This window comes from Variovorax sp. OV700 (genome assembly GCF_900099805.1).
Classification (GTDB): Bacteria; Pseudomonadota; Gammaproteobacteria; order Burkholderiales; family Burkholderiaceae_C; genus Variovorax.
Genome location: NZ_FNDR01000002.1, coordinates 224,966 through 282,212, shown reverse-complemented (window position 1 = coordinate 282,212; position 57,247 = coordinate 224,966). Strand labels below are relative to the sequence as shown.

At 66.8% G+C, this 57,247-nt stretch carries 47 protein-coding genes and 1 pseudogene (2 of these 48 cut by a window edge); 25 read left to right on the top strand and 23 right to left on the bottom strand.

The features are described 5' to 3' along the window. On the bottom strand, window positions 1-2,824 hold the 5' portion of the coding sequence (locus BLR24_RS04875) for a TOMM system kinase/cyclase fusion protein (RefSeq protein WP_093013534.1). 1,223 nt of this gene lie to the left of the window's left edge; only the first 2,824 of its 4,047 coding nucleotides appear in the window; its start codon is at window positions 2,822-2,824; its stop codon lies off the left edge, out of view. A 394-nt stretch (window positions 2,825-3,218) separates the two neighbouring features. Here BLR24_RS04875 and panD point away from each other — a divergent pair, with 394 nt between their 5' ends. The 4 genes from panD to BLR24_RS04865 all read left to right on the top strand — a co-directional run bounded on the left by panD (window position 3,219) and on the right by BLR24_RS04865 (window position 4,965). Continuing rightward, window positions 3,219-3,617 (top strand): aspartate 1-decarboxylase, encoded by a 399-nt coding sequence (gene panD, locus BLR24_RS04870; protein WP_093013531.1) that lies wholly within the window; start codon window positions 3,219-3,221, stop codon window positions 3,615-3,617. Between the two features lie 177 nt (window positions 3,618-3,794). After that, window positions 3,795-3,965 carry an HHHH-motif protein gene (locus BLR24_RS30595; RefSeq protein ID WP_175543180.1) on the top strand — a complete coding sequence of 57 codons (171 nt, stop codon included), beginning with the start codon at window positions 3,795-3,797 and terminating at the stop codon, window positions 3,963-3,965. 36 nt (window positions 3,966-4,001) lie between these two features. Then, window positions 4,002-4,136, top strand: a complete 135-nt coding sequence (locus tag BLR24_RS31180) for a hypothetical protein (RefSeq protein ID WP_302848485.1) — start codon at window positions 4,002-4,004, stop codon at window positions 4,134-4,136. Between the two features lie 76 nt (window positions 4,137-4,212). Beyond that, a complete protein-coding gene (locus tag BLR24_RS04865) occupies window positions 4,213-4,965 on the top strand; it encodes an alpha/beta fold hydrolase (protein WP_093013528.1) in 753 nt (250 codons plus the stop codon). Between the two features lie 24 nt (window positions 4,966-4,989). On the opposite strand, the gene BLR24_RS04860 is transcribed toward BLR24_RS04865, so the two are convergent. Further along, on the bottom strand, window positions 4,990-6,015 hold the full coding sequence (locus BLR24_RS04860) for an RNA methyltransferase (RefSeq protein ID WP_093013525.1): 1,026 nt from the start codon (window positions 6,013-6,015) through the stop codon (window positions 4,990-4,992). Window positions 6,016-6,101: 86 nt separating this feature from the next. On the opposite strand from BLR24_RS04860, the gene BLR24_RS30270 reads away from it, so the two are divergent. Then, window positions 6,102-6,638, top strand: a complete 537-nt coding sequence (locus BLR24_RS30270; protein WP_139188710.1) for a hypothetical protein — start codon at window positions 6,102-6,104, stop codon at window positions 6,636-6,638. Window positions 6,639-6,806: 168 nt separating this feature from the next. Next, window positions 6,807-7,337, top strand: coding sequence for a hypothetical protein (locus BLR24_RS04850; RefSeq protein WP_093013519.1), 531 nt, complete (start codon window positions 6,807-6,809; stop codon window positions 7,335-7,337). A 31-nt stretch (window positions 7,338-7,368) separates the two neighbouring features. Here the strand turns inward: BLR24_RS04850 and BLR24_RS04845 are convergent, their stop codons facing one another. The 3 genes from BLR24_RS04845 to BLR24_RS04835 are packed head-to-tail and all read right to left on the bottom strand — an operon-like array spanning window position 7,369 to window position 15,443. Continuing rightward, window positions 7,369-12,957: an alkaline phosphatase D family protein gene (locus BLR24_RS04845; RefSeq protein WP_093013516.1), complete on the bottom strand. Its 5,589-nt coding sequence runs from the start codon at window positions 12,955-12,957 to the stop codon at window positions 7,369-7,371. A gap of 31 nt (window positions 12,958-12,988) precedes the next feature. After that, window positions 12,989-14,758, bottom strand: a complete 1,770-nt coding sequence (locus BLR24_RS04840; RefSeq protein ID WP_093013513.1) for a hybrid sensor histidine kinase/response regulator — start codon at window positions 14,756-14,758, stop codon at window positions 12,989-12,991. 1 nt (window position 14,759) lies between these two features. Further along, entirely contained in the window at window positions 14,760-15,443 is a 684-nt protein-coding gene (locus tag BLR24_RS04835; protein WP_093013509.1) for a response regulator, read from the bottom strand. Between the two features lie 253 nt (window positions 15,444-15,696). On the opposite strand from BLR24_RS04835, the gene BLR24_RS04830 reads away from it, so the two are divergent. Beyond that, the gene (locus tag BLR24_RS04830) at window positions 15,697-17,418 is read left to right on the top strand and encodes a phospholipase D-like domain-containing protein (RefSeq protein ID WP_093013506.1); all 1,722 of its coding nucleotides are present in this window, start codon (window positions 15,697-15,699) and stop codon (window positions 17,416-17,418) included. A 42-nt stretch (window positions 17,419-17,460) separates the two neighbouring features. Here BLR24_RS04830 and BLR24_RS04825 read toward each other — a convergent pair whose 3' ends face one another. Then, window positions 17,461-18,360, bottom strand: a complete 900-nt coding sequence (locus BLR24_RS04825; protein ID WP_093013503.1) for a DUF72 domain-containing protein — start codon at window positions 18,358-18,360, stop codon at window positions 17,461-17,463. Window positions 18,361-18,697: 337 nt separating this feature from the next. Between BLR24_RS04825 and BLR24_RS04815 the strand changes: the two genes are divergently transcribed. From BLR24_RS04815 to BLR24_RS04805, 3 genes are all read left to right on the top strand, one after another. After that, a complete protein-coding gene (locus BLR24_RS04815; RefSeq protein ID WP_093013498.1) occupies window positions 18,698-19,078 on the top strand; it encodes a cupin domain-containing protein in 381 nt (126 codons plus the stop codon). Between the two features lie 140 nt (window positions 19,079-19,218). Further along, complete coding sequence (locus BLR24_RS04810) at window positions 19,219-20,043, top strand: YihY family inner membrane protein (protein ID WP_093013495.1); 825 nt, start codon at window positions 19,219-19,221, stop codon at window positions 20,041-20,043. A 50-nt stretch (window positions 20,044-20,093) separates the two neighbouring features. Continuing rightward, window positions 20,094-20,444, top strand: coding sequence for a hypothetical protein (locus tag BLR24_RS04805; protein WP_093013492.1), 351 nt, complete (start codon window positions 20,094-20,096; stop codon window positions 20,442-20,444). On the opposite strand, the gene BLR24_RS04800 is transcribed toward BLR24_RS04805, so the two are convergent. Beyond that, window positions 20,426-22,135: a tannase/feruloyl esterase family alpha/beta hydrolase gene (locus BLR24_RS04800; RefSeq protein WP_093013489.1), complete on the bottom strand. Its 1,710-nt coding sequence runs from the start codon at window positions 22,133-22,135 to the stop codon at window positions 20,426-20,428. The two genes, BLR24_RS04805 and BLR24_RS04800, sit on opposite strands and share 19 nt — an antisense overlap. Before the next feature lie 208 nt (window positions 22,136-22,343). Between BLR24_RS04800 and BLR24_RS04795 the strand changes: the two genes are divergently transcribed. Next, entirely contained in the window at window positions 22,344-22,739 is a 396-nt protein-coding gene (locus BLR24_RS04795; RefSeq protein WP_175543179.1) for a hypothetical protein, read from the top strand. 800 nt (window positions 22,740-23,539) lie between these two features. Here the strand turns inward: BLR24_RS04795 and BLR24_RS04790 are convergent. Together BLR24_RS04790 and BLR24_RS04785 are read right to left on the bottom strand one after the other, a co-directional pair. After that, window positions 23,540-25,777 (bottom strand): NADP-dependent isocitrate dehydrogenase, encoded by a 2,238-nt coding sequence (locus tag BLR24_RS04790; RefSeq protein ID WP_093013486.1) that lies wholly within the window; start codon window positions 25,775-25,777, stop codon window positions 23,540-23,542. 279 nt (window positions 25,778-26,056) lie between these two features. Then, a complete protein-coding gene (locus BLR24_RS04785) occupies window positions 26,057-27,946 on the bottom strand; it encodes a sensor histidine kinase (RefSeq protein WP_254787167.1) in 1,890 nt (629 codons plus the stop codon). A gap of 181 nt (window positions 27,947-28,127) precedes the next feature. Here BLR24_RS04785 and oxlT point away from each other — a divergent pair, with 181 nt between their 5' ends. Then, window positions 28,128-29,480, top strand: a complete 1,353-nt coding sequence (gene oxlT / locus BLR24_RS04780) for an oxalate/formate MFS antiporter (protein WP_093013480.1) — start codon at window positions 28,128-28,130, stop codon at window positions 29,478-29,480. 97 nt (window positions 29,481-29,577) lie between these two features. On the opposite strand, the gene BLR24_RS04775 is transcribed toward oxlT, so the two are convergent. From BLR24_RS04775 to BLR24_RS04760, 4 genes are all read right to left on the bottom strand, one after another. Then, the gene (locus tag BLR24_RS04775; RefSeq protein WP_093014691.1) at window positions 29,578-30,339 is read right to left on the bottom strand and encodes a response regulator transcription factor; all 762 of its coding nucleotides are present in this window, start codon (window positions 30,337-30,339) and stop codon (window positions 29,578-29,580) included. An 89-nt stretch (window positions 30,340-30,428) separates the two neighbouring features. Next, window positions 30,429-31,241 (bottom strand): helix-turn-helix transcriptional regulator, encoded by an 813-nt coding sequence (locus BLR24_RS04770; RefSeq protein ID WP_093013477.1) that lies wholly within the window; start codon window positions 31,239-31,241, stop codon window positions 30,429-30,431. Between the two features lie 29 nt (window positions 31,242-31,270). Further along, on the bottom strand, window positions 31,271-32,050 hold the full coding sequence (locus tag BLR24_RS04765; protein ID WP_093013474.1) for an acetoacetate decarboxylase family protein: 780 nt from the start codon (window positions 32,048-32,050) through the stop codon (window positions 31,271-31,273). Window positions 32,051-32,199: 149 nt separating this feature from the next. Then, a complete protein-coding gene (locus BLR24_RS04760) occupies window positions 32,200-33,507 on the bottom strand; it encodes a replication initiation protein (RefSeq protein WP_254787166.1) in 1,308 nt (435 codons plus the stop codon). Window positions 33,508-34,103: 596 nt separating this feature from the next. Between BLR24_RS04760 and BLR24_RS04755 the strand changes: the two genes are divergently transcribed. The 7 genes from BLR24_RS04755 (at window position 34,104) to BLR24_RS04725 (ending at window position 41,746) form a co-directional block, all read left to right on the top strand. Beyond that, complete coding sequence (locus BLR24_RS04755; RefSeq protein ID WP_093013471.1) at window positions 34,104-35,339, top strand: AAA family ATPase; 1,236 nt, start codon at window positions 34,104-34,106, stop codon at window positions 35,337-35,339. A gap of 252 nt (window positions 35,340-35,591) precedes the next feature. Continuing rightward, window positions 35,592-36,671, top strand: coding sequence for a ParB/RepB/Spo0J family partition protein (locus BLR24_RS04750; RefSeq protein ID WP_093014685.1), 1,080 nt, complete (start codon window positions 35,592-35,594; stop codon window positions 36,669-36,671). Window positions 36,672-36,928: 257 nt separating this feature from the next. Further along, on the top strand, window positions 36,929-37,192 hold the full coding sequence (locus BLR24_RS04745; protein WP_217636286.1) for a hypothetical protein: 264 nt from the start codon (window positions 36,929-36,931) through the stop codon (window positions 37,190-37,192). Window positions 37,193-37,493: 301 nt separating this feature from the next. Then, on the top strand, window positions 37,494-37,754 hold the full coding sequence (locus BLR24_RS04740; RefSeq protein WP_093013465.1) for a hypothetical protein: 261 nt from the start codon (window positions 37,494-37,496) through the stop codon (window positions 37,752-37,754). Beyond that, on the top strand, window positions 37,751-39,652 hold the full coding sequence (locus tag BLR24_RS04735) for a phage integrase family protein (protein WP_093013462.1): 1,902 nt from the start codon (window positions 37,751-37,753) through the stop codon (window positions 39,650-39,652). The genes BLR24_RS04740 and BLR24_RS04735 overlap by 4 nt, the downstream gene beginning before the upstream one ends. 216 nt (window positions 39,653-39,868) lie before the next feature. Then, entirely contained in the window at window positions 39,869-40,756 is an 888-nt protein-coding gene (locus BLR24_RS04730; protein WP_093013459.1) for an amidohydrolase family protein, read from the top strand. Window positions 40,757-40,831: 75 nt separating this feature from the next. After that, window positions 40,832-41,746 (top strand): LysR substrate-binding domain-containing protein, encoded by a 915-nt coding sequence (locus tag BLR24_RS04725; protein ID WP_093013456.1) that lies wholly within the window; start codon window positions 40,832-40,834, stop codon window positions 41,744-41,746. Window positions 41,747-41,771: 25 nt separating this feature from the next. Here BLR24_RS04725 and BLR24_RS04720 read toward each other — a convergent pair whose 3' ends face one another. From BLR24_RS04720 to BLR24_RS04685, 8 genes are all read right to left on the bottom strand, one after another. Next, window positions 41,772-42,749: a Bug family tripartite tricarboxylate transporter substrate binding protein gene (locus BLR24_RS04720; protein ID WP_093013453.1), complete on the bottom strand. Its 978-nt coding sequence runs from the start codon at window positions 42,747-42,749 to the stop codon at window positions 41,772-41,774. A gap of 38 nt (window positions 42,750-42,787) precedes the next feature. Further along, complete coding sequence (locus BLR24_RS04715; RefSeq protein ID WP_093013450.1) at window positions 42,788-43,825, bottom strand: porin; 1,038 nt, start codon at window positions 43,823-43,825, stop codon at window positions 42,788-42,790. Between the two features lie 192 nt (window positions 43,826-44,017). Beyond that, entirely contained in the window at window positions 44,018-47,791 is a 3,774-nt protein-coding gene (locus BLR24_RS31175) for a pilus assembly protein (protein ID WP_139188708.1), read from the bottom strand. Between the two features lie 5 nt (window positions 47,792-47,796). Continuing rightward, the gene (locus BLR24_RS04705; RefSeq protein WP_093013444.1) at window positions 47,797-48,450 is read right to left on the bottom strand and encodes a pilus assembly PilX family protein; all 654 of its coding nucleotides are present in this window, start codon (window positions 48,448-48,450) and stop codon (window positions 47,797-47,799) included. Further along, on the bottom strand, window positions 48,447-49,649 hold the full coding sequence (locus tag BLR24_RS04700; protein WP_093013441.1) for a PilW family protein: 1,203 nt from the start codon (window positions 49,647-49,649) through the stop codon (window positions 48,447-48,449). Before BLR24_RS04700 ends, BLR24_RS04705 begins: the two co-directional genes overlap by 4 nt. Then, window positions 49,646-50,071, bottom strand: a complete 426-nt coding sequence (locus BLR24_RS04695) for a type IV pilus modification PilV family protein (RefSeq protein WP_093014682.1) — start codon at window positions 50,069-50,071, stop codon at window positions 49,646-49,648. Before BLR24_RS04695 ends, BLR24_RS04700 begins: the two co-directional genes overlap by 4 nt. A gap of 2 nt (window positions 50,072-50,073) precedes the next feature. After that, a complete protein-coding gene (locus BLR24_RS04690) occupies window positions 50,074-50,673 on the bottom strand; it encodes a GspH/FimT family pseudopilin (protein WP_093013438.1) in 600 nt (199 codons plus the stop codon). Continuing rightward, window positions 50,667-51,161 carry a type IV pilin protein gene (locus BLR24_RS04685; protein ID WP_093013435.1) on the bottom strand — a complete coding sequence of 165 codons (495 nt, stop codon included), beginning with the start codon at window positions 51,159-51,161 and terminating at the stop codon, window positions 50,667-50,669. The genes BLR24_RS04690 and BLR24_RS04685 overlap by 7 nt, the downstream gene beginning before the upstream one ends. A 249-nt stretch (window positions 51,162-51,410) precedes the next feature. Here BLR24_RS04685 and BLR24_RS04680 point away from each other — a divergent pair, with 249 nt between their 5' ends. Next, window positions 51,411-51,647 (top strand): toxin-antitoxin system YwqK family antitoxin, encoded by a 237-nt coding sequence (locus BLR24_RS04680; RefSeq protein WP_093013432.1) that lies wholly within the window; start codon window positions 51,411-51,413, stop codon window positions 51,645-51,647. A 93-nt stretch (window positions 51,648-51,740) separates the two neighbouring features. Then, window positions 51,741-51,950 (top strand): hypothetical protein, encoded by a 210-nt coding sequence (locus BLR24_RS04675; protein ID WP_093013429.1) that lies wholly within the window; start codon window positions 51,741-51,743, stop codon window positions 51,948-51,950. Between the two features lie 62 nt (window positions 51,951-52,012). On the opposite strand, the gene BLR24_RS04670 is transcribed toward BLR24_RS04675, so the two are convergent. Further along, on the bottom strand, window positions 52,013-53,038 hold the full coding sequence (locus tag BLR24_RS04670) for a phosphotransferase enzyme family protein (RefSeq protein WP_093013426.1): 1,026 nt from the start codon (window positions 53,036-53,038) through the stop codon (window positions 52,013-52,015). Between the two features lie 563 nt (window positions 53,039-53,601). Between BLR24_RS04670 and BLR24_RS04665 the strand changes: the two are divergent. Together BLR24_RS04665 and BLR24_RS04660 are read left to right on the top strand one after the other, a co-directional pair. Further along, window positions 53,602-54,047, top strand: a pseudogene (locus tag BLR24_RS04665) (VOC family protein). Window positions 54,048-54,342: 295 nt separating this feature from the next. Continuing rightward, window positions 54,343-55,023, top strand: a complete 681-nt coding sequence (locus BLR24_RS04660; protein WP_093013423.1) for a hypothetical protein — start codon at window positions 54,343-54,345, stop codon at window positions 55,021-55,023. Window positions 55,024-55,299: 276 nt separating this feature from the next. Here BLR24_RS04660 and BLR24_RS04655 read toward each other — a convergent pair whose 3' ends face one another. Continuing rightward, the gene (locus tag BLR24_RS04655) at window positions 55,300-56,169 is read right to left on the bottom strand and encodes a helix-turn-helix domain-containing protein (RefSeq protein ID WP_093013420.1); all 870 of its coding nucleotides are present in this window, start codon (window positions 56,167-56,169) and stop codon (window positions 55,300-55,302) included. Between the two features lie 185 nt (window positions 56,170-56,354). Here BLR24_RS04655 and BLR24_RS04650 point away from each other — a divergent pair, with 185 nt between their 5' ends. Then, window positions 56,355-57,224, top strand: coding sequence for a fumarylacetoacetate hydrolase family protein (locus BLR24_RS04650; protein ID WP_093013417.1), 870 nt, complete (start codon window positions 56,355-56,357; stop codon window positions 57,222-57,224). Between the two features lie 10 nt (window positions 57,225-57,234). Continuing rightward, window positions 57,235-57,247: the 5' portion of an alpha/beta fold hydrolase gene (locus BLR24_RS04645; protein WP_093013414.1), read on the top strand. Its footprint extends 776 nt past the window's final position; 13 of the gene's 789 nt are visible here — the first part of the coding sequence; the start codon lies at window positions 57,235-57,237; the stop codon falls past the right edge of the window.

The window sequence follows — 57,247 nt, the reverse complement described above, 5'->3', positions numbered from 1 at the left end:
GCACCGCGTGCGCAGCCGCCTGGGCGTGGTCTCCGGCATCGGCCCAATGCTGCGCGACGATGCCCGGCTCGTTGGCAACGCGCTGCGGGTCGCTCTGCAGCAGGGCCTGCGCCACTTTCTTGTGCTGCTGCCGGCGCTGCGCGTCCAGCATGCATTCGTACGCAGTGTCGCGGATCAGCGCATGCCGGAAGACGAAGGCGTCCGCACTCGCGCCGGACGGATCGGCCGGCATGACGAGCCCCGCATCGCGCAGGGCGTCCAGGTCTCCGTCCACCATCTCGCGCGTCTTGCCCGAGCAGGCGCACAGCAACCTTGCGTCGAATTGCCGCCCGATGGTGGCTGCCAGTTGCAGCAGGCTCTTGGCGGGCCCGAGGCGATCGAAGCGGCTCACCAGAGAGTCGCGCAGCGTGACGGGGATGGCGGCCGGCTGGGCGGTGTGCTTGAAGACCCAGGCACCGCCCTGTTCGACCAGGTAGGTGTCCAGCAGCATGCGCGCCATCTCCTGCACGAAGAGCGGCACGCCGTCGGTGCGCGCGACGATGTTGCGGATCACCGCGGCATCGATCTTCCTCGGTGCGAGCACCTGGCGGGCCAGCTGGCTGGCCTCTGGATCGTCGAGCCTTCGCACCTCGATGCATTCGGCCTTCAGGCCTTGGGGCCTTTCCCATTCAGGCCGTGCCGTCAGCACCAGCAGCACACGCCGGTCGGCCAGCTGCGCGATCAGCTGCTCGAGAAATTCGATGCTCGTGGGGTCGGCCCAATGCACGTCCTCGACCACCAGCAGAAGCGGCGCCGAGGCGGCCATGTGCAGCAGCCACTGAGCGGTCGATTTCAGCAGCAGTGCCTTCTGCATCGCGGGCGACACCTGGCTTGCCTGCTGGCCCGCGGCCAGGGGAAGCGACAGCCATGAACAGAAGATCGGGGTCACGGCAGGGCCGTCGCAGCCGGCGGCTTGCAGGGCCTCGTTCAGTTGGCCGCGTTGATCGTCCGGCGATGCGCCCGGCACTGCTTCGAGTTGCTGGCGCAGCAGCGCGAGAAACGGCATCAGCGCACTGTTGCGGTGTTCCGGCTGGCATTGGGCGTTGACGGAGTTCGGGCCGCCTTCCTCTGCCACGTGCTCTCGCAGCACGTCGACGAGACAGGACTTGCCGATGCCCGGCTCGCCGCGGATCCACACCGCGCGCCCATGGCCCAAGGCGGCTTGCGCCCATTCGGCCCGCAACAGCGCCAGTTCCCGGTCGCGCCCGATGCACATCCGGCTCAACGCACCCGGCGTGGACGCAGGCGGCGATGAAGTTTGGTTCTGCGCATCCAGCCGGTAGGTCTGAACACCGGCGGACAGTCCCGGCATGCTCACGCTGCCGGCCTCTTCGAAATGCGCGTGGCGCGTCAGCAGGCGATAACTGCTTTCGCTCGCGAGCAGCGTCCCCATCTCGGCCATGCCCTCCAGGCGCATCGCCACGCTCACGGCATGGCCCGAGGGAATCTCGCCGCCCGCCACCACGGCCATGCCGGTGTGCATGCCCATGCGAATGCCCAGGTGCGCGCCGTGGGCCTGTCGGATGGCGGCCGATCTGCTGCGGCCGAGGGCCGTCAACTCGAGCGCCGTCATGCACGCTTGCCGCGCGTCGGTGTCGCTCGCATGCGGGTAGCCGAACAGGACGATCATGCGGTCGCCCAGCGTGCCCGCCAGCAGGCCGCCGCGCCGCGTCGCCGCTTCTGAAAAGCGACCGAGCTCTTCGCGCTGCAGCAGCTCCAGGTTCTCGATGTCCGAGGGCAGGGACGCGCCCTCGCCGCCTTCGCTCTCGCCGGTGTCGGGCCAGACCGCGACGCTGCAGCACAGCACCGTCAGTTGCCGCTTCTCGGAAAAAGCCCTTGCCGTGGCCACGGTGCGCGCCAGTGAATCGTCCCCCTGGCCCTGCGCCGGCCTGAAGGCACCCACGAGGTCATCGAGCCTGAGCCGGCCGAGTTCTTCGAGCAACGCGGATGCCGAACCGCAGCGTTCGACAGGCTTCTTCTTCAGCACACGCCGCAGCAGCTGCGCCACCGGGTGCGCAGCAATCTCGGCCGGCAGCGGCACGTCCTGCGGGCTCAGTTGTCGATGCACGATCTCGGCGGCCGAATCGCCCTGGATCGCGGGCACGCCCGTCAGGCATTCGAGGAACATCAATCCCCAGGCATAGAGATCGGACCCGGCGCTCGGCGGCTCGCCGCGAAGCTGCTCCGGCGCGCTGTATGCCGGCGTGCCGAGGCACTCCTCGTCCAGCGTGAGCGTTGCGAACTGAACCTCTCTTTGCAAGGGGATCACTGTGCTGATCCCGAAGTCCAGCACTTTTGCATGCGGCAGCGCGCCGGTGAAGCTCACCATCACGTTGTCGGGCTTCAGGTCGCGGTGGACGATGCCGGCGCGATGCGCGCAGTCCAGCGCATCGAGCACTTCCGCCATGAGATGGCCAGTCTCCGCCGCGGTCAGCGAGCCTCTGCGCCGGATCAAGCTCTTGAGCGTTTCTCCGGGCACGTATTCGAAGATGCCGTACACACAGGCGCCCTGCTCGCCCTTGTCGAGCAACTGCACGATGTGCGGATGATGCAGCGCGGCGCAGAGCCGGGTCTCGCGATGAAAGCGCGCCACGCGCTGTCGGCCCTCAAGAAGCTTCACGACCTTGATCGCGACCGTGTTTCCCGTGTGGTGCTGCGTGGCGCGATAGACGGTGCCGTAGCCACCGACGCCCAACACGTCGAGCAAGTCATAGCCCGGAATGAACAACGGCTCCGGCGCAACCTGTTCGGTCGCGTCAATGCGCGCAATGACGGCATCCTGCATTTCAGCCCCACCTGGTTGATTGGCCAACGCAATACCGAAGTGCGTTGCGGCTACGGTTGGCCGCGCAGTCAAATCGATCGAAACACGATTTTTTACTGTAGCCCAGAGGAGATTTATTTCGTAAGAGATTCTTCAAAAAGAAAGCGCAGCGCAAGGGCAATGGAGGTCTTTTTAGCGCGTGCTTGTTCGCGTGTAGGTTGAAAGAACTCCTGGTTTTTGGAGATCAGCGCCCAGCGGAAATCGATGCCGTGGTTTTTAAGCGCCAGCCGAAGGGCGCGAATGCGGTCGGCGGCTCGACTATCCTCCGCTGCGCCGCTGCAACTCTCGTCCTGTGTGCCCGTCGATGGAGCACCGCTCTCATTTAACTTTTGCCAAAAGAGAAAGCCACCGTCCCATGTTCCGCACCCTGCTCAAGTCCAAGATCCACCGCGTTGCCGTAACCGACTGCGAACTGCACTACGAAGGCTCCTGCGCCATCGACGAAGACCTGCTCGATGCCGCCAACCTGGCCGAGAACGAACAGGTGCACATCTGGAACATCAACAACGGCGAGCGCTTCGTCACCTATGCGATCCGGGGCGAGCGGGGCACCGGCATCATCTCGGTCAACGGCTCGGCCGCACGCCGGGCTTCGGTAGGCGACCTCATCATCATCGCGGCCTTCGGCCTGGTGCCGGAAGACCAGGTGGCGGGCTACAAGCCCAAGCTCGTGTTCGTGGATGGCGCCAACCGCATCAAGGAAGAGCGTGCGCACATTCCGGTGCAGGCGGCTTCCGAAGCTGCAATGGCCTAGACCTCGCGCACATCCAACTCGGCTTTTCGTGACAGAGTTTGCAAGAGCGGCGCATGCGCTCATCGTGCGCTCATCGTTGTCCCCGTAAAGCAGCTCCGTGCCACCTGCGCCGCACGCGTTCGTCCAGCCCGAGCCATGCGGCGTTGTTCATTGACGTTATTGCTCAGAAAGAACTCCATGAAGATCAAGCAATTCATTCTCTCCAGCGTTGTTGCATTCGCCAGCCTCGCGGTGCTGGCGCCGAGCATGGCCTCGGCCGCGCCGTCCCGTGGCCACAAGGCGCACGCGCACAAGGTGTGCAAGTGGGATGCGCACCGCCACCAGCGCGTGTGCCGCTGGGTGCGCTGAGTTCGTGTGCCGACGAGGCACGTGACACGACTGGCAATGCGATCGACCCCGGCTTCGTGCCGGGGTTTTTCTTTTGGCGCTGCGGATGTTGAGTGGCTGGGCTTTCGCGTGAATGCGGACCGCGCGATGTGGGGCAAGGTGATCCGCGAAGCCAAGGTCAGGCTGGACTGAAGGACGATGGCCGTGGCCAGGCCGGTCGCGCTGGCGGGTATTCTTCGCCATCGAATCTGCGACGGAGGCAGTGGCCATGTACACGGAACAAGGCGGCGAAGGTCCCGACCTGCTTCTCATGCTGCACGGCATGGGCGCGACGGGCGCGGTGTGGTCGCCCATGTGCGCCGAGGCCAGTGCCCGCTGGCAGGGCCGCTGGCTCGTGCTCGACCTGCCCGGGCACGGCCAATCGGTCCGAGAGGACGCCTATGCCATCGGCCAATATGCCGCCAGTGTCGCGCGCGCCGCGCTGCCGCACGTCCATCTCACGGGCCGGCTCGTGGTTCTCGGACATTCGCTAGGCGGCGTGATCGGCCTCGCGCTGGCCACTGGCTGGTTCGGCGTGACGCCGCACCGGGTGTTTGCCGCCGGCATCAAGATCGCGTGGAGCGATGAGGAGCTGCGCCGCATGGAGGCGCTCGCATCGCAACCCGCGAAACGGTTTTCAACCGAAGAGGAAGCGTGGGACCGATACCTCAAGGTGTCAGGGCTTGCGGGCATCGCCGGTGCAGCGGCACCCATCGCGGCGCGGGGCATTGCACACGACGCCGATGGCTGGCATCTCGCGATGGATCCTCGCGTCAATGGCGTGGGCAAGCCCCCGATGGCCGAACTGATGGCTTTGGTGCGCTGCCCCGTGCACCTCGGCCGCGGAGGCCATGACGCGCTGGTGACCCTGGAGCAGACCCGCTCGCTCGATCGCGAGGCGCGGGACCTGGGGGCGCACGGCCACAACGTGATGGTCGAGGCGCCTGGACAGGTCTGGGACTGGGTGACCTCGTTCACATGAGATGAGGCCAGTGCGCGGCTTGCCTCAGGCGCTTCGAATCGGCACCACCCGTACTTCGGCGGCGCGCGCTCTCAACTGTCCGCACCCGCCGTCGACGTCCTGGCCGGCCGAATGGCGCAGCTTCGTCAGGATGCCGCGCTCGTGCAACGTGCGGGCGATCTGTTCGCAGCGCTCCCACGACGGGCGGCTGAACGCCACGCCATCCACCGCGTTGAAGGGGATCATGTTCAGCACGCCGTATTTGCCGGACAGCAGCCTGACGATGCCTTCGATTTCCTCCGGCCCGTCGTTGATGCCTTCGAGCAGCGTCCACTGGTACTGAATGGGGTAGCCGGTGGCACGCGCATAGCGCTCGCCCGCGGCGACCAGTTCCTCGGGCGTCATGTTCGGCGCGCGCGGAAGGAGCTTCTTGCGCAAGTCGGCCTTCGTGGTGTGCAGCGAGAGCGCCAGCGCGGGCCTCACGCGGGCCTGGCTCAGCCGCTCGAACGCGCGCGGATCGCCCACCGTGGAGAACACCAGGTTCTTGTGGCCGATGTTGCCCACCGTGCCGAGCAGTTCGATCGCCTCGATCACGTTGTCCAGGTTGTGGGCCGGCTCGCCCATGCCCATGAACACCACCTTGCGCACCGGCCGGCGCATGCGCGCGAGAGCGACTTGGGCAATGATTTCAGCGCTCTCCACCTGGCGGAGCAAACCGTCACGGCCCGTCATGCAGAACTGGCAGCCGACGGCGCACCCCACCTGCGACGAGACGCACAGGCCGTCCCGAGGCAGCAGCACGCTCTCCACGGTCTGGCCGTCCGCAAGGGCCACGAGCAGCCGCTCGGAACCATCCGCACCGGGATGCACCGCGTGAATGCGCGCGAGCCCCGCAAGCTCGGCCTCGATGGACGGCAGGGCCTCCAGCAGCGACGACGGAAAGAAGGTCCCCGGCAGCCGCCTGCCGCTGTTGCGAGGCAGCGCATGGGACCACAGGCGCAAGATCCGCTGCTCGTGGCTGGGGCCCGCGCCGGCTTCGCGGAGTCGTCGTTTCAGTTCGTGGATTCGCATTCGCTGCTTGGGGTCAAGGGGCCGGTGATGTAGGGCACGTTAGACGTGGCGTGAGTTGCCTTGCGCGTGACTGGGTACGATCGGCCATGCTTCAGTCGAAGTTCCTTCACGTCCCGGTGGCATCCCTCGTCTCGCTGGCCATGCTTTGCGCGAACGTGTCTGCGGTCGCCGGGTCCAGACCAGAAGCCGCGCCCCGGTTTTCCGATTATCCCGCCACTCGGAGTGCGCAGCTGCGTGCCGCTGATCCCATTCGGTTGCGGCTGACCAGTCCGTCGACCCGACGCTACAGGACGATCCTGCATCAGGAATTCACGAAGCCGGCAAATTTCGCCGGCCACCTGCGGGTGGCGGTGTGGGGATGCGGAACCGATTGCCGAAATTTCGCAGTGCTCGACCAGAACACGGGCTCCGCGTACACCCTTCCTCGCGTCGACGAAATCTCGGGTGTCATGGGCAACGACGACGAACGGGTCGAATTCAGGCAAGACAGCCGGCTGCTGATCATTTCGGGCTCGATCAACGAGGGAACCGCGCCGGGCAAGTTCTACTATCTCTGGACTGGCAAGCGTCTCCAGCGAATCAGCGCGATGCCCTTGGTGGTCGAGCCGATCGCGATCCCCTGAGGCCCCACCTACCCCTTTCAACTCGTCGATGCCATCCATCGAGGCGCATCGCACGTCATCAAGAAACTCGATGAGCTGAGCGAGAAACTTTGCGTTGGCGTTCGCGAGCGCGGATTCCCACAATCGGACGCACCACATCAAAGCGATGCATCGCGGACCCGAACGAACATGTCTCACGCCCAGCACGTCGTCAGCGCCTACCTTCGCGCGAAGGACCACAACCGCCCGCATCTCATGCGACAGGCTTTTGCCTCCGATGCCCGTCTGGAGATGGTCGTCAATGGCGGGACCATCTCGTTCCCGCCATTGGCGCAAGGCATCGAGGCGATCACCGAAGTGCTGGTGCGCCAGTTCTCCCGCTCCTTCGAGAACGTGCACACGCTCTGCATCGGCGCGTCGCCGACGGACGACTCGCCGCAATACAGCTGCCAATGGCTGGTCGGCATGTCCGAGAAGGACAGCCGTGCGGCGCGCGTAGGCTGCGGCCGCTACGACTGGGTCTTCGAGCCCGGGCCCCCGAGACTGGCAACCCGGCTCACGATCACCATCGAACAGATGCACAGCCTTGCGCCCGAACACCTGGAGCCCTTGACGGCCTGGATTTCGAAGCTGCCGGCCCCTTGGTGCGCGGCGCCCGAACTGACGGCCGGCGCGCCCGCCATCTCGGAGCTTCGAACAGTCATCGAAGATTTCGGCTGACACCGACCTGGCGTCTTGCCGATCACCGGCACTACGCGCGTGCGAAACGCGCCGGTCCGTGCACCGTCCAGCCGCTGCCAGCCGTCGGATCGAGGTCGCGAGAGCAGCTCGTGAGCCCGTCGTCCAGATCCAGGGTGACGTTGATCCGCCAATGGCCGGTGGCGCCGCCGCGCTCTACCTGCAGCACAGCGAAACCGTTGCCCGTACCCACGGCGGCCGTGACCATTGTGGCGACGAAGGCGCCGGACACGGCGCCGAGTTCGACTTCGCCGTCGAGCCAGAACGCGTCGGGCCGTGCATTGACGAAGGTCCACGGCGCATACAGGCCCGAGGACACGACCGAGATCACCTCCACCGGCCCGTCCGCCGACTGCAGCCAGAGGCTCGACACGCTCGACATGTGCCGGTCGCCCGACAGCAGCACCACGTGCCGCGCGGTCGTGTCGCGCAGCAGTTCGAGCAGCGCGCGCTGCGAGGCCGGGTATCCGCTCCAGTCGTCCATGCCCAGGCGCTCTGCGGGGTCGCCGAAGGCGGCGGCGCGCGACATCGGGAACAGCGCCACCGGCGACACGATGAACTTGGGCAGTTCGGCGGGTGCGGCCTCCAGCCACTTTTTCAGATCGCCCATGCCAGCCTCGGCGCGGATCGCTGCAAGGTCCAGCCGCGTGGCATGCGTGTCCGTGCGCAGCGCCCGCCGCTGGCGCGTGCTGCGCGTGTCGAGCATGTAGAACGGAAAGCCGGCCGGCGCAATGCGGTAGTCGAAGGGACGCCGGTCGCGGTGCGGCCCGATGCCGCGCACCAGCTTGTGCTGCTGCGCGAAGTAGCCGTCGAGCGCGGCGCGTACGGCCGGCGTTCCATACGGGTCCGGACCCGGCTCCCAGTCGTCCATCACCTCGTGGTCGTCGAGCAGCGGATAGGTCGGCAGCGAGGCCATCACCTGCCGCAACGCCTCCAGCCTGAAGGTGAGCGCATAGGCCTGGCCGACATCGTCGCCGCCCGCCGGCACGAAGAGCCCCGCGGTCTGGTCGACATACACCTGGTCGCCGGCCAGCACCAGCAGCTGCGGCTTGTGCGGCGGCACGAGCAGCTCGAGCCGTTGCGCGAGCCGTCGGTAAGAAGCCTGGGCGGGCAGCCGGTCGACCAGGCCCGGCACGTACTGGCAACTGGCCAACGCGAAGCACAGCGAATCCTGGGCGGGCTCGCCCTCGCGCTGCACGGCGCCGATCCATGCCGGGTCGAGTCGCACCACGGCGCGCTCGCGCTGCGCGTCGGTGGCCGCGTCCAGCGTCCGCATCACCTGCTTGCGGATGGGCTCGATGGGTTCGTCCTGCGGCTCGGCGAACAACCCGGGCGCGAGCCGGCGGCCCCGCACGTCGATGGGGCCGCGCGCCATGGGCAGGTCGTCATGAGCCGTCAGCACCGCGAAGCCCTGGTACTCGGCGAGCCGTTCGTCGAAGAGGTCGATCTCCACCGCCTCCTGCAACAGCTTTTCGCGCGTGGTCGGGAGCGCCACCATCCATTCGAAGTCGAAGCTCCAGCGCCCATCGCGCCGTCGCGCAGGCACGAAGACCACGGCGCTCGCGGAGACGTGCGCGGGCGGCGGGCGCAGCGCCAGCCGGCAATGCAGCCGGCCCGCGTTGCCCGCCACACGACCCGCATGGCCGAGCCACGGGCCGGTCCACGGCAGGCGGGCCACCCAGTCGGGCGATTCGGGCTCGCCAGGACCTGGCTTCTTGTCGAACGCCTCGAGGAACCGCACGATGTGCGGGAACACGTCGGTGCAGGCGTTCTCGCCGATCAGCGTGTCCTGGTGGCCGTAGGCGCGCAGCACCAGCAATTGATGCGGCGTGCCTTCGCCAAGGAACAGGTCGCTGCCGACCGGGTCCGACGGATCCCGCAGCTCGGGTGGCTCCCGCGAGAGGCCGCCGTCCTTGCCGAACACGCGCTTGAGCAGCCAGAAGCTTTCGTACGAGCCGCGCCAATCGAACACCGCGTTGCGTTGCCCATGCAGCATGAACACCGGAAAGCCGAAGCGCTCGCCGAGCTGCTCGAAGCCCACGGCGTGGCCCTGCCCGCCGGCGTCGGTCAGCACCTCCTCGCGGGCGTAGCTGCCGACCTGGGCCAGGCCACGCAGCTTGACGAAACCATAGATCGAATCGAGCGCACCGAGCGTGTCCTTGCCAATGTTGTGCAGCCGCATGGTCTGGCCGAAGATGGCATCAGCCCGGTGCCGCACGGCCGCGAAACCCGGCGCCTTGCGCAGGCGCTCGGCCTCGCCATCGTCGTCGGGGTAGGGAAAAGTCGCCAGCAGGCCGTCGACGAGCAGCCGCTTCATGGGCGTGAGCGCGGGCCGCGTGTCGAACTCGTCGGTGCCGATGAACTGCTGCAGATAGCCCGCCACATAGCCCCGGAAGCGGTTGAAGGCCGTGGCGCGCAGCAGCGGCCCCACCTGCGACAGCACCACCGCGCCGATGGACGCATGCAGGCTCGGGGAGCGCAGCACCGCGACGCTGAACATGGCAGCGCCGATGCAGTGCGCCACCACGTCGACCTGGACCGGCGCCGCGTCGTCGGGCGTTGCGTATGCCGCCTGCACAGTGTGCAGGGCGTCCGGAATGTCAGCCTCGGCCACTTCGTCGAACGACCAGTAGCCGCGCGGACGGCCCGCGAAGCCGATGCTGGTGCGCAGGTCGAGCACCCAGACCTCGCGCCCGGCCGCGAGCAGGCTGTGCACCAGGTTGCCGGGAATGCTCTTGTGCGCGAAGGTGGAACCGCTTGCGCCGTAGCCGTGGATCAGCATCACGGGCCGCGTGCCCGCGCGAGGCTTCGGCGGGCGGTAGCGCGACAGCAGCCGCGGCGGCGCACTGCCCGGCCCGGCCGCGCTGACAAGGTCAATCCGTTCGGGCCACACGCCGAGCACCTCGCCGGGCAGGCGCTCCAAGTCGTTCTGCGGTGAATCGGGTGGCGGCACGAAATGCAGCAGATGAACCTGCAGCACGATGCGCAGCACCCAGAGCGCCAGCTCGGCCAAGTCGCCAAGCTGGTTGGGCATGTCCTGCTGGTGCTCGACGCGCAGCAGCGGCTGCAACTGCTCGACGAAGTACGAAGGGTCCAGCACCAGCCGGCCCAGCGGCTTCGTCGCTTCAACGCCGATCTGTTGCAGCTCACCCTCGCTCAGCTGCCGCCACGGGTTGCCGCCCTCGACGAACGCGATGCGCTTGGTGAGCCGCAGCCGGTCGCCCACCTTCAGTGGCGGGCAGTGTTCGACGCGCTCGACCGTCCAGTCGTATTCGATGAGCCGCACCTGCCCGAGATGGGAGCACAGCGCCATCAAGTCGGCCATGGGCGGGCCTTCGAAGTTCAAGGTCTTCTCGCCATCATCACCGCTGAGGTCCACCGTGGAGGCACGCGCAGACAGCAGCGCCTCCGCCAGCGCCTCCGCCAGCGACAGCAGCTTCTTGCGCGCCAGCGCGTGGCTGCGCAGAATGCGCTCGATGCTGTCGCTCTTCTCACGCACCAGCATTGATGCGGTGCCGCTGCAATGCGCGACGGACGCGTGGCAGCCCTTGCCGAAGCGCAGGACCACCACCGGCTGGGCCAACGCGCGCGGCGCCCTGCGCAGGGCCGGCACGTCGATGGGCTCGAACTCGACCTCGGCGCTGAGCGCGAAGGCCTGGCCGTCGACCTGCACGCGGCCCGTCATGCGCTCACGCAACGAGACGCGCGTGGGCGCGGGCGCACGAGGACGGGTCAGGTCGCGGCGCAACGGGCGCACCGACGCGGGCGGTTGCGGCGACCCGGTCAGCGCCAAGCCCCAGTCCGCGGCCAGCACCGGCACTGCGCGCTCGGCCAGTGCCGCGATGGTGAGCGAAGGGTTGATGCCGAGCGACACCGGCACGATCGAGCCGTCGAGCACCGCAAGACCCGGCAACAGCGGCGGCTCTCCTGCGGCGCAGTTGTAGACGCGGCCCCAGCTGTCGACCACGCCGCGCTCGGGTCCATCGGCCATGCGGCAGCCGCCCAACGGATGCACCGTCAGCACGGAGCCTGCCGGATGCAGGGCCGCGAGGCTCTGGAACGGCGGCAGCGGGCTCCACAGGGGGTTGGGCAATACGCGGCCCCCGAGACCACCCTCGCCGTCGTGGGCCGCGTGCAGCGCGCGCATCTGCGCCGCGAACACCGGCAGCGCGGCGACCTTGTCCCACGTGACGCGGACCTGCGCATCGGCCAGCACCTTGTCGCTGCCGCCGCAGCCGACCAGTTCGATGCTGCCGGCGGCGCCGTCGTCGCCCATCATTCCGTAGACCGGCGTGCGGCGCAGCATGTCGTCGTCGACGGCCAGCGGATCGCGTACTTCGTCGGGCGCGTGCAGGTCGAGGTCCGTGTGCGCGAGCGCCTGCAGTGCGTCGGTGGTGGTCACCACTTCGGCCAACAGGCGGCGCAGCGGCGCGGGAATGGCGAACTCCTCGATCACCAGCGGTCGCTTGCCCTTCTTCGCGCGTGTGCGCAGCAGGCCGGTGATGGTCGGCCCGATGCCCCGCGTGGCGGGCGCGTCGCCTTCGGGCGCGCAGGACAGCGCTTCGCGATGCTGGCCGGCCGCCACCGCGATCATGTCGCCGTTGGTCGAGAAGCCCTCTCCCAGAGCGCGCGAGAGGCACAGGCCGGGGCCCTCGGAGCGCTTGAGCAGCTCGGTGGAACCCAGCGTGCCGGCCGCCACCACCACCCGCCGCGCGCGCACCACGTAGGGCCGCGCGTTGTCCGTGCGGGCCTTGCGCCGGTCGGTGAAGAAGAACTCGACCGCATAGCCGGCCGCGCCCGGCAGCGCCGCGATGCGGTAGGCGGTGCCGCCTGTGAACAGGCGCGCGCCGCGCGCATGGGCCAACGCCAGGTAGTTGGTGTCCAGCGATTTCTTGGCGCGGTGGTTGCAGCCGCTCACGCAGTCGCCGCAGCGCAGGCACCGGTGCATGGCCACCTGGGCCGGCGTGCGGGTGCCATCAGCGAAGGCGATGGCGACGTGGGCCTTGCCACCCGATGCCGCGTGCATGCGCGTGCCGGCCTTCAACAGGGAGTCGAGCTTGGAAACGCTCTCGGGAATCTGCTCCAGCGCCAGCATGGCCTCGGCCTTGTCGTAGCCCTCTGCCAGCGCGCCAAGATCGAGGTCCGTGGGCCAGGCGCCGCCCTCGAAGGCATCGGGCGTGGCGCGTTCCATCACCGCCGCGTTGATGAGCGAGCCGCCGCCCAGACCGTTGCCCAGCAGCGCGTTCACGTCTCCGCCCAGGCGCAGATCGAACAACCCCGAGGCGTTGCCGCGTGCGGGCCGGCCGTCCTGCATGCTGAAGCGCACGTGCCCCGGCAGCTCGGCGAAGGTGGCCGGAAATTCGCCGGGCAGGTATTCGCTGCCGCGCTCCAGCAGGTAGACCTTGATCGGCACCGCGCCCGGTGCAATGCCGGGCGCAGTGTCCAGCGAGAACGCGCCCGCCAGCCGCGCCGCCGCCACCGCGCCGCCATAGCCGCTGCCGATGACCAGCACGTCGCAGTGCAGCGCGTCCGGCGGCGCCGCGAGGATCTCGCGCACCAGCACCTCGGCGCCTTCGGAGAGCAGGCGGTCGCCGTCGTTCATGTTCGACTCCTCGCGCGATGGCTCGCGGAATTCAGGAACCTTCGATGGCCGCGGCCAGCGCGCGGCCGAGCCCCCGGTCGTCGACGGGCTTGCGCAGCAGCGGCAGCGCCTGCCGGCGCGCCGCCTCGACCACGGCCGGGTCGGTGTCGGCCGTGACCATGACGATGGGGAGCGCAGGGTTTGCGGAGCGCTGCGCGCGCAGGCGCTCGGCCGCATCGAAACCCGAGACGCCGCCGCCGAGCCGGCAGTCGACCACCACCGCATCGGGCTCGCCGACCTGCCCCAGCGCCTCGTCGAGCGTGGCGGCGGACAGCACGCGGCAGCCCATCGCGCCGAGCGCGTTGAGGTAGGCGCCGCGCACCATCGGGTCGTCTTCCAGCACCAGCACGCAGCGCCCGGCCAGGCTCCACGGTGCATTTGCGCCCTCACCTTCGGGGCCGTCGGCGCCCACGGGTGCGGCGCGCGGTAGCCGCAGCCGGAAGCAAGCGCCTGCGCCGAGACTGGACTCGAGCTCGACCGGCACGCCCAGCAGCTCGGCCATGCGCCGCACGATGCCCAGGCCCAGGCCATGCCCTGCGGCGGGTGCTGCGCCGGAGCCCGGCGCCTGGAGCTGCACCAGGTCCTCGAACACGAGCCGGTGGTTCTCGGGCGCGATGCCGGGGCCGCTGTCCTGCACGGTCAGCTCGACTTCTTCCTTCGATGCGTCCGATGAATCCCGCGTGCGGACGCGCACCTCGACGGGCCCGCCCGCGGGCGAGAACTTGATCGCGTTGTCCACGAGGTTGGCCAGCATGCGGCGCAGCAGGTCGGGGTCGGTGCGAACCTCCAGGCCCGGCGGGCAGTCCGTGCGCAGGCCGACGCCGCGCGCTGCCGCCGCGGCACCGAAGCTGGCCATCACGGCGGTCAGCAGCCGGTCGATCCGCACGCGCTGAGGCTGGGCCACCACCACCCCGGCGTCGAGTTTCGACACGTCGAGCAGGGCATCGAGCATGCCGCGCAGCTGCTCCAGGCTGCTGTCGACCACCTCGACGATCGCGCGTGCATCGGGCGCCATCGCCACGTGGCGCAGCGCCCCCACGTTGAGCGCCATGGCTTGCAGCGGCTGGCGCAGGTCGTGGCTGGCGCCGGCCAGGAAGCGGCTCTTGTCGTTGTTGGCGCGCACCGCCTGGTCGCGGGCGATGGCCAGCTGCGCGCGCTCGAACTCCAGCGAAGTGGCCAGCGCCTGGTTCTCGGCGCGGATGCCGAACGATTCCTCGAAGGTCTCGAGGTTGCGCCGGGCAAAGCGCGTCTGCACGCCGAAGAACATCAGCACCAGCGCGCCAACGCCCCAGCCAAGCCAGCCGCCGGCCACCAGCCACATGGCGGCCGTGGGCACGAAAAGCAGCCCCGCGTAGGCCAGGAAGGCGGGCATCACGGTGGCGCTGGTGGACACAGCGCCTGCACCCCAGGACACCAGGATCATCGTGAGGACCGCGTCGAGCGTTGGATCCAGGCGCGCCATGAAAAGCGCCGCCGATCCGTTGCAGGCGCCGATCAGCACGTTCCAATACACAGTGGCGCGCAGCCGCTCGGCGATCGGGCGGGCGCGGTCGGCGGCCATGCGCGCGAGCGCGGCGGCGCGCCACTCGCGGCTGGCGATCACCGCCGCGAACCAGGCGAGCACCCACGGCGCGGGAACATCGCGCCAAACGATGGCGGCCACCACGACGGCGGTGAGCAGGATCTGCCAGCGCAAGCCCACGGCCTGCTCGGCGACCACCTGCAGGCGGCGTTCGTCCAGCTCATCAGACGCGGCCGGCATGCTAGGCGGCCTCGAGCGCCCAGGCCGCCTGCGCGTCGAAGACGCGGCACATGGCATCGGTGCGGTTGCGCGCGCCGAGCGCCCGATAGACCATCGACAGGTGCACCTTCACGGTGCCCTCGGCAATCTGCAGCTGACGCGCGATCAGCTTGACCGGCATGCCCCGCATCGCCAGTGCCAGCACCTGGCGCTGGCGCGGCGACAGCTCCACGCGCAGGAAGCCGGCAAGGTCTTCGCGCGGCAGTTCGTCGGGCTCGCGCGCGCGGGTCACGTCATCGGCCAGCACGAACTCGGCCGGGAGGTAGATGCGGTGGCGCAGCACCACGCGCAGGGCGGCCTCCATGTCCTCGAGCCGGTACGACTTAGGAATGAAGCCGGCCGCGCCGGCCTCGATGACTTCGCGCACGCGCTGCGGCGAGCTTTCGGCCGACTGCATGCACACGGGTGTGGCCTCGAAATGCGCCTTCACGGCCTTGAGCGCGGCCACGCCGGAGAGCTGGGGCAGGTGGTAGTCGAGCAGCAGCAGGTCGACGCCGGCGGGGTCCAGCTGGCAGGCCTGCTCGGCATCCCGCACGGCTTCGAAGTGGAAGGGGCGGCCGGGTTCGATCTCGGCGGCCATGCGCTCCAGCAGGAGGCGCGTGCCGTTCCAGACGATCTCATGGTCATCGACCAGCAGAACCTTCATACAGGCCTCTCGTCTACGGTGACCCTCCCCGTCCGCACGCAGGTTAGCGCAAAGCCCCCCAATAAGCGAGCGCCCGCACCTACACCAAAGGCCTAGTCCGATGGCCACGCCGCCACTGCGCGGCGGGACTAGGCCGCCGCCCGAAACACGCCCCGCCAGCGCCTAGGCGCTGCGTTCAATTGTTGCGGCGGGGCCCGCGCGGAAGACTGTCCGCATCGATCGCCACTTCGCATCCGATGCACCGAGGACCGCCATGACCACCTCCAAGTCTCTTGCCGCGCTGCGTGCCGCATGGGAGCCGCTTGCGTGCCGGTACTGCATCCTGGCCCTCCACCACGTGGAGCTCGCGCGCTGGCTGTGCGCCGCGGCCATGGTCGCGGTCTCGCTGCTGGCGGGCTGCGCCGCATTGCCCGGTAACGTGCACCGGGTCGCGTCGCACGCGCGCACCGACCTCGGGGACAGCGCCCTGGCGCGCATCGCCGCCGCGTCGCTGCCGGCTGTGGACGGCGCGATGTCCGAGATCACCGATATCTCCGGCGTGCGCCTGCTGCCGGGCGGCGACCAGGCCTTCGATGCGCGGATTGCACTCGCGCAAGCCGCACGGCATACCGTCGACGCGCAGTACTACGTGGTGGCCGACGACACGTCGGGGCGGCAATTCCTGCGCGAGCTGCGCGATGCGGCCGAGCGCGGCGTGCGCGTGCGCCTGTTGGTCGACGACCTGTACACGGGTGGAGAGGACGAGATGCTGGCCGGGCTGGCCGCGCACGACAACGTGGAAGTGCGTGTCTTCAATCCGCTGCCGGTACGCAGCGGCGGCCTGCGCACGCGCGTGCTGCTGTCGCTGCACGAGATCGGCCGCGTGAACCGGCGCATGCACAACAAGCTCTTCATTGCCGACAACAGCTTCGCGATCACGGGCGGACGCAACGTCGCCGACGAATACTTCGGGCGCAGCAAGCCGGCCAACTTCATCGACATGGACGCGCTCTTGGCCGGCCCGGCGGTGCGCGCGCTGTCGGCGAGCTTCGATGCCTTCTGGAACGGACCGCTGTCATACCCCTTCGAGGCCATCGCAGCCGGTGGCCGCCGGGCGCCGGCTCCGGCGCGCGAACGCTTCGCCGCGCTGGTGCGCGATCTCGGGCGCTTCACCCCTCCAGCCAACGAGCCCGATGCACTGGGCCGCGGCCCGGTCGGCGCGCAGCTGGCGCAGGGGCGCATCGAGCTGGTGCCCGCGAAGGTGCGCGTGGTCGCGGACGCGGTGGTGCAAGGTTCCTCCACGGGGGACGCGGGGGACGCCGGCGGAAGCGCCGAAGAAGCCGCGGGGCCGCAAGGGCGCGAGGGCGCGGTCATGGCCGCGAACCTCGATCTTTTCCGGACCGCGCGCTCGGAGGTGCTCGTCGTCTCGCCCTACTTCGTGCCCATGCCCCGCATGATCGAGGCACTGACCCTTGCGAGCCGCGAGGGCGCGCGCGTGTCGGTGATGACCAATTCGCTTGCCACCACCGACGAGCCGCTGGTGCACTACGGCTACGCGCGCTACCGCAGCGCGCTCCTGCAGGCGGGCGCCATGTTGTACGAGCTGATGCCGGCGAGCGAACCGCATCCCGCCTCGAGTGACGCCGAAAGCGGCCGCGGCTCGCTCGGCCGCCTGCACGCCAAGCTCGCGGTGGTGGACCGGCGTTGGTTCTACGTGGGGTCGATGAACATGGACCGGCGCTCGGCGCACTGCAACACCGAACTGGGCCTGATCGTCGACAGCGCTGCGCTGGCCGGCGAGCTAGCGGACCTGATCCAGCGCGTGCGCATGCCAGCGAGCTTCACCGTGAGCGAGGCGCCGCGGCGCGGCGGGCTGCAATGGAGCTTCCTGCGCGACGGCCGCCGCTGGGTGCTGCACCGGGAGCCGGAATCGAACTGGGCCCAGCGGCTGCGCTGGTCGGTGCTGTCGCTGGTGGTGAGCGAGGATTTCCTGTGATGCAGCCCGCGCCCTGCCCTGTCTTTTCCGGCCGCGCGCGGCTCATCCGTGCGCCAGCAGCATCTTCATGAACGTGATGCCGTTGCGCTGCCCTTTGTCCTCGTCGCAGTTGTTGAAGATGATGTGCGTGTTGCGCACCTTGTAGGCCAGGCGCACCACCTCCGCCATGATTTCGCGCAGCTCCTGGTCGGGATAGTCGTAGTCGAAGCGCTCTGCTGCCGAGGCCGCGCCCTTGATGTTGTAGGTGTCGACATTGCGCCCGTGCAGGCGCACCAATGCGAAGTCGGCGTTGGTGGTCTCCGCCAGCAGCGGTACGCTGTTGGCAAAGCCTTGCGGACCATCGACGATGGTGTGCACGGCACCGAGCCTGCGCAGGAACTCGATGGTGCCGGCGCGATGCGCGTCGTCCCACCATGAACGGTGCCGGAACTCGATGCTCACCGTGTGGCCGGCCATCTGCTCGACGCAATGCGCCACATGCGCATGTCCCTCGCGGTTGCAGACCAGCCACGGCGGGTACTGGAAGTGCACCAGCCCGAGCTTGCCCGCCTGTCTTAGCGGTGCGATGGCCTCGCGAAAGCGCCGCCACAACTCGACGCTGATCTCGGGCGGCATGCCGCGGTAGTAGAAGGCCTTGGTGGTGGTCGTGGCCAGGGCTTGCTGGATGTCCTTGTGCAGCACTTTGGGATCGGTCTGGTGGCCGGTGAACAGCCGGAAGGCTTTCACGTTGAAGGTGAAGGCCTCGGGCGTGCGCCCGGTCCAGAGCCTTGCATTGGCGGGCGCCGGAATGCCGTAGAAGCTGGAGTCGATCTCGACCAGCGGGAAGATCGACGCGTAGTAGCGCAGGCGCGCCTCGGCGGTCTTCACCTCCTTCGGGTAGAAGCGACCGCACGCGAGCAGCGTCTTGTCAGTCCATGAAGCCGTGCCGACCAGAATGCCCATTGACACACGCTACCGGTTGCAGCCACTCGACCGCAGCCTCCGTGGGCGACATTGTGCGTAGGCGGGGATCGCGCCAGAGCTCGCGCGCGACCTCCTCCAGTTCCAGCGGATCGACGGTATGCCACCGCTGCTGCAGCCGGTGCGCGCAAGCGGCGATCCAGAGGGGTGCAGGAATGGGGTCCATGCCTCGATGATACTGTTTTTTTAAACAGTACTAATAAGGTTTTCAAAATATGTCGCCGAAGTGGGTCGCCGGTACTAACATTCAACCGTTCGACGCGTGGCTCGGCACGAGGCTGCCGCCGACGATCTGCTCGCTCGTGCCAGGAGAGTCGCGATGGCAAGTCCCATGAATGTCAACAAGCTCCAGACGAAATCCCATGACGAACCGGACGAGGTTCGGGAGCCCGAAAAGACCCGGGTCGAAGTGGTCCGCCTCGAGGGCTACACGCTCGGGCGCTTCAAACTCGAGCCCGGGTGGCGCTGGTCGAAGTGCATCAAGCCGGTCGTGGGCACGGACAGCTGCCAGGTGGCTCACGTCGGGTATGCGGTTTCCGGCCGCATCACCGTGCAGATGAATGACGGTACGAAGACCGTCATCGAGGAAGGCATGTCGTACACCATTCCACCGGGCCACGACGCATGGGTCGAAGGCGACGACAGGTTCGTCGCCTTGGAGATGATGAGCGCAGAGGAATACGCCAAGCCCAAGAGCTGACCCGGGTTGGGAGGCCAGGGCAGATTTTCTGCGGGGATGGTCGAACGGAGGGTACGGTCCGGCGGACTGATCACAATCGCCGCAGCGGCGGCGGTTGTTGCGGCCGCGAAACCGTTCGATTCCTCCTCCCTCAGCGATACATGTTTGCCCTGACCCGCCTGACGATCGACCGCGCCCGGAAAGAGCGCCTGCCCCAAGTTGCCGGAAGCCTGGCGTTCACGACCTTGCTGTCCATCGTGCCCGTGCTGGCCGTGAGCTTTGCGCTGCTCACGCGATTCCCGGTCTTCGCGCGGTTCAAGGATGCGCTTCAGGAGTTCTTGCTGAGCAGGCTGCTTCCGGCCGACATTGCACGCACGGTGCTGAAGTACCTGAACCAGTTCGCCGCCAACGCCAGTGGCCTGACCTGGATCGGTTCGCTCTTCTTGCTGGGCACAGCCATCGCGATGCTGCTCACCGTGGAGAACGCGCTGAACCAGATGTGGAAGGTCCGGAAGAATCGGCCGTTCTTCAAGAGGGTCGGCCTGTATCTGCTGATGCTGGCCGTCGGGCCACCCGTGCTGGGGCTGAGCCTGTGGGCCACGTCGTATCTGCTGGGCATTTCCATGGGCCTGATCGGCGCGCTGCCGCACTCGCTCGCATTCGTGCTCGACCTCGGGCCGCTCATGCTCGGCCTGGCGGTATTGACGAGCATGTTCTACCTCGTCCCGAACACCAAGGTGCGGCTGCGCGACGCCTTCGCGGGCGGCTTGATCGCCAGCGTGGCTTTCGAACTCGGCAAGCGCGGCTTCACCAACTACCTTGTGAAGGTGCCGACGTACAAGGCGCTGTACGGGGCGTTCGCGGCGCTCCCCATGTTCTTGTTGTGGGTCTACTTCTCGTGGCTGGTCACGCTGGTTGCGGCCATGATGACCGCCAACCTGGCGCTCACGCGCAGGCGGCCGGCCGGCAAGCCCGCACGGGCCTAGCAGCCCGCCTTGGCTGGCGTGCCGATCGCGAGCAGGTAATCTCCGTCTCGATGAGCCCACCGCAACCCCGCCCCGCCGCATCCATCTGGAATCGCTTCTGGTCCCCGAAAAGTTTCCTCGAACAGATTCCACCAGAGGCGTCCGCGGCCGAGGCCCAAGCCATCGAGCACAGAAACAACGTCTGGCTCAGGACCTACATGGACATGTACATCCTGAGGTGGGGCGGGCTTTGGGCGGCTTCGTCGGCAGCAGCTGTTCTCATGATGGATGCGTCGGCATTGCTGATCGCACTTGCGCTGGTGTCGAACCTGGCGGCTCTTGCCGGCCTGGTGCTCATGATCCTGGCCTATCGCCGCGCGTCCAAGGCTGTCCAAGAGGACGCTCAAAAAGGCCGGCACTGATAGCTGGACGCCTGCGCGCGGTCACCACCGATGTAGTGCGGGTAGCCGGGATGGCGGCACATGGGACGCGAGGCCTGCACTGCAAACGGCGGAAGGGGCGCCTTGACAACCTGCACCAGGGCATTCGCGGGTGCGTCGCCAGCGTTCACCCATCGGTCCAGCGGATCCAGCAGGTCCACCATCGTCGGCACTGCCGGCCCGCCCGCGACCGCGCGAGAGTTGCCGGAATGGGTCGAGCCGGGTGAGACGTAAAGCCGCACTGACTTTTCGGTCGCGGCGGCGCCCAAGCGCGCCACGAGTGCCTCGTGATATTGAATGCCCATGAGCGTGCTCTGTGCGCGGTCCGCGGCGTTCTCGCGCAGGATCAGCTTGCCGCCGCGCGCGAAGAACGCCGACAGGTCCGGGTTCGTGGAGTCCATCAGCGCCGAGGTTTTTTGCACCTGGTCGCGGAAATCCTCTGGCCGATAGCGGCGCACGTCATAGGTCTTGTCACGCGCAATCGCATAGCGGATCCAGTTGCTTCCATAAATCCACTGGGTGGAATTGCGCGCGGCGTCCGGCGGCGCGGCGGGTGCCGCTGTGCCGGAGACCCAACGCACCATGCTGAGGGCCGAGGGGCCGTCGAGGCTGTCCTCGTGCCCATAGAGCCATTGCGGATACGCCGTGAGGCCGTTGGCGATGGGAAAGGGAAACACATAGGGCGAGTGGATGCCGCGCATGAGACGCAACTCGGCATCGGACAGGCAGTGCACGCCGGCGTCGCTGCCACCGGGGCAGCGCAAGCGCTGCAGATCCACGCGGGCCTGGCACCCCATGTAGTTGTTCACGACGCCATCGGCCAGCCCGTCGAGCGCGTCGCATGCGTCAGAGGTGGCCTTGGCGATGAGCGCGGTTTTTTCGGGCTGCAGCCAGTCCTCGTGTTGCGGTACCTGGTTGCGCACGAAGGCATGGAACAGGCCGGTCCAGTTGATCACGGGGACGACGCTCACGATGCCGTCGTAGTCGGCCGGAAACCGCTGCGCCATCGTCAGCCCTTCGCGGCCCCCTTCGGAGCCGCCGAAGTAGTACATGCGCTGCGGTTGGCGTCCGTAATACGCGCGCATGATGTCCACGGCCGCGTCCTTCACCTTCTTGTAGGAAGCGAAGGCGAAGTTCTCGAGCATCTCGTCGTTCAGCGCGAAGGCGCCGGGCTCTCCGGCCGGAAACGCGGAGGCCTGATGGCCGGAGTCCTGGCCAAAGGTCGCATAGCCCCGCGCGATGGGCAGGGCATCGTCTGGCGCTGCGTCGCGCAGGGGCGTCAACCCGGTGATCAGCACCCCGTTGAAGCCCCCGCCACCGTACTGCAGGGCTTTGCCGTTCCAGGTGGTCGGCAGGTTCAACTGAAAGTTGATGGCCTGGGCCGCGGGGTCGCGCGATGCGATGGTGCCGCTGACCTTGCAAAACTGCGGAAGGGCCGGCACGAACGCACCGCCATTGACCGCCGCGGCGGAGGCCGGCGTGAGAACAGCCGAAGCGACCGAGGCCTTGCCGCTGGGCAATCCCATTGCGCCGGGTGCGATGACGTGGCCCGCGAGGCCGGCGCAGGCACTTGCGAGCTGGTCGGCGTTCGGGACCGTGCCGCACGCCGACAAGAACAAGGCAAGCAACGCGAAACCGATGCGGAGGATTGCGCGAAAAGCGAAATGATTCATGGTGTCTCCAGGCTCTTTTGATACTTCGGCTGGCCATCGTGATCAACGAAGCCGATGTCCGCAGACGACGGCTTTGCTGCCGGCTCTTGTGCTGTCGTGCGGTTGAAGATACTCGAATCCCGGCTTTCGTTGCGGCGGCAGGATCCACCGACACAAGCCCGCAATCACAACATTTCCACTTTTCTGGGTACACCTGGGACGCGCGTTGATGGAGAAGCTGCTCCACGAGGCGCGCAACCGCACGGTGCTCCTGAACTCCACCCGGGAAGGGCTCCCGCTCTATACGCAGCTCGGGTTCGTCGCCCGCGGACAGGTGTCCCAGCATCAGGCCGTGCTGCCCGCGGAAACCGTCCTTGCCACCACGCCGGTGGGCGTACATCCCATGCAGGCAGCAGACGGCGAACGGGTGCGCCAGTTGGATCTGGCCGCCACGGGAATAGACCGGACCGCATTGTTGAATGCGTTGTTTGCGGCCGGGACGACGATGGTCATCGACCGAGGCGCCGGTGCGTCGGCCTACGCCTCTGCGCGCGAACGAAGCAAGACTGTCCTGCGTCGGGCATGCGGTGTCCATGGTGTGCGACCTTCAGGCGCGCGACATTGATGCTGAGGCCGATGCGGACGTGCGCCTGTTCGCCCTTTCCAACCAGTCGTTCGGCTGACTCGCCAGGTGCTGCTTGCGCCCGGTACTTGGGCCGTGGGCCAATGGCCCGGTTCCGCCGCCGAATGACTGCAGACACCCGAAGCACGTCACGCCACGAAACGGTCGCTCAGAATTTAGTCCGCTCCCACCGTAGCCAGTTGGAGCGTCGACGCGAAAGGCGGTGCTCGTCGCCAGTTCCTAGGCAGTGCCAACCACCTGGCACCAAGACGAATCTTGCCATTTAGCTTTTCCTCTCGAATGCGGCCGCGGAGCAAGGATTGAGCAGCGGCCTCGGAGCAAGGATTGAGCAGCGGCCTCGGTGCGCTCGACCCGCGCTCATCGTCGATCGGAGAGCGCGCTGCGCAGCTAGCGTTGACAGGCGGCCCTGGTTGGGGGCGTAAGTTTTTTTGAGGAAGAAGTCCCACGAAACAAGACGGCCAGTATCGTTTCACAGAACTCCCGCACGAACTTCACTCCGACTTCACCTGGGTCACGCACACTGCCTGTCGACAGCGGTTCGGCGCTGGTAGAGGCCAGGGAGAAAAAGCCGCTCAGGGAACCGCCTCGATGCCGGCCGCTGTCACTCCTCATGCTCAGGGCTTGCAGGTCCGGCGGCAGAGCGATCTGGGTCGATTCGCATTTATCGACGTTGCTTGCATCGCCCTGCAGCCTGCACATGTCGCTCAGCGACCTCGAACGGAATCAATCCCTTTCATTGAAAGCCTGTTCGAGGGATCGCTGTTGGCCGCGCCCTACCCTCCTCAGCCCGCCACGGCGGCCAGCGCCGCGTTGAACGTTGCGCTCGGCCGCATCACTGCATCGGTCTTGCGCACGTCGGGCAGGTAGTAGCCGCCGACGTCGGCCGGCTTGCCTTGCACGGCGGCGAGCTCGTCCACGACCTTCTGCTCGTTGGCGGCCAGGGAATCGGCGAGCGGCTTGAAGTGGGCAGCCAGTTCCTTGTCTTCGGTCTGCGCGGTCAAGGCCTGTGCCCAGTAGAGCGCCAGATAGAAGTGGCTGCCGCGATTGTCGAGTTGACCGGTCTTGGGCGAGGGGCCCTTGTTATTGTCCAGCAGCGTGCCGGTGGCGGTGTCGAGCGCCTTGGCCAGCACCTTGGCCTTGGCGTTGTTGGTCTTGATGCCCAGGTCCTCCAGGCTCACGGCCAGCGCGAGGAACTCTCCCAGCGAATCCCAGCGCAGGTGGTTCTCTTCCACCAGCTGCTGCACGTGCTTGGGTGCCGAGCCGCCGGCGCCCGTTTCGTACATGCCGCCGCCAGCCATCAGAGGAACGATGGACAGCATCTTGGCCGAGGTGCCCAGCTCCATGATGGGGAACAGGTCGGTCAGGTAGTCGCGCAGGATGTTGCCGGTGGCGCTGATGGTGTCCAGCCCGCGGACCACGCGCTCCAGCGTGTAGCGCATGGCGCGCACCTGGCTCATGATCTGGATGTCCAGTCCGGTGGTGTCGTGCTCGTGCAGGTACATCTTGACCTTGGTGATGAGCTGCGCCTCATGGGGGCGATAGGCGTCGAGCCAGAACACCACCGGCATGCCCGAGTTGCGCGCGCGCGTGACGGCGAGCTTGACCCAGTCGCGGATGGCGGCGTCCTTGACCTGGCACATGCGCCAGATGTCGCCCGCTTCCACGTTCTGGCTGAGCAGCACTTCGCCCGTATCGAGATCGGTGATGTTGGCCACGCCGTCCTCGGGGATCTCGAAGGTCTTGTCGTGCGAGCCGTATTCCTCGGCCTGCTGCGCCATCAGGCCGACGTTGGGCACGGTGCCCATGGTCTTGGGGTCGAAGGCGCCGTGCCACTTGCAGAAGTTGATGATCTCCTGGTAGATGCGGGCAAAGGTGCTCTCGGGCATCACGGCCTTCACGTCTTTCAGCCGGCCGTCGGCGCCGTACATCTTGCCGCCGTTGCGGATCATCGCGGGCATGGAGGCGTCCACGATCACGTCGTTGGGCGAGTGGAAGTTCGTGATGCCCTTGGCGGAATCCACCATCGCCAGCTCGGGGCGATGTTCGTGGCAAGCGTGCAGGTCGCGCCGGATCTCGTCCTGCGTGCTTTGAGGCAGGGTGGCGATCTTGTTGTACAGGTCGACCATGCCGTTGTTGACGTTCACGCCCAGCTCCTCGAACAGCTTGGCGTGTTTTTCGAAGGCTTCGCGGTAGAAGATCTTGACGCAGTGGCCGAACACGATGGGGTGCGACACCTTCATCATGGTGGCCTTCACGTGCAGCGAGAACATCACGCCCGTGTTGTGCGCGTCCTGGATCTGCTGCTCGTAGAAATCGAGCAGGGCCTTCTTGCTCATGAACATCGAGTCGATCACCTCACGGTCGAGCAGCGAAACCTTCGACTTGAGCACGATGGCCTTGCCGCTCTTGGTGAGCAGTTCCATCTTCACGTCGCGCGCCTTGTGCAGCGTCATCGACTTCTCGCCGTGATAGAAGTCGCCGTGGTGCATGTGCGAAACGTGCGAACGCGACGCCTGGCTCCAATCGGCCATGCTGTGCGGGTTCTTGCGCGCAAATTCCTTCACTGCCTTGGGCGCGCGGCGATCGGAGTTGCCTTCTCGTAGCACCGGGTTCACCGCGCTGCCGATGCACTTGTTGTAGCGCGCGCGGATATTCTTGTCCTCGTCCGTCTTCGGGCTCTCGGGGTAGTCGGGAATCTTGTAGCCCTTGTCCTGCAGTTCACTGATGGCGGCCTTCAGCTGGGACACCGAGGCACTGATATTGGGCAGCTTGATGATGTTGGCTTCGGGCCGCAGTGTCAGCTTGCCCAGTCCTGCCAGGTTGTCGGGCATCCGCTGCGTTTCGGTCAACACTTCGGGAAACTGACCCAGGATGCGGGCGGCCACCGAGATGTCACTGGTGGCGACGTCGATGCCCGCCGGCTTGGCGAAAGCCTGGATGATGGGCAGCAGCGAGGCGGTTGCCAAGCGCGGTGCCTCGTCGGTGAGGGTATAGATGATCTGGGAGTTTTCGGCGGTCATGGTGGCTTTCGGGCGGGCTGAACAACAATAACAACGCAATGTCACGAAATGGACGGCGTGGCGAACGGGCGCAAACTTTAACAAGTTGAGGCGCGGCGCGCACCGCATTGTCGGGGCTTGGGCCGTGGCTCGCGGCCAGATGCGCCTGGCGCTCAGGAAGTTGTGGTATCGATTCTCCCCTTTCGAGGCAGGCTCGCTTCTGGCCGGAAGCGGCGTTTTCCCTCATGAATGGTTCCATCAGTACCGTCGCTCGCGTCCGCGCCTGAGCGTCGACCCCAACTACGCCGGTAGCGGCAGGTCCTGGCTCACGCTCCGCCCGCGTAACGTCCAATACAGGGAGACACGGGTGCCTTCGCCTCGGCGGCTGTCGATGCGCAGCCGGGCGCCAATCGCGTCGGCCTGCTCCCGCAGCCCCACAAGTCCGTAGTGCCCGGCTGCGCCTGCACTCGGCTCGAAGCCGATGCCGTCGTCGCCGATCTCCAATTCCACGTTGTCGTTCGCAACGCGCTGCAGGCGGATCAGGAGTCGCTGCGCGCCCGCGTGATGTTCGACGTTGCGCAGCACCTCCTCGCACATGTGAAACACGGTCTCCGCCGGCTCGGCCGCCAGGGCAGACAAAGCGGGTTCGATCTGGCAGTCGATCTCGATGCCGGAGCGCTCGCTCAGGTTTTTGGCCAACTCGGCCAGTGCCGCACCCAGCCCGATGTCGCGCACCGGGTTGCTGCGCAGCTGGTCGATCGCGCGGCGCGCCTCGTCCAGCCCGTCGCGCGCCGCCCGCTCGGCCCGGACCAGCTCGTCCGGCAGCGCATCGGGCCGGCTGGATGCCAGACGTTTGAGCACACGGATCTCGGTGAGCATTGCCATCATGGAATGCGCCAGCGTATCGTGCAGCCCGCGCGCCAGGCGCAGGCGCTCGCGCACCACCGCGGCATCGCGCGACTCCTGCGCCAGCCGATTGATCTCCTCGGTGCGCTGGTGCACGCGTTCGTCCAGTTCGGCATTGAGCCGGCGCAACTCGTCGCGTTCGCGCTGCAGCGTGTCCAGCAGTCGGTCGAGCGCACTGCCCAGCCGCGCGGCTTCGTCGACACCTTGCGGCACCTCGATGCGCGTCGCACTCCCGGCCAGCACCGCGTCCGCCGAATGAGCGATCACGCTCACGCGCCGCGTGAGGCGGTGCGCCACGATGATGCCGGCGACGGCGGCGGCCAGGCCCAGCAGGCTCAGCACGATCGAGATGCGCCATTCGATGGCCGTCGCGAACGCCGCGACCGATTCGACCGGCTGAATCACCACGGCCTGCCACCCAAGCCGGCGCAGCGTTCCGTCGCGGGCATTGGGTGGAGACGCAATCAGGTAGGGCCGGTTGTCCAGGAGCCGCCTGGTCCGGATGCGCGTGGGCAGATCGGATCCGTCGGTCCCCAGGCCGGCGACGAGGGGATCGAAGGGCGTCACCGGATCACCGACATCCTGCCAGCGCTTCTCAAGAAGGGCGCTCGGCCCGTGGCGCACGATGCCGTCGCGGTCGATCAGCAGCCATTCGCCCGGCGAGGCGCGGATTTCGGCCACCATCTTCTGCACCCAGCTCCAGCTCAGGTTCGCGGCGACGACGCCGATGATCGCGCCGTCGGCATTGCGCACCGGCGCGGTGAGCTTCAGGAAGCGTTCGCGCGGCGAGCGGCCTTCCTCGATCCATGCGGCGTTCAGGCCTTGCGAGATCCACGCGTGCTGATTGACGTTCTGGCCGACCACCTGCTCGTCGGTCGCTGCGACGATGAAGCCATCGGCATCGGTCACCGCCAGCCAGATCAGGTCTGGAACGCCGCGGCGTACCGCTTCGAGCGAGCGCTTCAGGCGTTCGCCTTCGCTGTGCTGCACGTCCTCCGACAGCATGGCCGCCACCACGCTGACCGCCTGCAGGCGCAGCAGCAGTGCGGTGTCGAGTTCAGCATTGACGTGCTCGGCCGCGGCTTCCAGGCGCTGGCCGTGCTGCTCGAGCAGCGTCGCACGCACGAAGCTGCGCAGCCACAGGTTGGCCACCAGTGCCAGGCACAAGGTGAGCGCAATCAGCAGCCAGCCAATCGCGGCGGCCATGGAGCGCCGTGGATCGATGCGACGTGCGAGGTTCATTGGCAGCGCATTCTCGCAAAGGGCCACCATGACTTTCGGCATGGGGACTTCCCCTTAGCCCTCGGGGTTTGTCTCGATCTGCCGAGTGACTTCCGGCAGGCGCGCCGGCGGCCGTTTGCGGGAACAGTTGCACCCATCGCGATCCGTGCCCGCAGCGCGACTGATTCCCAACCCACAACGTGCCGCGACGCGATCGGCGCGACAACGAATGGAGACGAAGCGAATGAACAAAACCACTTCCCTGACACAGACGGCATCCGGCGCGCCGCCGCGCTTGTTCGACAACCGCTGGCTGCAACTGGCTGTCGGCATCGTCTGCATGATCGCCACCGCCAACATCCAGTACGCATGGACTTTGTTCGTGCCAGAAATTCAGGGCAAGTTCGGCTGGGAGCGCGCGTCGATCCAGATCGCCTTCACCATCTTCGTGCTGGTGCAGACCTGGCTCGCGCCTATCGAGGGTTATTTCATCGACAAGTTCGGACCGCGCCTGATCGTGGCCTTCGGCGCGCTGTTCATCGGCGCGGCCTGGGTCGTCAACTCGCAGGCGACGACGCTGATGGGCTTCTACCTCGGCGCGGCCATCGGCGGCATCGGCGTGGGCTCGATCTACGCCACCTGCATCAACAACGCGCTCAAGTGGTTCCCCGATCGGCGCGGCCTGGCGGTGGGCCTGACGGCCGGCGGCTATGGCGCCGGCTCGGCCGCCACCATCCTGCCGATCGCCGCGATGATCGAATCCTCGGGCTTCCAGCAGGCCTTCCTGTTCTTCGGCCTGCTGCAGGGCACGCTGGCCTTCCTCGCCGCCTGGTTCCTGCGGGCGCCCAAGGGCGACGAAGTACGTGCCTCGACCAAGGTCATGCAGAGCCGGCGCGACTACACGCTGGGCGAAGCGCTTCGCACGCCGCTGTTCTGGCTGATGATCCTGATGTTCTCCTGCGTCGTTACCGGCGGCATGATGGCCGTGGCCCAATTGGGCGTGATCGCACAGGACCTGGGTGTGAAGAACTTCAAGGTGGACCTGTACTTCGTCACCATGGCTGCACTGCCGCTGGCCCTGATGCTCGACCGTGTCATGAATGGCATCTCGCGCCCGCTGTTCGGCTGGGTATCCGACCACATCGGCCGCGAGAAGACGATGGTGATCGCCTTCACGCTGGAAGGCCTGGGCATCATTGCGCTGGGCTACTTCGGCCACAACCCGTGGGCCTTCCTCATCCTGTCGGGCGTGGTCTTCCTGGCCTGGGGCGAGGTGTATTCGCTGTTCTCCGCGCTGGCGGGCGACGCCTTCGGCACCAAGCACATCGGCAAGATCTATGGTGTGCTGTACTGCGCCAAGGGCGTTGGCGCGCTCTTCGTGCCGCTCGGCAACCTGATGATGGAGGCCACCGGCACCTGGTCGACCGTGCTCTACACCGTGGCGGGGCTGGACCTGTTCGCCGCGTTCCTGGCCATCGTCGCGCTGCGGCCGGTACTGGCCAAGCACACGGCCGGTAACGCTGCTGCATCGCCTTCTCCTTCGCCGGCGCCGGAACTCTCGATGCCCGGACTGTCGCCCGCAGGCCGCACGGCCTGACCAGCGCCACTGCCAAATCCAGCGCACCCGTGGAGCCGGCTTTGCCGGGCCACTGGGTGCGCCCCCTAGAGGGGAGGCGCCGGAGGCGCTTCGGGGGTTACTTCTTCAACACCAGCACCGCCAGTTCGGTGCGGGTGTTCGCGTGAAGCTTTTGCATGATCCGGCTGACGTGGTTCTTTGCCGTTCCCTCGGCCAGGTTGAGCGCCGCGGCGATCTGGCGATTGCCGTAGCCCTTGGCGATCAGCTCGAGCACCGCGGTCTCGCGTTCGGTCAGCGGTTTGGTCGCATCGGGCCGCAATGGCTCGCCGGGCGCGGTTGCCTGGGTCGCGGCGCGGACATCCGGCGTGGGCGGGGTAAGCGGGGGTAGCGGCTCCTGCGCAACGCGATCGGCCAGCAGCCGGAACTGGTCCATCACCTTGCGCGCGATCTGCGGCGTCAGCCGTGACTCGCCGCGATGCACCGCCCGGACGGTGTCCAGCACCTCTTCTTCCGAAGCATCCTTGAGCAGGTAGGCCTGCGCGCCAGCACGCACCGCGTCGAAGACCAGATCGTCGCGATTGAAGGTGGTCAGCACCATCACGCGCGTGTGCGGCAAGGCGGCCGAGATCTCGCGCGTCGCGAGCACGCCGCCCTTGCGCGGCATGTGCAGATCCATCAGCACCACGTCAGGCAACAGGCGGCGGGCCAACTCCACGGCTTCCACGCCATCGGCCGCCTGGCCGACGACCTCGATGTCCGGCGCGGCGTCCAGCAGCATGGCCATGCCGCGGCGGATCAGCGCCTGGTCGTCGGCGATCAGCACGCGGATCCGAGGCGCGGCATGCGGGATGGGGAACGACGGTTCGGCAATGGTGCTCATGGCAGGGCCGATTGTGCTCCGAGGCGACTCGAACGCGGCGACATCGGGCTGGCCAAGTTCCGACATCGGCGCAACCCGCCGCGAGTTTCTCAAGCAGTCCGTTCTGCCCCATCCGGCCCGACCATGTAGTTGCCCGGCGTCACGCCAAAGCAGCGGCGAAACCATCTGGAGAAATGGGCCTGGTCCACGAAGCCGCATTGCGTCGCCACCTCGGCGGGCGAGTTGCCCTCGCGCAGCATCGCCTTGGCGCGGCCGATGCGCGCGAGCCGCGCATAGTGGGCCGGCGTCATGCCGACGGCGAAGCGGAACAGGCGATGGAAGTGTTCGCGCGACACGCCCATTCGTTGGGCGAGCAAGGCGGGGGCCATGCGGCAGGCGTCCTCCGTCGCCAGGGCCTCGCAGACTGCTTCGACGCGGGCGTCGCCCGGCAGGCGTTCGAGCGGCACGCGCTCCGTCCCGGTCTGCGAACGGAGGATCTGTTCGAGAAGATCGGCGACCTCCGCCCCGTCTCTCGATTGCGCCGCTGCAGCCAATGCGCAGGCTGTGCGTTCGTTCTTCCAGACCCGTTCGCGCAGCACTCCGCGCTCGGCGGGTGGCCAGGCAAAGCGCCTCCCGACCCAGGCATGCGGCACATACAGCATCACCATCCGGAACCCCTGCGCGCTGACACCCGCCGTGTGCAACATGAACGGCGCCATCAGCACGAGGTCGCCGGCTTGCGCCGTGTGCCGTTCACCGGCGCACGTGAACTCGCAGCGACCCTCGAGAACAGCGCCCACGCTCCATTCGGCATGCCAGTGCAGCTCGAAGCGCGCCTTGGGATCGGACGCAAACATCGCCTCGATCTGCGCGCCGTCTTCCATCGGCAGGCCGATCATGTGCGAGGCGGTGGATAAGTTCATTTTCCGAAGGGTAGCGCCCTCGGCCCCCCTCACGCGGCCAGCGCACCGCGAACCGTGATGCCCATCCAGCCCGCGCTGGCCTGCGTCGCCTCCACCCGCCCGAGCAGCGAAAGTTCTTCCACCGGGTGCTCGTGAAACCGCAGCGTCGCCCTGCCCTGCGTCCAGCCCGATTCGACGCGGTCCACGATGTCGGCCCGCAGGTAGCGGGGAGCGGCGGGGATGCCGGGCTGCGTCAGGTCGGGCCAGCCCACTGCACCGATCGTCGGCGCGGAGAGAAAGCCCAGGCGCCCGGTTTTCTCATCGGTCAGCGTGACAGTCGCATCGACCAGCCGGCGCTCCTTCACGCTGAGGCTCGCGCCGAGCCGGCTGCCCTTGGACAACGGCGCGGCCGCCGGGTGCACCAGTGGCAGGCTGCGGGTCAGCCAGGTCTGCCCGATCTTCTTGGGCCAGCCTTGCAGCCAGCCGCGCAGCAACGAAATGTCCTGGTCGACGTAGATCAGGGGACAGTAGAAGCGCGCATCAGCGCCCTGCCCTGGCGCGATCTCGAGCACCACGATGGTCTCGCGGTACTGCGCATAGACGGGGTCGAGCAGTTCCTGCCCGTCGTTGCCGCAGGACTGCCAGTCGGCGAAATGAACGCAGCCCTTGCCGGTGGCCACGCCGAGTTGCGGCGGCACCATCGCCACGCCCAGCCCGGCGTCGAACGCGAATTCCACGTTGACGAGCCAGCCGGCGTAGTACCAGGGCGGCGCTTGCACGAGGGCGCTGCGACCGGAAGAAGTGAAAGGCGGGGTGAAGGACGGCGGCATCGGTTTTCTGCGAGTTGGAGAAGTCAACGCCGCACGATAGGGCTGCGAACTCCATCCGTCTTGTACGCCAGTGATCTACCGCAACGAGCCGCGGAGTGACATGCGTGAGCACCACTCCGAGAAAGTGATCGCAAACTTACGCGGAAGTCCTAGATGCCGACCACACCACGTTGCAGGGCAAAATCCAGCAGCACCCGGTCGGTTGGCTCCTCCGGCCAGGTGTCCTGCGCGAGCCAGCGGTAGAAGGTGGTGGCGGCCACGCGGCTCGCCGGGCCGTCCCTCCGCCAGGCGCGCGCGATGGGGGCCGCCATCTGTTCGAGCCGCGCGACCTCGAAGCGTGTGCATACTTCGGCCTGCATGCCCTGAGGCATCTCGGCGAACACGGCGCGCGCCTGCCCCATGCGGTCGTTTTCCCAGAGCTCTCGGATGCGCCGCAGCCGATCGGCCTCCGACAGCGCAGCCACAGGCGGCGCGAGCACGGGCGGCTGCCCATTGCTACCGGACGCCGGCTCCATGGCGGTCACGCCGGCATAGCCTTTCTTCAGCGCGTCCTTGAAATAGGCGGCCGGCGACTTGAGCTCCGGCATGGCCGCGTTGCGCAGGCGCTGGTCCACGTGGTCCAGCGTGGCGCGGATCTGCCCTTCATCAGTCGTGGCGTAGAGGTCCTGGGCCTCGTCCTGCTTGAGGCCCAGCGCGATGAGGCGCCCGACCAACTCCAGGTCGAAGACGTTCCGGTTCGATGCACTGATGTCCCCCAGACGCTGCTGGATCTTGGGAACGACCCTGAACTGGATCTCCTCGATCTTGCGGCCGCGCTTGTGCTCGATCAGCTCGAGTCCGAAGTCTTCGCACAGCGCGTCGATCTCGGCCAGCGCCTTGCTGATGACGTCGCGCTTGAGAAAGCGGTAGTCGACTTCCTTGATGTCGCTGCGGCCCGTCAGCACCGCGGCCCACCAGACGACATCCTCCCGCATCGACAGGCGCCCGGGCGAGGTGAGATAGCGCGCGCCGATCTCGTACAGCACGGCGGCGGAATAACTGCGCATCTGGCTGCTCATCTCGAGCAGCACGCGCGTGTACTGGTGCGGCTTGACCAGCCGCTCCTTGATCTCGTCCGGATAGCGCCAGGTCACCATGCAGGGCCGCCCCCTGCCCTGCTCCTCGATGGTGACGGTGCCAAGCAGCTGCGACGACACCCATCGCTTGAGGGAACTGCTGCTGGTCGACCACTCGATGGTCGTGGCCTGCATGTCGCGCAGGTGCGATTTCAGCAGCTCCGTGTTGTTCGAATTGAAGCGGGCGTCGCCGATCAGTTCGCTCAGCGTCAGCTTATAGACCGGCTCGTCCACGCCCTGGCGCTGCGAGTGGTAAAGCAGCGCGTTGTAAATGCGCCGCGAAAGCAAGGTGAGCCGCCCGCGCTTGGGGCGGATGGCGATGGCCTCGTTGGCCTTGGCCACGCTCTGTTCTTCGGCCGTGGGCGATTGCCGGGGCGGAGACCGTGACTGTGAATTTTCTTCCTCGACCATGGTCTGCGGCGGCAATAAAGTGGTTTCACATCATGCCTTTGCATTGTGATTCAGTCAATTCACATTAGGCGTGTGGTGGTGCCTTGGTATGTTTGCAGATAAACACTTGGGAGATTGAAGAGTTGAGGATGCGTTTTCCTGTTGCGTGACAGGTACTTACGCCTGCGGCTGTGAGATCGGTTGGGATTGAATGTGAGATCGGTTGGGGTTTGAAGTGAGCCTGGTTGGGAGACTGACGCGGCTTTTGTGAGTTCGGATGGGTTCCAATGTGAGTGGATATGGGTTGCCGTCCCCTACGCACCCCGTAATCAGGCGCAAAGCGCGCAATGGACCCGGCTTATCGGGGGCTGCAGGCACCCTGACCCGGTTTGTGGCCGCATCCCAACCGCGCGCGCGGCCTTTGGGGGCCTTGGTCCCCAACCGTCCTCACAATACTTGGGGCTGCTACGGCGGGCTTGTCGATAGAACTTGTCCATTCGACAGATTCTCATAGAATTGCCAGATTCTGTCGAATAAGGCCATACAAAATGTCAGTTCCCGTGCCGCCGGTCAGTGGAAACCTGGTTTCCACCGAGCTTCAGGTTCCACCCCGCCAAACCATCAACATGCAGAAGATCGCGGCGCTTGCCACGCGCGCCGGATCGATGGTGGAGCAGATCCGCGGCATGCTGCTGGCACCCGAGGCCCGCAAGATCCCGCCGACCTACTCCACCGCTCAACTGGCCGCACTCTGCGGCGTTGACAAGGCCCATGTCGCCTACCGCATCACCAAGGAGGATCTCCCGGCCGGCCGGCTGACGCCTTCGGGCGGCAAGCGAACCTTCGAGCTCGACGAACTGCGCCGCTGGACCAAGACCTACCGTGCGGAAAAGATGCGGCCGGCGGGCCGCAAAGCCATCACCATCGCTGTCGGCAACTTCAAGGGCGGCGTGGCCAAGACCACCACCGCCATGGTGCTGGCGCAGGGGCTCAGCCTCCGCGGCCACCGCGTGCTGGCGATCGACACCGATCCCCAGGGTTCGCTGACGACGCTGCATGGCCTGCTGCCCGAAGCCGAGGTTACCGAGGACATGACCATCGGGCCGCTGTGCGACGGCAGCGAGAACGACATCCGCTACGCGATCCGGTCTACCTACTGGGATGGGATCGACCTTGTCGCGGCCGCGCCCTTTCTCTTCTCCGCGGAGTTCGCCCTCCCCGCCCGCCAGATGCAACAACCCGGCGCCAAGTTCTGGGACGTGCTGAACGAGGGCCTGGAATCGGTGCGCGACCTTTACGACGTGATCGTGATCGACACGCCCCCTTCCCTGTCGTACGTCACCATCAATGCGTTGTGGGCCGCGAACGGCATCGTCGTTCCGGTGCCGCCATCCGGTCTCGACTTCGCGTCGTCCGCCCAGTTCTGGTCGCTGCTTGCCGATCTGGGCGGTAACCTCGACGGCCAGAGCAAGGACCGCGAAGGCAAGGCCTTCGACTTTCTCCATGTGCTGCTGAGCCGCGTGGACGCAGCCGATCCCGCCATGCCGGCCGTGCGCCAATGGATCCAGGCAACCTACGGCGAGTACACGCTGCCGGTCGAGATCCCGAAGACGAGCGTGACCAGCAACAAGGCTGCCGAGTTCGCCACGGTCTACGACGTGCAGAAATACGAGGGTGCCGCCAAGACCTACAAGCGGGCGGTCGACGCCTACGACTCGTTCGTCGAACTGGTCGAGCAATCGGTGGTCGGCGCGTGGACAGCGCAAGGGAGGGCCCTGCAATGACCGTGGTGCCAATGCACGCCACTTCCTGTTCCGGTGGAAACCTGGTTTCCACGCCATCGTTCGTTCTGTATCTTCCGGCTAGGCTGGACATCCCTGAAACAGTGGAAACCTGGTTTCCACGGCAGTTCGCCCGGCAATCCGCATTGCGGTTGGCAATGCCGCAAAGTCTGCGGACGGGCGCTTGCCGCGGGCGCTGGAAATCCCGTTTCCCGACGTTGAGTACGGCGCACGCCGCGCCAAGGAGTGTCCATCATGGCTAGCACCCGCAAGCGTCTGGAGGCATTGACCGCCGGCCTGATGCTTCCCCAAGCCGCCCAGGAGCCCGTCGCCGCACCCGCGTCGGAGGCGGCGCCCGCGGTGCCGCCGTCGGCATCGAACGTCGTGGAAACCAGGTTTCCACCGGCCGTGGGCGGAAGCCTCGCACCCCGCACGGGTCCGGGCCAGATGATGGCTTTCCGCGGCCAGATCCAGCAGGTCGAAGGCGAGATGGCGGCACTGCGCGAAAAGCTCAGCCAGTACGAAGGCTCGCTGCCGACGCGGAAGATGGACCCCAAGACCATCCGTCCGAGCCGCTGGGCCAACCGACACGACGCCTCGTTTTCGAGCAGTGCGTTTGCCGGCCTCAAGGCCGACATCGAGCACGGGGGCGGCAATGTCCAGCCGATCCTGGTGCGGCCGATCAAGGAAGAGCCCGGCCAGTTCGAAATCGTCTTCGGCCATCGCCGGCACCGTGCCGCGCTGGAACTTGGCATCCCGGTGCTGGCGTCCATCTGGGTCGACGAGCTCGGCGACGCGGCGCTCTTCGCCGCCATGGATCGGGAGAATCGCGAACGCGCGGATCTGTCCAACTATGAGCAGGGCCTGATGTACCAGCGCGCACTCGAGGAGCAACTGTTCCCCACCCAGCGCCAGCTCGCCGAGGCACTGGGCGTGAGCCACACCTGGGTGCGCAAGGCATTGATGGTCGCGCAGCTGCCTTCGGCGGTGGTCGAGTGCTTTCGCAGTCCGCTCGAGATCAGCTTCCGCCATGCCGAGCAGATCAATGCGGCCATGGAGAAGGATCGGCGCGGTGTCCTGAAGCGCGTGGAGAGGCTGCGGGGCCATAGCCTAGCGCCCGCGATGGTGGTCGCTAGGCTGCTCGATGCGAAACCGGGTTTCGAGCGTTCCGAGAAGCTCGACGTCGTTTCGGGCGGCCAGAAGCTCGGGACGCTGGTTCGCGCCAAGAGTGGCGAGATCACCATCACCCTCAGCCCTGAAGCTGCGACCGACGCCAGCCCCGAGGCGCTCGAGGCCGGTATCGCAGAGGCTCTGCGCAAGTCACGCACCCTGTAAACCGAGCCGCCGGGGGTGGGCGGCGCCTCAATGTGAGAACGGTTGGGATTCTTCGCGCCCCGGCCACCCCGGCAGACTTTGCGTGCATTGACTGTTGGCGCAGGCCCTTGCGAGCAATTCGCACCGCAAAAAGGAAAAAGGGCAGGGCAGGGCGCCGTCCCCAAGCCGCACGAGGCCCGCACCGTTTTCCCGGTCGCTGCCTCAGCGCCTGCACTGCCTTGGCGGCTGCCGGGCACGTCGTTTGCCGGGCAACTGACATGCATATGGGCCCCCTTCACCAGCAGGCCGCGGAACTGACCCCCAAGGCCGCACGGATTGCCGCTCTTCTTCTTGTCGACGACGACGGCATTCCGGCGCCCCTGCGGCTTTCGCTCGGCATCGCCCTGTCTGCCTTCGCAGATCCCGAAGACGATTCGCCCGCTCAATGGTCTCTGGAGGACGCTGACGCGGCGGCTGCCCGGCGTTTCGTGGCCGCCTGCCTGAAAGTAGCGCGGCGCCTGCCTGTCAGCGACCCGGGGTAGCAGGCAAGAAAACCCGGCCCAACCGATGCGCGAACACGGTGATCCGTGCCCCATTGCTTCTTCGCAACACCACTGGACACTCGCCACGGAGCAGATAAAATCCTTATAAATCAATAACTTAGGGCTGACACCTTAAGGAAGTGCGTTCTTGCAACACAAAATGTGTATTGATGATTACTTCAGTTATCATCAAGCAATTCATGACACAGACCATCGCTCCAGTGCCAGGCAAGCAGCCGTCCAACGCCATGTTCCGCCTCGCTACGACGAGTCGGCCGATCCTCGTCTAGATCGGAGAGACATGGCTTCCGTCCCCACACCTTCCCAGCTGGCCCATATTGACGACGACGAACTCGCACGGCTTGCAGTGAGCTGGCGCGCGCTCGCGGGACGCGGCGACCGCGAAGCATTCGGGATCGCACATGCGCTCGAAGTCGAGCAGCGCCGGCGCACGCGCGAGAGCCAACTGCAGCAGCTGCCGCCGGAGGCACCCCCAGAGCCGCGGCCGTGGTGGAAGTTCTGGCAATCGACCGGCGACCGGAACCCGACTTCGGCCTCATGAAGCCCGGCACCGCGCGCAAACTGCACCGGGGGCACTTTGCATTCATGCGGGCGCTGGCCCAGGGCCTGGACGAAAGGGCCAGCTGGGACCGCTACCTGCGTCTCGAAGGCGAACACACCGACCTGCGCACGGTGCGCCGCACCATCGCCTGGATCCGTGACGAGTTCGCGGCGGCGGCACGGCGCGAGCGCAGGCCCGGCACCGCCCGCCTGATCCTGCTCGATCCGGACCGCTTCCCGGCCGCGCCGGCACTGCCGAGCCTGGCCGAGTTTGCCGCGGCGCAGGGCCTGGAGGACTTCTCCGAGACCGAGCAGATCGAGGCCTACGAAGCGGCCTATCCTGCCACCGGCGGGGGAGGGCAGGGCGCTCGCCCCTCGCGTCGCGCCCAGGTCATCGAGCGCCAGCTCGAAGCATTGCGCTGGCTCGAGAACCTGGTCGCGCAGGATCCGCGGCCGGGCGACAGCGTATTGGCCTGGCTCAATCCTTCGGTGGCCGCGCGCCTCGAGCGCGCCGGTGTGCCAACGCTTTCCGCGCTGGTCGACCGCGTCAACGGCGTCGGCGCACGCTGGTGGGCCCACGTGCCCGGGGTGGGGGAACTCAAGGCGGCGCGGATCCTCGATTGGCTGTGCGCCAACCAGCAGGCGCTTGGGTTGCGCATCGGTTCCCACGCCTTGAAGCCCAGGGCGCAGCTCGCGCCGCTGGCGCTGGCCGCGGTGGTGCCGACCGGAACCGCGCTCGTTCCGTACGAAAAGTTCGTCCTGCCCGCCGAGCTCGACGGCAGCGCAGGCAGCAATCGCGCGCCGCGCGAACGCTGTCTGCTGATGGCCGCGAACGACCACGAGGCGATCGGCGCGTGGCTCAGCGCCAAGCGCCCAGGCGATGCGACCGGCGAGCTGTCGGCCACCCAGCGCTCGTACCGCAAGGAGGCCGAACGCTTGCTGCTCTGGGCCGTGCTGGAGCGGCGCAAGGCACTGTCGTCGCTCACCGTCGAGGACGCCATCGACTACCGCGACTTCCTGCTCGATCCGCCCGACCGCTGGTGCGGTGCGCGCCACCACCAGCGCTGGTCGCCGCTGTGGCGGCCGATGGAAGGACCGCTCGCGCAGTCCGCGCTGCGCCAGGCGATCGCGATCCTGCGCAGCCTTTACGCCTTTCTCGTGAACCAGAACTACCTGGTCGGCAATCCGTTCGCAACCCTTGCGCCGCCATCGAGCTTGCAGCAGCCGCTCGACTCGCGCCGTGCGCTGAGCTTTGCGCAATGGGACCACGTCGACGCGCTGCTCCAGGCGCATGCCGACACCGAAGCCCGGCGCCGGCTGCGCCGCGGCATGCGCTGGCTCTATGCGACCGGACTGCGGCTGGCCGAGATCACGGGCGCGAAATGCGAGGACCTCGAACAGGTCGAAGACCGCAGCGCCGACGGCGTCGCCGCGACCGGCTGGCAACTGGCCGTGGCCGGCAAGGGCGGGCGCGGCCGGCAGGTGCCCGTGCCGCCCGCGCTCGTGGCCGAACTCGAGGACGAGCTCGCGCGGCATGGCTTCGAGCGGCAGGTCGGCGCCGTGAGCAATCGCGGCATTCATGTGCTGGCTCGCTTCGACACCGAATCGCGGTGCCCGGTGGCTTGGTCGGCCTCGGGCCTGTACCAGGCGATCAAGGCCTTTGTCGCGCAGGCCTCCGCGGGCCTGGAGGGCGCTGAGGCACAGCAGCTGAAGAAAGCGAGCACTCACTGGCTTCGCCACTCGCATGGCGCTCACGCCCTGCGTGGCCGAACAGGCCAGGTGCCCGTGCCGATCCAGGTGGTGCAGAACAACCTGGGCCATGCCTCCGTGGGAACGACGGCCATCTACCTCACCACAGATCGCACGCAGACCCTGGCACCGGTGCGCGCCGCCGGCTGAAGGCAGCCCCGCGGCTTCCGGGCGCGCGTCGCACCGCATGCGCTGGCGAGTGCGCCGAGCCATACCGAAACTCGCTAGCTGCTAGCGCGTTTGCATGCTCGCTCGCCGCCGCCGATCCGCGCAAGATGCACGGTATGCACACAGTGGTCTTCTGCACTCCGGTGCGCGGCACCCGGCCGCGCAGCCCGCTCTTCTTCAACCAACTGGCAGATCGCGATGCCGGCTAGCACCATGGACAAGGACTGGCTCTGTTTCCATCCCGCGCCGTCGAAGCCGCGCTTCACGCCGCCGCCCGGTGCGGTGGACGCGCACTGCCACGTGTTCGGCCCCGCTGCGGAATTCCCGTTTGCGCCCGAGCGCAAGTACACGCCCTGCGACGCTTCCAAAGACCAGCTCTTTGCGCTGCGCGATCTGCTGGGTTTCGAGCGGAACGTGATCGTGCAGGCGACCTGCCATGGCAACGACAACCGCGCGCTGCTCGACGCGCTGGCGCACTCCAACGGACGCGCACGTGGCGTGGCCTCGGTGGCAGCAGACGTCAGCGACGCCGAACTCGGGCGGCTGCATGAAGCCGGCGTGCGCGGTGTGCGCTTCAACTTTCTCAAGCGCCTGGCCGACTTCACCCCGCGCGAAGTGCTGATGAGCATTGCGCAGCGCATTGCGCCGCTGGGCTGGCACGTGGTCGTGTACTTCGAGGCCCAGGACCTGCCCGAACTGTGGGACTTCTTCACGCGGCTGCCGACCATCGTGGTGGTCGACCACATGGGCCGTCCCGATGTAGGCCAGCCGGTCGACGGGCCACAGTTCGAGCGCTTCGTGCAGCTGTTGCGCGAGCATCCGAACATCTGGTCGAAGGTGAGCTGTCCCGAGCGTCTGTCGTTGTCCGGTCCGCCGACCTACAACGACGTGGTTCCCTTCGCGCGTTGCCTGGTCGAGACCTTCTCGGACCGCGTGCTGTGGGGCACCGACTGGCCGCATCCCAATCTCAAGACCCACATGCCCGACGACGGCACGCTGGTCGACATGATTCCGCGCATCGCGCCGACGGCGCAGGTGCAGCGCCAGTTGCTGGTGGACAACCCGATGCGCCTCTACTGGGCCTGAGACGGGCGCGGCGGCCGCGCCGGACGAACGGCCACAGCCGCGCCTCCGGCGGGGCGCAGCCCTAGACTACGCTTCATGGATCTCAAGCAGCTGGAGTACTTTGTCCGCGTGGCGGAGCTCGGTAGCTTCACGCGTGCGTCGATCGTGATCGACGTCGCGCAGCCCGCGCTCAGCCGGCAGGTGCGCCAGCTCGAGGTGGAGCTGCGGCAGAACCTTCTCACGCGCAATGGCCGGGGGGTGACAGTCACCGATGCCGGAAAGCTGCTGCTGGAGCACGCCAGGGGCATCCTGCACCAGATCGAGCGTGCGAAAGAAGACCTCGGCCGCATGCGCGGCGCACTCGCCGGGCGTGTCGCGGTGGGCCTGCCGCCCAGCATCGCGAAGCGCATCGCCGTGCCCCTGACCCGCGCCTTCCGCCAGCAGCTGCCCGATGCGCGCCTTTCCATCACCGAGGCGCTCTCGAGCGCCATGCAGGAGTCGGTGACCGCGGGCCGCATCGACCTGGCGCTGCTCTACAACCCCGCACCGTCGGCCGATATCGACAGCGTGGTCATCCTCGAAGAAGACCTGTATCTGGTGGGCCCGGCGCAGCCCGGTGGCACGGCCGATGGCGAAGTCTCGCTGCGCGAGGTGGCGTCGCAGCCGCTGGTGATTCCGACCAAGCCCAATTCGATTCGCATGCTGGTCGAGGCGGAGATGGCGAACATCGGTTGCCGACCGACGATCGCGATGGAGATCGACGGCGTGGCCGCGATCCTCGATCTCGTCATCGACGGGGTGGGGCTGGCGGTGCTGTCCTCGAATGCGGTGCTCACCGCGCCGCGTCCGGACGCCTTTGCAATCCGCCGGATCGCGAATCCGCAATTGCGCAGCCGGCTTGCGCTGGCCGTCAGTTCCCAGCGGCCCGCCACGCTGACGCAGCAGGCCGTCCTGAAGCTGGTCCGCGAGGTGGTGAACCAGACGATGAACGGATCGGCGCCGCCCGCGTGAGCACGGGTCGCGGACCCCTCGAGGCTCACTGTTTCGGAATGCCGGCCAGGCGGATGACCTCCGACCAGCGCTGAATCTCGTTCTTCAGGAGTTCCGCCTGTTGCTGCGGTGTGCCGCCCTGCGCCTCCACGCCGATCTGGCGCAGCCGCTCCTTGACCTCGGGTGCGGCCAGCGCCGCGTTGACTTCCTTGTTGAGCCGCTCGATGACGGCCGGCGGCGTCTTGGCGGGCACCGCAAAGGCGTTCCATGAAGCCACGTTGAACTTGGGCGCACCGCTCTCGGCGACGGTGGGCGTGTCCGGCAACGCGAACGAGCGCTTCGTGCCCATGACCGCGATCGGCCGCAGCGACTTGCCGCTGATCTGCCCGAGGAGAGGCGCAAGGATCTCGACGCCGGCGTCGATCTGTCCGCCGCGCAGGGCCGTGATCATGGCCGGGGAGCCGTTGAACGGAATCACCTGCGCGTCGATGCCGGTACTGCGCTTGAGCAGTTCGGCCGCCAGATGCTGCGTGCTGCCCACGTTGATCGTTCCGATGTTGACGGTGCCCGGATGCGCCTTCGCATAGGCCAGCAGCTCCTGCATGGTCTTGAACTTCGAGTCCGCCGAGGTCACCACGGCCAGGTCGAAATAGCCGATCGTCGAAACCGGCGCAAAGCCTTTCACGGTGTCGAACGGCAGGCGCTTGAAGAGGCCCACGCTCACGGCATTGCCGTTGGACATCAGCAGCACGGTGAGTCCGTCGGGCGCCGCCTTGGCCACGGTGTCGGCGGCGACCACGCCGCCCGCGCCGGGCTTGTTGTCCACGATGATGCTTTGCCCCATCGATTCCGACATCTCCTGCGCGACGACGCGCGCCGTGAGGTCGGCCACGCCGCCGGGCCCGAAGGGCACCACGAGGCGGATCGGCTTCGTGCTGGAAGGCTGCGCATTCGCGCCCATGGCGATGGAGACCGTGGCCAGCACGAGCGCCGACCGCCGGGAGATCTTGATGAGGGTGTTCATGGGGTTCGATTCACTGTGGAACAAGCTTGCACAAGGTGTCAGAAGCGGTGCCGCATGCCGAGCGCGAGGCTTCCGCGCCGCTCGTATCCGGTGAGCCGGTCCGAGAGGTAGACCGCGTAGAGGTCGGTGCGTTTGGAAAGATAGTGGTCATAGCCGAGCGCTGCCGTCGTGCGGCTCGTATCCGTGATGGGCATGCCCCTGCGTGTCTGCGCGACAGACGCCATGATGCGGCCGGCGTCCACGGGCACCGCGACGCCGAGCTGCGTGGTCCGGGTCGTGGTGCGGATGTCGGGCGTGTCCGTATGAAAGTACTGGCCGTAGAGCTTCACCGCCTCGAAGTCGTACGAGAGTCCGGCCATCTGCGCCTTCTGGCTCGAGATGGGCGCCGCCAGGCCCGGACCCGCCTTGACCTGCTGGGCCGAGACCACCGCGGCGAACGGGCCCTTCGCGTAGTTGACGGTCAGGTTGACGTTGCGCACGCCGCCGCGGTTGGTCACCTCGCCCAGCCCATAGGCCGCGGACACGCGGAACCCCGCCATGTCGGGCGACGCATACTGGAGCGTGTTGTCCCAGACGCTGTCGCCCAGCACCGCGCGGTTGTAGCCCGTGCTCCAGACCTGCAGCATCACCGGGCTCAGGTTGGCCGATGCGAGAAAGGGATTGAAATTGCCGGTGGCCGCGTAGAGCGCATTGGTCTGCCGGCCCGCGCTCACTTGGCCGTAGGCACCGCCGAGCCTGACATAGGCGTTGCGCGAGAAGTAGGGGTCGGCCGTCGTCCGGCCGAAGGTGCCGCTGTCGGCCTGGAAAAAACTCTCCAGCGCGAAGAACGACCGCAGGCCGCCACCCAGGTCTTCGTTGCCCTGAACGCCCCAATACGAGGTCGTCATGCCCCCGCTGTTCAATACCTTGGTGCGGCCGGGCTGGTCGCTGCGGCGCAGCGAACCCACGTACTGGTCGACGACGCCATAGATGCTCACGCTGTCCGCTGCCGATGCGCTTTGCGCGAGGGCGGGAAACGATCCGAGCGAAGCGGTGGTGAAGCCTGCCGCAAGGCAGGCGCGGGTGCGTATATCCATCTTCTTGTCTCCGTGTTTTTTTTGAAACGCCGGAGGTGTCTTGGGTCTTGGCCCCGGCGTGATGGACTATCGCCACTCCACCGGCCGTTCGCTATCCGACCCGGGCACTTTTAGATATGTCGCAGCGGCATACCTGCTTCGGTGCAGGCCTGCGAGGGCAGGCCGATCCGCGCAACCGGCCCGCTCGCTGCCTCACTCCACCACCGGCACCTCGCGCCAGTTGAGCAGCCGCAGGCTCAGGCTGGACGAGAGCGACACCTTCAGGTTCTCGACCGTGCCGGTGCTGGAACCCACCGACAGGGTGGTGCCGCCGTTGCTGCTGCTGGTGAAGCGCAGGTCCGTCACCGCATACGACTCGGAGATGTAGGCCGCGCTGTTCTCCAGCGCCGACTGCCCGGTGCCGAAGTTGACGACGTAGACTCGGCTGGTGCCCGACGGGCTGCATGCATCGGCCGTGGTGAGCGTCGAGGCGAACGCCACTACGCCGCTGGTGGTCGTCGGGCTGGTGATCATCCGCCAGGCGATGCCGCTGCTGCTGTCGGTGCCGAAATCGACGTACCAACCCATCGAACTGCTGTCGAAGCTCGCGCTGGCGGTGAGGTCGGTCAGCGCGGTGAGATTGGCTCGCGCAAGCGGAAAGCTCACGCCCGTGGGCAACGATGCGGCCGTGCCGAACGCCGAGGCGGTGCCGTCGATCAGCGCGTAGAAGTCCTGCGCGAGCGTGGAGTTGACGTCGGTGGAGGCCAGCAGCTTGCCCGTGCCCAGGAGCACATAGCGCTTCTTCGTGCTCGGCTGCACCTCGATCAGCGGCTGCGTGGTCACGGGCTGCGCGTTGCCATTGGCGTCCGTCAGGTTGGCCAGCAGCAAGGGCGCGCCGTAGGCCGCCGTGCCGGTGACGTCGAAGCGCCAGACCTGCCCGTCGAGGTCGCCGGCATAGATGGCGTCCGCGGTGCCGTCGGTGAAGTCGCGCACATAGGCCGCGGCATGCGTCAGCCCCGCAGCGCTGCTGCCGGTCTTGAGCTTCTCGAGCAGCGCGCCGGTCTTGGGGTGGACGAGGTAGAGGTAGCCATAGCCGTCGCTGTTGTTGTAGCCCGAGGTCAGCACCACGACCCAGCCGTACTTGGCGGTCTTGACCACCGTCGGCTCGCCGTAGCTGTAGCCCATGGTCGCGTCGGTGAACTCCCACAGCACCTTGCCCGCGACCACCGATTCGGAGGTCATGCCGGCCGGGTTGGTGACATCGATGGCGTAGTAGCTCTTGCCGCCCTTGCCGAGCCCGCCGATCAGCACCGTGCGCCAGTCCGACGTGGCGGCGGAGCTGGTCGTCAGCGAGCCGCCCGCGTAGTTGAAGTCGACATCGAAGGACAGCGGCGTGGCATCGACGAAGTAGCGGTGGCTGTAACTCGGGTTGCCCAGCGCGGTGAGCCCGTCCGACGCCGACGTGTTGGGCGTGCCGTTCGGCCCCTGGAACAGTGCGCTCGGCACGTAGGCGAAGATTTCCGTCCCGGCGTCGGTGCCCGACAACGTGCCATTGAACGCGTGCAGCATGCCGTCGTTGGCACCCACGTAGACCACCGTGGGGCGGCTCGCCCAGGTGCTCTTGAAGGCGGCGTAGCCGGGGTTGATCGAGTCGGAGTACGTGAGGCTCGGCGCTGCCACCGGCGTGACCTTCGAGCCCACGATGTCGCCCAGCAGCACCGAGCGCGCGCGGTAGGCCTGGCTGCTGCCGCTGGTGGTGGAGCTGGCTTCCTGGGTCTGGTCGCCACGCAGGTAGTTCAGGTAGTCCGATGCATCGCTGCCGCGGTAGGAGGTGGCCAGCGCGGCCTTCTGGCTGCTCGTGAGGCTTGCGTAGCGAAAGGGCTGGCCGCTGCTGCCGTTCCACGTCGCGACGCGCCGTGCGGTGTCCCAGCCCGTGCCCGCGAGCTGGCTCGCGAGCGTCGCGGTGGAGGTCCACATCACGGTCGACGTGGTGGCGAGGTCGCTGCCGATGGTCAAGCTGCTGGCGGTGAGCACGCCGCTCCATGTCTTGGACGCGTACTGCGCGGCGTAGGAGGCACTGCCCGAATCGCTCACCTGCGGCGACGACAGCGCGAGCGACGTGGTGTAGGCGCTGACGGCCGTGGCAATGGCCGAGAAGGCCTTGGCCAGGCCCGTGACCATCTGGCTCGCGTTGCCCGCCAGGAAGTAGTTGTCGGGGCGCAGCGCGGTGGTGCTGCCCATGGTGATGGTTTCGCCGCTGCTGTTCCACCAGCTCTGCGTGAGGGCGGTGGTGGTCTGCGTCGGGTCGTAGCTCGAGGGCACCGTGAAGCCGCCGTACTTGGCCGCGAGCCAGTAGGGGTTCTTGGCCGCAGCCGTCTGGTACTCCATCACGTCCATCCAGAACGTGGAGATGTTCTGCGCGCCGCTCAGGTCGGAGCGGATGTCGGTGGCGTGCGCACCGTAGGCCAGCCCGGCGATGTAGTAGGTGGCGTAGGTGCTGGTCCACCAGGCGTCGGTCTTGGCGCTCAGGCCTTCGAGCGTGAGCAGGTTGTTGGTGTAGGTGCGTGCCTTGTTCAGCGTGTCGGCGCTCACCTCCGCCGGCTTGGCGCGGGTGCCGGTGAGAGTGCCGCCGCCCACGTTGTAGTCGTAGTGCGTGTTGGTGTCGCCGATGCCCAGGATGAAGTTCTTCTGACAGGAATAGGAGATCGGGTCGGCCCAGGTCGTGACCGCCGGGAACCCGTCGAGCAGCGTGGTGCGCGTGGTCGAGGAGGATGTGGTGGCCGGGGTGATGTAGCTGGTCCAGGTCGCCACGTTGCCCAGGTTCTGGAAGTACCGCACCGCCGCGTAGTACAGCTCGCTGACGTTGTCGTACGTCATGTACGAGGAGGCGGTGGTGCCGAACTTGTTGAGATAGTTCATCACGCCGCTGTTGCCGATGGTGATGCCGCTGGTACTGCTGGTGGCGCTCGCGGTGGCGGTGTCGGGGTTGGTCGCCATGATGCCAGTGGTGGCGCTCCACTCGGCCTTGCCGTTGCTGGTGACGGCGGTCGACAGCGGCGACGGATAGGTCGGCCCGATGAAGCCCATGGGGGCGCGCAACACCGCGCCCTGCGTGGTGGAGCCGGTGCCGTTCAGATAGGAGAAGGCCCCGTAGCGGATCTTGTTGGCATAGCTCTGCATCAGCCCCTCGGGCTTGTACTGGCCGTTAGGGTACAGCACGCAGTTGGACTCGACGCCGCCGGCCGACGTGGTCGGGTCGCAGACCTTCACGCGCACGTACACGCGATAGGTGCTGCCCGGCGTGTTCGTCGTGGTGGCGTTTTTCCAGTCGGTTCCTGCGACGCTGGTGTCGCTGTAGCTGGTTCCGGTGCCGCTGAACACCATCGTGTTGCCGCGCTTCCAGATGCTCGTGTTGAACGCGGTCCAGCCGAGCGGCGTGACCGACGAGATCAGCGAGCTCGCCAGGTTGTGCCCGGTCGACGTGGCCTGCCCGGTGCCGCGCAACGGAAAGTTGCTCTGGGAGCCCTGGCTGGAGCCCCAGGCCTTTTCCAGGATGGTCGCGCTCGTGCTGTCCACCGAGCGGTAGCCCCCGGTCAGCGCCCAGCGGAACGGGTCGATGGTCTGCATCGTTGCCCAGTTCATGAAGTTGCCGCTCCACTTGCCCGAGCAGGTGTGCAGGTTGGTGCCGGTCGCCAGGCCCGCGGGCTCGAAGTAGCTGCTCGCCGGCGTGGTGGTGTTCAGTGTGTAGGTGTAGCACTTGAGCGGATCGAAGTAGCCGAGGTAGGTCGAGCTGTCCGCGTAGTTGCCGAGGTTGGCCACGCTGATGGCGGTCGGGTATTCGACCGAGAGCGTGAGCGCCAGGTTGCCCGGCACGTCCGCGCTGGCGAACACCGGCTGGTCGGCCAGGGTCGCGCCTGGCGACGGTTGCGCGCCAAGCAGCGCGGCGGCGGCCAGCGCCAGGGAAATGACACGGGAGCAGCGGTTCATCGAAATCATTCGGGCCGGGTGAACGAGGTTTGGAGAAAGACCTGGGTGGAGCGCGCGCCGGTGACGCGCACGCTCAGTCGGTAGACGGGCGAAATGCTCGCCGCCGGCCGCTGGCTCGCCGGCAACTGGCTGCTGCCGCCGGTGACGTTGCTGCTCGACGGCGCATAGACGCAGGTGCCGGTGGCCGCGCTGCCGGCGTTGCGGCACAGACGGTCGATGACATAGCGGATCGTGATGTCCGACGTCGCCCCTGCCAGGTCTGTGGCCGTGGGGCTGAAGGTGGTGCCGCCGACATCGGCGCCGCTGGGCGTGCTGCCGCTGGCCAGCAGCACGAGCGGGATGCCCTGCTTGTCGGCCACGAGCTCGACCGCGCTGTAGTTGGCCGACGGCACGCTGGCCGAGGAGAGCGCGGCCGTCTTGAGCGCACCGCTCTTGAAGGCCACCATCACGTTCGAGGCGGCCTGTTCGCCCTGGCTGGTGAGGTCGCGCCGGAAGGCCAGGTTGCCCGCGCTCGCGAGCGACGTGTGCGTGGAGCGAACGGCGGCCACGCTGCCAATCAGGAGAATGACCAGCACGATCAGGCAGAACAGCAGCACGACGCCGCGCTGCTGGCGTGGGGCGCGGGGTATGCGCGCAGGGTGGGGAGGGAAGGGCGTCATGACGTCGGCAGCAGCAGCACGTTGCGAAGGGGAATCGTCGACTCGACGACGCGGTGGTGAAAGTGCTGCTCGCTCGCGCTGAAGCTCACGGTCCGCTGCAGCGAGGTGGCCAGGTCGCGGAACAACGTGAGCGAGGCGGGCGAAGGCAGCTCGCCGTTCTCGTTCTCTTTCTCGTAGTTGGCGCTTCGCAGCACCAGCGCGACGCGCACCGCGACGACCTGGCGTGCCATGGCCGGCGTGGTCATCATGGTGGCGATGTCGTAGCCGGTGGTGCCCGGGTCCACCCAGGTGTCGAGCACGCCGTCGGTATTGGTGTCGAGCCCGTATAGCGCGTGCATCTCGGCGACACCGTCCGCAATGGCCTGCGAGGCATCGGTGCCATCGGTCTTCAGCAGGTCGTAGCCGTAGAGCGTGTTGTTGCTGCCCACGCCGAACATCTGGAACTGCGTGTTGCCTGCGCCGACGTTGCCCAGCGGCGTGAAGTAGGCAGCGCCGCTGGCCGCGAGGGTGGACAGGCTGCTCGACGGTCCCGACGCGGTGTAGTAGGTGCTGCCCAGCGGCAGCGCATCGTTGCCGGTGCTGTCGGCAAAGGCCGTGCTCGCATGCACCTGCTCGAGCAGGCAGTCGGTGGTGCCGTTGGCGCTCACCAGGCCAAGATCGCCCTCGGCCAGGCCCACGGTGCTGTCCAGCCGCAGGATGTTGCTCGATGCGCCGGCCGACAGGATGAGCCGCGGCACGTCGCCCGACGCCGCGGTGCCGCCCATCACCACCAGCACGTCGGAACCGGCGTCCGACTGGCTCCTGCCGATGAGCACCGGCGCAACCCGCAGGTTCGCGCTGCCGCTCGCGCCACCGAGAAAGCTGGTGGCAAAGGGTGCGGGAAAGGCACTGCCGCGCGGCAGGTTCGGTGTGGCTGGCAGGGTGGCGCTCAGCCGGCAGCCGAAGGCGCCCGCCAGGTTCCATGACTGCGTGAAGCCCGAGCCGGCGCCGCGCACCGCGCGGTCCAGCACATAGGCGGCATAGGCGCCTGTCTGGCCCATGTCGTTGGTGGCGGTGCTGGTGCGCTTGCTCGACTCACCGAAGATCAGCATGCTGGTCGCAGCCAGCGTCACCACCAGGCCGACGACGATCGCCACCATCAGCTCGATGAGCGTCACACCGCGCTGGCGGTGCGCGGCCGGTTCGCGGCCGGGCGTCACGGCAGCACCACGCGCGTGACGAGACGGCTGGCGGCATTGGATGCCGCGGCCTCGCGCGTCACGGCGCGCCAGGCGATCACGATGTCGGCCGCATTGGTGGTCCCCGCACTGCTGGTTGCGCCCGAAACGGCCGTGACCGTCAGCGTGGCATTCGGCAGGCCGCCGTTGTCCATGTCGCTCACGCGCGTCTGCCACGCCGTGGTGTCGACCGAGACGGAGTTCTTCAACCACATCGTGCTGGCGATCTCGTTGGCGAGCAGCGCGGCGCGGTTGCGGTCTTCGGCGTCGATGGACACGGTGATGGCGCGCGTCAGCATGCCCGCCAGGCCCAGGATGCCGAACGAGAAAAGCAGCAGCGACACGAGCACCTCGATCAATGCGATGCCCGCCTGCGGCGAATGGCGATGGGTTGCGGTTTTCATCGTCAGGCCGGGCATCCGTCGGGCGTGCTGGACGACAGCGTCCTGGCGGGATCGCACAGGTGCACCTGTCCGCCGAGGCTAACGACCACGCGCAGCGGCCGGTCGGCCGATGCCAGCGTGATGTCGTAGACAGGCGCGGAGGCCAGGCTGCAGGCCGCGCCGCTGACGCCGGTGCTGGCGGGGGCAACCAGGCGGCCCAGCGAATTGAAGCAGATGGCGGCGGGGCCGCTGATGCTCACGCCCGCACCGGCACCGGTCAGCACGCCGGCCTCGACGAAAGTGGCGACGCCGGCCGTGTCGAGCGTGGACGAGGCGACGAAATTGATGGACCAGTGGCTGCCGTTGGCTATCGCGGTCAGGCTCGCCTGAGGGGCCGTGTCGTTCGTCAGCGAGAACACCGCCGTGCGGCTGCGTCTCACGGCCTCGGCCTGCGCCGCGCGCAGGCCGTTCTGCAACGCGTCGCTCACGGTGCGCACCCGGCTGTTGGCGATCCATGCCAGGACCGACGGCATGGCCAGCGCCATCAGCACGGCCATCACCGACAAGGTCACCATGAGTTCGATCAGTGTGAAGCCGCCCGCCGGCCTTGCGCGCTTCAACATCCGCCCCGCCTCGAGACCCAGTCGGTGCTGCAGGTCGTCCACCCCGTGGGCACCCCCAACGTCGCCCGGTTGTTCGCCTGGTCGACCGTGAAGACGAAGCCCGCGGTGGCGCTGCTGCCGGTCGCCACCAGCGTGTAGGTGGTGGCCGTCAGCGCGCCGTACGTGCCGTCGCACGACAGGGTGAAGGTGCCGGACATGCGCAGCGTGGAGGCCACCAGACAGGGCGAGGTGTAGCTGCCCGTGGACAGATAGGTGCGGTTGTCCTGGAAATAGCGCTCCATGTTCGCGCGCATGGTGGACAGGCCGTTGGTGGCGTCGACGATGCGGCTGCGCAGCACGTAGTCGCGGTACGAGGGGTAGGCGATGGAAGCCAGAATGGCGACGATGGCCACGGTCACCATCACCTCGATCAAGGTGAAGCCGCGCGATTGCGGTCGTGCCCGTGTTCGCGCTCGCCATTTTCGAGGCCTCGTCTGCAGCCCTGTCATGTGGTTTTTCTCCTCTTGTGCCGGAAGCAATCGGTAACATTCCGAGTTCGGAGTCGAACATGCGATCTGGGAGAAATCTTGCGGAGGCGTTGCGGCTTCTGCACAGCGCTGCAGCGCCGGTGCGAAACGCCACCGAGCTTTCCGGCACAGCCAACCCAGTCGGCTGCACCCACGAGTAGGTGGGATGCATGCAGCCGCCGCCGGCTAGAACTAGTTTTTCAACTGACCAGCTCGTACATAGGAGGCCAGATGACAGTACCGGAAGAGCGAGTTGAATACTTCAAGGACGGAACGGTCCGCGCTCGTGGCCAGATGCTCGACGGCTTGTTGAGCGGCTACTGGGAATGGTTCCGCAAGGATGGCGTTCGAATGCGTTCGGGCTACTTCGAGCTTGGAGCTCAAGTAGGAACGTGGACGACCTACGACAAACACGGCGCGGTGTACAAAGTCACAACGATGAAGCCAAAGGGCACGCCGCGCGCTTGATACTTCCTGGAGGAAATCGACGCACGACGAAGACAAGACGGGCGCCTGCGGCGCATACTGAAAGACCGCTCTCGGCACGAAAGGAGTTCTGTCGTGTTCACAACTGAAATTCATTTGCCCGAGCTCGCCTTGTTGGCCGGGACCCGCGGCGCCTTGGGGGCAGGCGTGGGCCTGCTGCTTTCCGACAGGCTCAGCGAAGAGCAACGCAAGAATATCGGGTGGACGCTGGTGGCCGTTGGCGTGCTGACCACCATCCCGATCGCGGCCATGCTGTTCGGTCGTCGCCGAAGGAGCGACGCCTGACTTGGAGAGCCTTCTTCTGCCCGGGGTGCGTGCCGCACAGCGGCTGAGCCAACAGCAGGCCGTTAGGCGCGCAGGTCCAGCCCCTTCCACGCCTCGAACATGTCCACCTGCTTCTGCAGCCAGTCCACAGGCGCCGAATTCGTTCCCCAGTGGTGCAGCCGGCCGGCTGCCTCGCCAAGATTCCATAGGTGCCGAAGCTGCACGAACAGTGGTAACGCAGCTATGTCACGTTCGCTCACCCCGCCGCCGCCCGCGCGGTAGCCGCGCAGGTAGTGCATCCAGCGCTCGCGCAACGCGTCGTCGGGCTCTTTGAGGCTCTTGCGAAACAGGTACGACCGAGGCAGCACGCTCAGGTCGTATGCCAAGAAACCCGGGCCTGCATCGTCGAAGTCGAAGAACATGGTTTTCTTGATACCGGCCGCGTCCGTGTTCACATGATTGTTGAAGCCGTGCGTGTCACCGTGGCATACGACTCGCGTTAGCCCGTCCTCGGCCGCAGTCAGTTCTTCAAGAAGGCGATGTACCAGGCGGCGGTACGTTTCCAACAGATCCTCGTTCAGCTCTGGATACACCTTCAGGTAGGCCAAGGTCCTGCCGGCAAGGTGGTGACCGTCAAGCGTATAGCGACTTGGCGGGCCCACGTAGTCGCGCGCTGCCTCGTGGATGTGGGCCAAGGCGCGGCCGGTCAGGTCGAAGTCGTCCAGCGTGTCGGGCGTCGTGCCTTCTGCGTGGCGGAACAGGGCCAATGCACGGAGCCCTTCGGGGAATTGCAGTTGGACGTGCGTACGCCGGTCGGCCATCAGCACTGGCGCTGCCACGCTCGCGCCCTTGGACGCCAAATGCTCTAGCAGCGCGACTTCGAAATCGACGTTGAAGCCGCCGCGCGGACGGATCGAGTACAGGCGCGCCACGTACCGGGTCCCGTCGGCACAGCGCACCGCATAGTTGTCGTTCAGACCGCGGCGAATCAGGGCGCACTGCTGCACCGGCAAGCCATGGTGCTGCGCAACCCAGCGCGCAACAGATATCGCGGCGGCGGTAGTGTGGGTGGGAACGAGATCGGGATCGTTTTTCTGGGTATCGGTCATGGTGCATTGTTCATTCGGTGAGCCTCGCCAGACACCTTCCTTCGTTTCGGGCCTCGCACGATACAGGGCAACGACTAAAGTCGGCCAACGATATGCGAACCGCGATCAAAGAACTTCTGGCACTTGGGCCACTGCCAGCGAGCGATAGAGCATCGGTTGGGTAGTTGCAAAGCTACGAAGCTGCCTTGGAGGCTATCACCCGTCGTTGCCCAAGACGAGGTGACGGAGCTCGCGAAGTTGTTTGGCTCCGATGACTGCTTCGGATTGGCATGGTCCCTCCTGCATCTGATTGAGACGGCTCCCGATCAGTCGCTCAGAGGTCCACAGGTCTCGTGCTTGCAAGGTAGCTTCAGCTGGTCCTATTGGTATCTCGGTATCACGAGGCGAGTTCTCGATGTCGGACCGCGGCCAGTAGCGGACGATCGCGGATGGCAACTATCCTGTGCCTCTGGTGTGGCCTCAATTTCTCGCGCAGCTGCTCGCGCGGATACCGCTGAGCTTGAGCGGGAGGTCAGGCCGGCAGCGTTACGATCGGCGCTTCAGCCAGGCGCCAAGGAGACATCATGACGGTGAAGCGTATGGACAACGTGGGCATCGTGGTTGAAGACATCGATGCCGCCATTGCGTTTTTTCCGAACTTGGCCTTGAGCTCGAGGGACGCGCCCCAATCGAAGGAGACTGGGCGGATGGCGTCACTGGATTGAGCGGCATGCGCGTCGAAATTGCCATGATGCGTACGCCGGACGGTCACAGCCGGCTCGAGATTTCCCGATTCCTTGCGCCGCCTGTGGTCGCCGATCACCGTCGCACCCCAGTGAACGCTCTTGGTTACCTACGCGTGATGTTTACCGTGGAGGATATCGACGATACGCTCGCCCGTCTCGGTGAACGCGGCGCGGAACTCGTCGGCAAAGTTGTGCAGTACGAAAACACGTACCGACTCTGCTACGTGCGGGGCCCCGAAGGCATCCTGATCGGGCTCGCTCAAGAGCTCGGGCATGGCACCTAACCCCTCCATCGAGCGGACGCCCGACTGCAAGCTTCGCTTGCTGTCGGCTGACGCTCATGTTGAACGTTGGTGACCGGCTGCTTTCCGCATGAGAAATCCGCAGCGCTGCTCGACCGCTATGGGTCTGCAGCACTACGATCGATCTGGCCGCTCTCGGGCTGCACGCCGCCAAAAGCAGCCGTCCTTCCGCCGCAATGATGTTGCGTTGCGGTGGCCGCATGGAGGGCGGGCCTGGGTTGCCGCTGACACGCCCGTGCGGTAGCCTTCTGGCTCCAATACTGCCAGGAGACTCCCGATGCCCAGTCGCTTATTTCTTTCCACTGGCGCCGCCGTCGCAGCCACCGCACTGATCATCGGTTGCGGTGCCATGCGTTCATCGGGCGGCAACTCCATGAGCTTCTTCATCACCAGCGTCAACCCCGGCAAGGGCGGCGACCTCGGAGGCTTAGCCGGAGCCGACCGCTTCTGCCAGTCGCTGGCCACGAGTGCAGGGGCGGGCAACAAAACGTGGCGCGCTTATTTGAGCACCGCTGCCGCGGACGGGCAGCCGGCTGTCAATGCGCGCGACCGGATCGGCACTGGTCCCTGGACGAATGCCAAGGGAGTGGTCGTCGCCACCAGCGTGGCCGACCTGCACAGCGCCAACGCCAAGGTGGGCAAGGACACCTCGCTGACCGAGAAGGGCGAGGTTGTCTCCGGCGCCGGCGATCCGGTCAACCGCCACGACATCCTCACCGGCTCGCGCCCTGACGGCACCCTGGCCGTGCCCGACGCCGGTAAGGACACCACGTGCGGCAATTGGACCAAAAGCGACGGCGGCTCCGCCATCGTGGGTCACCACGACCACAAGGGCACCAATCCCGATCCAGTAGCCAATGCTTCGTGGAACTCTTCGCACGGTACGCGCGGCTGCAGCGTCGACCAACTCAAAATGAGCGGCAGCGCTGGGCTGATGTACTGCTTCGCGACGAACTGACTTTGGTAGATGCGCGGGCCTCGGCCCGCGTCGTCTCGACGAGGCAGTCCCTTGCCGAGTTCGAGCATGACGATGCAAGTCGTGCTCCTTGCCGCCCCTGCGGCTACATTCGGCGCAAGCTGCCGTTCGTGTTGCCAAGGGCAATGTCAGCTTGAGACCCGAAAGCAGCCGTCGGGCACAGGCTCAACATTGATGCTGCCTAGTGTTCGGTGATTCACGGCCGCGGGGAGTTTGGCTTTGATCAAGCTGCAAACAATTCGCCGCTCCTCTGAGAGCCTAAGACCCCTGGCCTTCACGCGGTATTCCCGTGACAGTGACAGGCGAAGGTGCACGTGTGGCTCGCTTGAAAATCGAGGGCGAAATCCCGGTGTGCTCCTTGAAGAAGCGCGAGAAGTTGCCGGGCGCTGAAAAGCCCAAGTCGAGCGCCACGTCTGTGAGCTCGCCGCCCTCACTGACGCGCCGCATCGCTTCTTCGACTCTCACCCCGCTCCAAAACACCTGCGGCGTCGTGTGCAACTGGTCGCGGAACAAGGCGAAGAAGTGCGCGCGCGACAGGCCAACCTTGGCCGCGATCTCGTCAATGGTCGTTTTTTCAGACACATGGGCACGCATGTGGGCGATGGCGGCGCGCAGGCGATGGTCCAGCGTGACGCCGATGCCACTCGCAACAGCGGTGGCATCGCCGCCAGTCGTGGAGGCCGCGATGGCCGCCTCCAGCAAGTGCTCCACCTCGTTGTCGATCTGTTCGCGTCCGCCGCCGGCGGAGATCATCAGGTCGAGTACGCGCCAGCACGAACGCCGCAATGCGTCACCGATAGGCACGCGCGGCGAGGGAAACCGGAAACTGCGTTCCTTCGCGTGGCTGAGTTCGTCCAGCCAATCCTTCTTGATCATGAAGACGATGAACAGGCTCGACCCGCTGTCGTCCAGGCGCACCATGTCGTGCGCCTCAAACGCGTTCACGCCCAGCGCAACGCTTTCGCTGTAGGGCACGATTTCCGTACCGACGTGCGCGCACGCGCGCGCCCCGCCCAGCCAAAGGGCGAGCTGCGTTTCCGAGTGCGCGTGCGACACGAGATTGGCGCTCGCCTCCAGGACGATCGCCGTCCCGAACGCGCCTTCGTGGAGTGCATAGGCTTCCTGCATCTGCGTGCTTCATCAAGGTCGTTTGCGGCGATTGTTTCTCCCCGCACCCCTGACCGGCGCAGCGCCTCGGGTAAGTCCTTAGAAGCACACCAGACGATCTGATACGCCGCCGGATCGGCCGATAAGCGCCCTCGGCTCGCAATTCCTAAAGTTGGCGCATCGCTAAAACACAGGAGCAAACCTTCATGCGAATCGCCACTTTCACGAGCGAAGGCCACCGCAAGGTCGGCCTCGTCTCCGCAGACGGCAAGACCGTCGCCCCACTGCAACTCACGCAGGCCCAAGCCGACAGCGGCGTGCTGACGCTGATCGAATCCCTGGCCGAGGGCGGCTCGCTTCCGGAGGCTGCCGCTCCCGCCGTCAACCTAGACGATGTGGTGCTCGATGCGCCATTGCCCAAGCCGCGTCGCAATCTCTGGTGCGTCGGCCGCAATTACCATGCGCACGCCAAGGAACTGGCTGCCTCGGTGTTCAAGGACAACGCGGCCAAAACCGACGAGTGGCCCATTGTCTTCACCAAGGTGCCCGAATGCGTCGTGGGCCCGCATGACGACGTGCTCGTGCCTTCCGAGGTGTCCACGCAGATCGACTACGAAGCCGAACTGGCCGTCGTCATCGGCAAGGGCGGCAAGAACATCATGCGCTCCGCTGCGATGTCGCACGTGTTCGGCTACACGGTCGTCAATGACGTGACCGCGCGCGATGTACAGATGCGCCATGGGCAATGGGACTTGGGCAAGTCCTTCGACACCTTTTGCCCCATGGGCCCGTGGATCGTTACTGCCGACGAGTTCGACGGCACCAAGACGCGCGTGCGCTGCTGGGTCAACGGCGAGCTGCGCCAGGACGGCCCGACCGAGAACATGATCTTCGACATCCCTATGCTGATCGAGACAGTCTCGCGCGGCATCACGCTCTATCCCGGCGACGTCATCGCAACAGGAACGCCGGCCGGCGTGGGTATGGGAATGAGCCCGCCGCGTTACCTGCGCGCCGGCGACGTGGTGCGTGTGGAGATCGATCGGCTCGGCGCCATCGAGAACAAGTTCGTCTGAAGGGCTGCGCATGACGACTCGAG

Bases quoted from the DNA above. Each gene is read 5' to 3' on its own strand.
- panD (WP_093013531.1), top strand. From the start codon at position 3,219: ATGTTCCGCACCCTGCTCAAGTCCAAGATCCACCGCGTTGCCGTAACC.
- BLR24_RS30595 (WP_175543180.1), top strand. From the start codon at position 3,795: ATGAAGATCAAGCAATTCATTCTCTCCAGCGTTGTTGCATTCGCCAGC.
- BLR24_RS31180 (WP_302848485.1), top strand. From the start codon at position 4,002: ATGCGATCGACCCCGGCTTCGTGCCGGGGTTTTTCTTTTGGCGCTGCG.
- BLR24_RS04865 (WP_093013528.1), top strand. From the start codon at position 4,213: ATGTACACGGAACAAGGCGGCGAAGGTCCCGACCTGCTTCTCATGCTG.
- BLR24_RS04860 (WP_093013525.1), bottom strand. From the start codon at position 6,015: ATGCGAATCCACGAACTGAAACGACGACTCCGCGAAGCCGGCGCGGGC.
- BLR24_RS30270 (WP_139188710.1), top strand. From the start codon at position 6,102: ATGCTTCAGTCGAAGTTCCTTCACGTCCCGGTGGCATCCCTCGTCTCG.
- BLR24_RS04850 (WP_093013519.1), top strand. From the start codon at position 6,807: ATGTCTCACGCCCAGCACGTCGTCAGCGCCTACCTTCGCGCGAAGGAC.
- BLR24_RS04845 (WP_093013516.1), bottom strand. From the start codon at position 12,957: ATGAACGACGGCGACCGCCTGCTCTCCGAAGGCGCCGAGGTGCTGGTG.
- BLR24_RS04840 (WP_093013513.1), bottom strand. From the start codon at position 14,758: ATGCCGGCCGCGTCTGATGAGCTGGACGAACGCCGCCTGCAGGTGGTC.
- BLR24_RS04835 (WP_093013509.1), bottom strand. From the start codon at position 15,443: ATGAAGGTTCTGCTGGTCGATGACCATGAGATCGTCTGGAACGGCACG.
- BLR24_RS04830 (WP_093013506.1), top strand. From the start codon at position 15,697: ATGACCACCTCCAAGTCTCTTGCCGCGCTGCGTGCCGCATGGGAGCCG.
- BLR24_RS04825 (WP_093013503.1), bottom strand. From the start codon at position 18,360: ATGGGCATTCTGGTCGGCACGGCTTCATGGACTGACAAGACGCTGCTC.
- BLR24_RS04815 (WP_093013498.1), top strand. From the start codon at position 18,698: ATGGCAAGTCCCATGAATGTCAACAAGCTCCAGACGAAATCCCATGAC.
- BLR24_RS04810 (WP_093013495.1), top strand. From the start codon at position 19,219: ATGTTTGCCCTGACCCGCCTGACGATCGACCGCGCCCGGAAAGAGCGC.
- BLR24_RS04805 (WP_093013492.1), top strand. From the start codon at position 20,094: ATGAGCCCACCGCAACCCCGCCCCGCCGCATCCATCTGGAATCGCTTC.
- BLR24_RS04800 (WP_093013489.1), bottom strand. From the start codon at position 22,135: ATGAATCATTTCGCTTTTCGCGCAATCCTCCGCATCGGTTTCGCGTTG.
- BLR24_RS04795 (WP_175543179.1), top strand. From the start codon at position 22,344: ATGGAGAAGCTGCTCCACGAGGCGCGCAACCGCACGGTGCTCCTGAAC.
- BLR24_RS04790 (WP_093013486.1), bottom strand. From the start codon at position 25,777: ATGACCGCCGAAAACTCCCAGATCATCTATACCCTCACCGACGAGGCA.
- BLR24_RS04785 (WP_254787167.1), bottom strand. From the start codon at position 27,946: ATGCCGAAAGTCATGGTGGCCCTTTGCGAGAATGCGCTGCCAATGAAC.
- oxlT (WP_093013480.1), top strand. From the start codon at position 28,128: ATGAACAAAACCACTTCCCTGACACAGACGGCATCCGGCGCGCCGCCG.
- BLR24_RS04775 (WP_093014691.1), bottom strand. From the start codon at position 30,339: ATGAGCACCATTGCCGAACCGTCGTTCCCCATCCCGCATGCCGCGCCT.
- BLR24_RS04770 (WP_093013477.1), bottom strand. From the start codon at position 31,241: ATGAACTTATCCACCGCCTCGCACATGATCGGCCTGCCGATGGAAGAC.
- BLR24_RS04765 (WP_093013474.1), bottom strand. From the start codon at position 32,050: ATGCCGCCGTCCTTCACCCCGCCTTTCACTTCTTCCGGTCGCAGCGCC.
- BLR24_RS04755 (WP_093013471.1), top strand. From the start codon at position 34,104: ATGTCAGTTCCCGTGCCGCCGGTCAGTGGAAACCTGGTTTCCACCGAG.
- BLR24_RS04750 (WP_093014685.1), top strand. From the start codon at position 35,592: ATGGCTAGCACCCGCAAGCGTCTGGAGGCATTGACCGCCGGCCTGATG.
- BLR24_RS04745 (WP_217636286.1), top strand. From the start codon at position 36,929: ATGCATATGGGCCCCCTTCACCAGCAGGCCGCGGAACTGACCCCCAAG.
- BLR24_RS04740 (WP_093013465.1), top strand. From the start codon at position 37,494: ATGGCTTCCGTCCCCACACCTTCCCAGCTGGCCCATATTGACGACGAC.
- BLR24_RS04735 (WP_093013462.1), top strand. From the start codon at position 37,751: ATGAAGCCCGGCACCGCGCGCAAACTGCACCGGGGGCACTTTGCATTC.
- BLR24_RS04730 (WP_093013459.1), top strand. From the start codon at position 39,869: ATGCCGGCTAGCACCATGGACAAGGACTGGCTCTGTTTCCATCCCGCG.
- BLR24_RS04725 (WP_093013456.1), top strand. From the start codon at position 40,832: ATGGATCTCAAGCAGCTGGAGTACTTTGTCCGCGTGGCGGAGCTCGGT.
- BLR24_RS04720 (WP_093013453.1), bottom strand. From the start codon at position 42,749: ATGAACACCCTCATCAAGATCTCCCGGCGGTCGGCGCTCGTGCTGGCC.
- BLR24_RS04715 (WP_093013450.1), bottom strand. From the start codon at position 43,825: ATGGATATACGCACCCGCGCCTGCCTTGCGGCAGGCTTCACCACCGCT.
- BLR24_RS31175 (WP_139188708.1), bottom strand. From the start codon at position 47,791: ATGAACCGCTGCTCCCGTGTCATTTCCCTGGCGCTGGCCGCCGCCGCG.
- BLR24_RS04705 (WP_093013444.1), bottom strand. From the start codon at position 48,450: ATGACGCCCTTCCCTCCCCACCCTGCGCGCATACCCCGCGCCCCACGC.
- BLR24_RS04695 (WP_093014682.1), bottom strand. From the start codon at position 50,071: ATGAAAACCGCAACCCATCGCCATTCGCCGCAGGCGGGCATCGCATTG.
- BLR24_RS04690 (WP_093013438.1), bottom strand. From the start codon at position 50,673: ATGTTGAAGCGCGCAAGGCCGGCGGGCGGCTTCACACTGATCGAACTC.
- BLR24_RS04685 (WP_093013435.1), bottom strand. From the start codon at position 51,161: ATGACAGGGCTGCAGACGAGGCCTCGAAAATGGCGAGCGCGAACACGG.
- BLR24_RS04680 (WP_093013432.1), top strand. From the start codon at position 51,411: ATGACAGTACCGGAAGAGCGAGTTGAATACTTCAAGGACGGAACGGTC.
- BLR24_RS04670 (WP_093013426.1), bottom strand. From the start codon at position 53,038: ATGACCGATACCCAGAAAAACGATCCCGATCTCGTTCCCACCCACACT.
- BLR24_RS04660 (WP_093013423.1), top strand. From the start codon at position 54,343: ATGCCCAGTCGCTTATTTCTTTCCACTGGCGCCGCCGTCGCAGCCACC.
- BLR24_RS04655 (WP_093013420.1), bottom strand. From the start codon at position 56,169: ATGCAGGAAGCCTATGCACTCCACGAAGGCGCGTTCGGGACGGCGATC.
- BLR24_RS04650 (WP_093013417.1), top strand. From the start codon at position 56,355: ATGCGAATCGCCACTTTCACGAGCGAAGGCCACCGCAAGGTCGGCCTC.